Consider the following 56,641-nt stretch of genomic DNA (forward strand, 5'->3'; position numbering starts at 1 on the left):
GCATCGGGCCTGGCGGGAGCCGACCGAAGGACGGCGGGGGACCGCGCGACGGACGAGGCCATCGCGCAGCGGACCGCCACCACACCGCGGACCGAGGCAGCGCGTTTCGTCTCGTCGCTGCGCTCCTCGCTCAACGACCGAGAACCGCCAGCGCGTTTCGTCTCGTCGCTGCGCTCCTCGCTCAACGACCGGGAGGGGCACCCACGGGCGCCCGCGGGGTCAGCGCGGGAGCGGCACCTCGATCAGCTGAGGACCGGAGACCGGGGCGGTCAGCGCCTGGTCAAGCGTCGGGCGGGTCGTGATGCGCCGGTAGTCCCAGCCGTAAGCGGCGGCCAGGTGTTCGAGACCGGTGGTCTGCGGCGTGTAGAAGACGCGGTCCAGATCCGCGGCGGGCGCCGACGCGGCCACCTCCAGACCGTCGAAGATGGTGCCTCCGCCGTCGTTTCCGACGACGACCTGGATCCGCGGCGCGGGCTCGTCGGCGGGCAGCAGGAGCGCGCCGACGTCGTGCAGGAACGCCAGGTCGCCGAGGAGCACGCGCGTGACACCGGCGGCCCCCGCCGCCTGGCTCGCGAGGGCGATCCCGGTGGCGGTGGCGATCGTGCCGTCGATCCCCGCGAGGCCCCGGTTGGCGTGCACGGGGACGCGCTTGCCGCCGAGCACCGCGTCCGCGACCCGCACCAGTCGGGACGACCCGAACATCAGCCGGTCGTGCGGCCAGGTCGCGCGCCAGACCGCATCCACGAGAAGCTCCCGGTCCAGCGGGCGGCGGACGGCGTCGAGCTCCGCCCGCACCGCGCCCAGCCGGGCGGCGGCGTCCGTGGAGAACAGCCCCGCCTGATCCGGGGCGGGCGCGTCGAGGTCCACGAACGCGTCCGCCGAGGCGCGCATCCACGCGCCGAGCCACTCCCGGTCGGCCGGCCCGGGGCCCACCGACACCGCGGCGACGTCGCGGGCGGGGCTGCCGCCGCGCCCGCCGGAGAGATCCAGGCGCTCGCCGCCGCGTCGCACCGCGACCACCTCGACGTCCACGCGGGCCAGCAGCGCGGGCACCTCGCGGCTGAGGGTGGGGTGCCCGAGGACCACGGCGCGCTCCACCCGTCCGCCCAGGGCGGGGTCTCGCAGCAGCGCCCGGTACCCGTGGACGATCTGCCGGCCGAACCGCGCCCCGCTGACGACCTCCGCGATCAGCGGCCAGCCGCCGCGATGCGCGATCTCCTCGGCGTCGGGACCCGCGTCCGCCCCGGCGATCACGACCGTGCGCGGGCCGCGTGCGAGGACGTGCGCGGCCTCCTCGGACGCCGCCGGACCGCGACCCGCCGGCCCCGGGGCCGGGGGCTCCGCCGCCCGCCCGCGATCCCGGGTCGGCTCGACCGGCGCGGAGAGCGGTTCGCGGAAGGGGAGGTTCAGGTGCACGGGACCGGCGACGCCGGCCAGCCCCTCGCCGGTGGCACCGGTCGCCGCGTCGACTGCGCCCGCGGCCAGCGTCGGGAACACCGTCGGATCCGTGTCGCCGTCGGGCACCGGGGCATCGACCTCGAGGCGCACCCACGCGCGGTACATCCCCGGCTGGGTCGTCGCCTGGTTGGCGCCCACGCCACGCAGCTCCGGCGGGCGATCCGCGGTGAGCAGGATCAGCGGCACGCCCGCGTGGAAGGCCTCCATGGCCGCGGGGAGGAACCCGGCCGCCGCCGTGCCCGACGTGCACACGAGGGCGACGGGAAGCCCGGTCTCCCGGGCGATGCCGAGGCCGGTGAACCCGGCCACCCGCTCGTCGATGCGCACGTGTACGCGCAGCGCCCCGGTGCGGGCGAGCGCGGACGCGGCGAGCGCGAGCGCCTGGGAGCGAGAGCCCGGGGAGAGCACAATGTCGCGCACGCCGTGCGCGGCCAGTCCCTCCAGCAGTGCCAGTGCCGCGGTGGCGGCGGGCGACGCGGACCGGGGCGCCGCGTCGGTCACGGACGCTCGCCCGCGCCCGTGCCGGCTCCCGCGTCGGGGTCGCGCGGCTCGTCCAGTCGGGCAAGCTCCTCCTCGAGAGCGCGGATGCGGCGCTCCTGCTCCGCCTCGCTGATCCGCCGCAGGTGCGCGGGATCGTTGTCGAGCGGCACGAACAGGTCGCCCCGGGGAGAGGAGCCTGGCCGGGCGCGCCCGATGACGAACCACAGGATCCCGCCGATCACGGGGATGAGCACGACGATCGCGATCCATGCGCCCTTGGACACGCCCCGGTGGCGCGTCGCCGGCTGAACGGAGCAGTCGACGATGCTGTAGATCCAGAAGAAGGCGGCCAGGATGCCGCCGATCACGAGAAACCGCGCCACCCTTTCAGTGTAGGCATGACGCCTGAGGCGCAGCTCCGTGTCGGGGCGCGAACGACGGATCGTCGCCCAGCTGTGACCGGTCCGGTCGCTCACAGCGGACGCCTCAGCGCCTTTCGTAGACTGGCAGGGTGAAGCTCCCGCCCCTGCTCGTGTACTCCGTGCTGCGGCTGCTCGCGTTCCTGGTGCCGCTGGGCATCCTCTGGTTCTTCTTCCCGATCTTCCGGGAGTTCTGGTGGCTCGCGGTGCTGTTCGCGGCGTTGATCGGCATCAGCATCTCCCTGCTGTTCCTGCGCGCCCCGCTGTCGAACGCGTCCCGTGAGATCTACGAGCGCCGCAGCGACCGGGAGAACCGACGCAGCGACGAGGACGTGGAGGACGACGCCGCCGGCGAGCGGTGAACCGCCGCGGCGACGCCGCATCCGTCCGCGTCCCGCCGCGTCGTCGCGGTCAGCGACGACGGAACGTGACGTGGATCGTGCCGCTCTCGGCCGTCTCGCTGTGCACCGCATAGTCGGACTCGAGCCCGCGCAGATCGTCCCAGAGCCGCAGTCCCCTGCCGAGCAGGATCGGCGCGATCCCGACGTGCAGCTGGTCCACGAGGCCCTCCGCCAGGAACGCGCGCACGGTCCGGACTCCCCCGCCGATGCGCACGTCCGCGTCGCCGGCCGCCTCCTGCGCCCGGGCGAGCGCGTCCTTCGGCGACAGGTCGACGAAATGGAACGTGGTGCCTCCGCGCATCTCGAGGTCCGGGCGCGGACGATGCGTGAGCACGAACACGGGGACGTGGAACGGCGGCTCCTCGCCCCACCACCCGCGCCAGTCCGGATCGTCGGGATGGGCGTGCAGCCCGAACATCCCGGCGCCCATGATCTCGGCCCCGACGCCGGTGAAGTACGCCGCCGCGTACTTCTCGTCCACACCCGTCGTCCCGGCCCCAGACTCGTCGCCGAACACACGCCGGCGCATGGTCCTCGTCGCGGCGTACGCCTCGACGAGCCGGAACCAGTCCTCGCCCATCGGGTTCTCCGGGGTCTGGTCCGTCGTCGACGCGAAGCCGTCGAGGGAGATGTTGAGGTCGGCGCGCACGGTCATCGGCCGGTTCCCTTCCGCGCGGACACGTGCGGGTTCGTCGCCTGTCCGTCGAGCCAGAGCGTGTCGGAGGCGTCGCCGTGCGAGCCGCCGCGGCCGACGTGCGCGTCGCTGATCCGCGGGCCTTTGGTGATCACGTGGACGAGCGCCATGCCGTGCCCGCGGCCGAGGTCGTAGTCCGCCTTCAGCCAGTCGAGGATCGGCCCGGCCTTGGTGCCGGGGCCGAATCCGCGCTCGGCGGCGCGCTCGACGAGCTGCCTCGGCGTCAGACCGGTCTTGGTCTCGATGGTGTCCAGGTATGCCTGAAAGGACATGGTTCTCTCCTTGGGTATGGGTCAGTCGTTCTCGTCCAGGAAGGTCTGGACGATGGTGTCGGAGGCGTGGATCCCGAGGATCCGCAGGGTGCCGGTGCCGACGTTCACGAACCGGTGCGGGACGTGTGCGGGACCGGTCGCGGTGTCGCCCGCGGAGCCGCGGAACGTCTCCGCGCCGACCGTGAACTCCGCCTCTCCCTCGATCACGACCCACGTCTCCGGGTAGGGGTGCCAGTGCAGTCCGGGGCCCTCGCCGGGCTCGTTCTCCACGTAGAAGTAGGAGATCCCCGCCCCGTGCTCGCTGCCCTCGAAACGACGGCTCGCGCGGGTGCCGATCCGGATCCGATCGGGGTGGACGATCGGGTCTGCGACGGTGTACGTCATCGTGTTCCTCTCTCCTCGTTCGGGCCGCCTCCGCGGCCGCGAGGCCACTCTTCCCGCGACCGGGTGGACGACGTAGAGTTTCGACGTGGATCGAAACTCGGACTCTCCGCACCACGTCGACTTCCACCTCGGACCCGGCGACCTCCAGGCCGTGCGATTCGGCGTCTCCCCGGGGCACGAGCTGGCCCACGCCGTCCGCATCCTCGTCCGCCCCGAGGACCATCCCTTGCAGTGGGGGTGGCTGCGCCAGGTGCGCGACCGGTTGCCGCCGGAGCCGTTCGCCGTGCTCGTGCACGTGATCGGCGCGGACGGCTACATGCCCGACTTCCTCACGGCCACCGCCCGCTGGGACATGACGCCCGCCGACGAGCTCGCCGCTCTGAGGGAGGCGCCCCTCGCGGGAATGCGCGTGGACCTCGGCAAGATGGTGGTCCGTTCCAGCGGACGTCGCCAGGAGGCGCTCCGGCGCATGCAGGAGCGTCCTGAGCGCGCTCGCGCGGTCATCGCCGATGCCTGGGAACAGGTGTGGGAGGCCGCCCTCGCCCCGGTGTGGCCGCAGCTGGAGCGGCTGCTGCGCGCCGACATCGCCGTGCGTTCCCGCGTCGTCGCCTCGGCGGGGCTGGCCGCCATGGCCTCGGACATCCATCCCGCCGTCAGCTGGGGCGACGACGCGGTCCGCGTGCGCCTCCGCCGGCACAGCGAGGAGGTCGACTGTCGCGGAAGCGGCCTCGTGCTCGTGCCCTCGGTCATGTCGTCCTGGGGGTGCATGGTGCTGACGGAGCAGCCCGCGCAGCCCACGCTGTTCTACCCCGCCCGCGGAGTCACCGCCGGATGGGCACGGGATGCGGCGGACCTGGCCGGCGCGCTGGGAGCGCTGGTCGGTCCCGTCCGGGCGCGGATCCTGCTGTCCGGTCATGTCGCCCGGACGACGACCCAGGTGGCCGCCGAGACGGGGATCGCCGTGTCGACCGCCTCCCACCACCTCACCGTGCTGCGGGACGCCGGTCTCGTGGAGAGCAGGCGCGACGGCGCGCGCATGCTCCATCTGCGCACCCCCCTGGGCGAGGCCCTCGTGGGCGCCGGGCTCTGATCCGTCCGCTCAGCCGATGAAGGCCCAGAACAGTCCGCCGGCGTAGGCCAGCGCGCCGAGCGAGGTCAGGGCCAGCGCCACGACCAGCTCCTTCGGCTCCCGGTACATCCACACGATCACCACGGCCGGCAGGATCGCGAGGAGCGCGAGCAGGGCCAGCCACGCGATGGGGTAGAAGAGCGCCAGATACACCACGGCGGCGAACGGCAGGATCGCGAAGGCCGTGTAGAGGATCTGCGTCGCGCGCCGGCCGACGACCACGGTGAGCGTGCGCTTGCCCGCGACGCGGTCCTGGTCGATGTCGCGGAGGTTGTTGGCCAGGAGCACGGCGCAGGCGAACAGCCCGGCGCAGACAGCGCCGAGCCAGGCCTCCTGCGGCAGGTCCTGCACCTGCACCCAGGTGGTGCCGAGCGTGGCGACGAGGCCGAAGAAGACGAAGACGAACACCTCGCCCAGCGCGTTGTAGCCGTAGGGCCGCTTCCCGCCGGTGTAGAACCAGGCGGCGACGATGCAGACGGCGCCGACGGCGATCATCCACCACTGCTGGGTGCGGATGACGATCGCCAGGCCCGCGACCGCCGCGAGACCGAAGAACACCAGGGCGACCACGAGCACCGCACGCGCCGGGACCCGCCCGGAGGCCGTCAGCCGGGCCGGGCCGACCCGGTGCGCATCCGTGCCGCGCACGCCGTCGCTGTAGTCGTTGGCGAAGTTGACCCCGATCTGGAGCAGCACCGCCACCGCGAGGCATGCGAGAGCGATCACCCAGTGGAAGGCCGGATCGCTCAGCCGGGCCGCTCCCGTGCCGATCAGCACCGGGGCGATCGCGAGCGGCAGCGTCCGGGGGCGGGCGGCGCCGATCCAGTCGCCGACGGTCACCGGACGAGCCTCCGCGACGGGACGCTTGGCCGGGTTGCCGGATCGGGAGTAGGTCTTCGGGCGCGACGGGGTCGCCGCGCGGGAGCGCTTCGAGGATGCCACGCAGGAATCCTAGTGCGGCGCCCTTTGTCCCACCGGCCGTTCAGAGGAGCGCAACGCCCCCGGTCGTTGAGCGAGGAGCGAAGCACCGAGACGAAACGCGCCCAGCCCCGAGTCACCGCGTTTCGACTCGCTCCGCTCGCTCAACGACCGAACACCCCGGACGTTGAGGGAGGAGTGCCGCGCCCACCCCCGGTCGACGGCCGAGTCAGCGGCGGGTGCGGGCGCGGGCCTCGTCGATCGCGGCGCGCAGGTCGTCCGCGAGTGCGCGGAGCTCGTCGTCGTCCAGGGTGTGCGTGGTCAGCCGGATCTCCGGCGCCGACTCGTCGGGCTCGAGGTGGAAGACGCCGCCGGTGCGGACCAGCCAGCCGCGGCGCATCATGGCCTCCGACACGGCGCGCGCGTCGACACCGCACTCGACCCAGACGTTCAGCCCGTCGTCTCCGCGCGCCGTGATCCCCCGCTCGCGGAGGAGGGCGCGCAGCGCGTCGTTCCGGGCGCCGTAATGCGACGCGGCTCGTTCCAGCGCGGCGGGGGTGTCCGGATGATCCAGCATCCCGACCGCGACCCGCTGCAGGATCCGGCTCACCCAGGTCGTCCCCGGAGACAGTCGCGCCCGCAGCTGGACGGCGGTGTCCGGGTCGCTCGCGAGCAGCGCGAGGCGCAGATCCGGACCCAGGAACTTCGACATGGACCGCACCAGCGCCCACCGCGCATGTCCGTCCGGGACGACCGAGTGGTACGGACGGCGAGACAGGAGCGAGTAGTGGTCGTCCTCGACGATGAGGACGTGGGGATACGCGGCGAGGACACGGCGCAGCTCCTCCGCACGGCGCGCACTGAGGCTGATCCCGGTCGGGTTGTGGGCCCTCGGGGTGCAGACGACCGCCCGGGCGCCCGTGTCGAGCGCAGCCCGCAGCCCGTCGACCGTCATGCCCTCGTCGTCGAGGGGGATGCCGACGGCCCGGTAGCCGCCCAGCTTCACCACGTTGATGCTGGAGAGGAAGCAGGGATCCTCCATGGCGACCGCGTCACCGTGCGCGAGACTCGCCGCGAGGAGCCGCTCCAGGGCGTCCACCGCGCCCGACGTGACGGTCAGCTCGAACGGCCGCGGCTGCGCCTGCGCGAGCCACGGCGTCGCCCACGACCGCAGCCCCGCATCGATGAGGTCCTCGCCGTACAGGGCGCTCGTGCGCAGGTCGAGCTCCGAGAGGACCGGCAGCGGCAGCAGATCCGGATCCGGATTGCCGCTGCCGATGTCGCGCAGCACCGTTCCCCGGGCGAAGCCCTCCTCCTCGGTGAGCACGGCGCCGGCGACCACCGTGCCGGCTCGGCCGCGACTGCTCACGACCCCGGCGCGGGCGAGGGAGCGGTAGGCGGACGACACCGTGTTCCGGTTCACGCCGAGCTCCTCGGCGAGGGCGCGCACGGTCGGCAGCGCGTCGCCGGCCGTCAGCGCGCCGGTGTCGATGCGCACCCGGATGCTGTCGGCGATCTCGCTCGCCGTCGTGCCATGGATCCGGCCCGCGGTCGTGCCCTGGGTCATCCGCCCTCCTCGCGCCCAGCCTACGGGGCCGGGGATCGCGGCCCGGCGATCGGCCGGGTCAGTCTCCGGCCGGCGCCTGGGGCACGATCGGACGGTGCTCGTAGAAGGTCTGCAGGACCACGGTGGTGCGCGTGCTCACGTTGGCGGCGAGGCGGATGTCGCGGACGAGCTGCTCCAGCGCGCGGGGCGTGGGCACCCGGACGAAGAGCATGTAGCTGGCGTCGCCCGCGATCGAGTGGCACGCCTCGATCGCGTCGAGGTGCTCCAGGAGCTCGGGCGCGTTGTCGGGCTGGGCAGGATCCAGCGGGGTGATCTCGATGAACGCCGAGAGCGGACGCCCCACCGCCTCCGGGTCGACGATCGGGCGGTAGCCGCCGATCACCCCCCGCGACTCCAGCTTGCGAAGCCGCGACTGCACCGCCGAGACGGACAACCCCACCTGCTCGGAGAGCTGGGCCAGCGTGGCGCGACCGTCCCGAGAGATCGCGGCCAGGATCGACAGGTCGACAGGATCATCCATGAATGGAAGAATAGTCTCGTCAACCCGTTTCTGCCGGAAATTTTCCGGCGTGATCCTCGATCGGAGGTCCCGATGTCCATCACTTCCCCCATGCACGCGCAGGCCATCATCGGCGAGCCCGAGGTCGTGGAGGACGCCGCTACCGCCGAGCGCTCGGCGGCGTGGACGCTTCTCAAGGACGCCGCGATCGCGATCCGCCCCCTGCAGATCAAGGACGGGTCGATCCCGGACGCCGCCGACCACGAGGCCGCGCGCGCCCACGTCGCCGCGATCATCGCCGGCATCCGCGCCCTCGCCCCGGCCTTCCCGCACGACGCCGACTACCTCGCCGCGTCGGTGAAGGACTTCCAGCGCTGGGCCGACGAGGGCTTCGGCGTGCCCGACTTCCTCGACTCGCTGGTGGCCTTCCAGCCGCAGCAGCACCGCATCGACGGCATCCGCCATCTCGTCGTCTTCCCGATGTACACGCAGAACGGCTCCAGCGACCGCCTCGTCGAGGCGCTGATCGTCGAGACCATCTGGCCGGAGTTCATCGCCGAGCTGGAGGCGGGCGACTACGGCAACAAGCTGTTCGTCTCGCTGCGCCTGGTCGACTTCACCCCGGGCTACGACACCAACTCGGCCGTGCTGTTCCCGGAGACCGTCGCGATGCGCGAGATCCCCTCGTTCACGTGGGGCGCGATCTTCCAGGACCGCGAGGCGGCCCGGTACCGCCGCGTGGTGCGCGCCGCCAGCGAGATCACGAACCTCGACCTGCCCGAGCGCGCCGCCGCGATGCTCGACGACCAGCGGACGACCGAGAAGACGTTCGTGATGTGGGACATCATCCACGACCGCACGCACATGCGCGGCGACCTGCCGTTCGATCCGTTCATGATCAAGCAGCGGATGCCGTTCTTCCTCTACTCGCTCGAGGAGATGCGCTGCGACATGACGGCCTTCCGCGAGTCGGTGAAGATCGAGCGCGCGTTCGACGCGCGCGTCGCCGCCGGCGAGCAGCTCACCGAGACCGAGCACGAGATGCACGACTACGCGCACCTCGTGCAGTACGCGGTGATCTTCGATCGCATCTTCCGCTTCGCGATCACCGGCAACCGCACCCGCAACTACGACGCGGTCGGCGGCCAGCTGCTGTTCGCGTGGCTGCACCAGCGCGGCGTGCTGCACTGGACCGACACCGCCCTCGCCTTCGACTGGGAGAACGTGCCCGACGCGGTCGTGGCGCTCGGGGACGCGATCGACGACCTGTACTGGCACTCGATCGACCGCCCGAAGACCGCGCACTGGCTGGCCGCCTACGAACTCGTCCGCAGCACGCTCACCCCGCACCCGGCGTCGCAGTGGGCGCGCGGCCTGAGCGACGAGATCCTCGCGGGCGCCCCCAAGGGGTACACCGACGCGGTGATGGACGACGAGTTCCCGCTGTCGATGTTCTTCGAGACGCTCGACAAGAAGATGAAGCCGGTCATCGAGTCGACGGTCGGGATCCGCGGCACGGATGACTGACACCGCACGCGGCGCCGCCGGGCGCGTCGTCCTCCTCGCGGGGGCGACGAGCCCGGCGGGCCTGGCCGTCGCCCGCGCCCTGGTCACGACCGGGGCGCGGGTGATCGCGGTGGGCCGCGACCCGCAGAAGCTCGAGGCGCTCGCCGCCGCGGCCGTCGGTGGTCATCCGGTGCGCACGGAGGTCTGCGGGCTGACGAACGAGGCCGAGGTGGCCGGGCTTGCGACGCGGCTCGCCGCCGAGGACATCCGCGTCGACGCGGTGATCCCGCTCGTCGGCGGGTGGCGCGGGGGCGGAGGCCTCGCGGGGCAGACCGAGGCGGACTATCGGGCGCTGGAGGCGTCGTTCACGGCGGTCCGGGTGGTCAGCCGCGCGTTCGACGCGGACCTGCGCGCCTCGGACGCGGGCCGCTTCGCGATCGTGTCCTCGACGGCCGTGGCGCGCCCGCTCGCCGGCGGCGCGAACTACGCCGCGGTCAAGGCGGCCAGCGAGGCGTGGACACGCGCGGTCGCCCACGGCTTCGCCAAGGCTGCGCGCGACGCGGGCGAGCCGCTGCGCGCCGCGGCGGTCGTTTTCCGTGTCCGCAGCCTCGACGACGTGCGCGACGAGCTGGCCGCGGCGGTCGCCGGGCTCTGGGACCAGGACGCCGACGCCCTCAACGACCGCATCATCGACATCGCCTGATCCGCGGGGCCCACAGCCCGAGCGCCGGGCCTGCCGGACTCAGCGGACTCCTTCGGCGTCTCCCGCGTCTTCGGACGTGCGTTCCGCCCGCGCCGACCAGCGGCCGAGGATCGCCTGAGCCGGCGCGGAGAGCATCATGAGGAACATCGCCCAGTAGCCGACGGCCGGGACCAGCACGGCGACGAGCAGGGCGATCCCGAACAGGGCGCAGAGCACGATCTCCACCCGGACGCCCTCGGCGAGCGCGGCGTCGGGGATCCTGTGCAGCTCGGGGTGCGCCCGCAGGTACAGCCGGGTCGCGAGCATCAGCAGCGCGGTCACGAGGAGCGTCCCGATGTAGAGGACCTTCTGCACGGCGTCCGTCGGCATGGACCCCAGCATGGCGGTCGGCACGGGAAGCCAGACGATCGTGAACATCCAGGCGACTTGAAGCCAGACGAGCGCGTTCGTCGTGCGCTCGACCCTGTCGAAGACCCGGTGGTGGGTGATCCAGGACACCGCGATCAGGACGAAGCTCATCGCGAAGCTGACGAGCTGACCGTTCTCCTCCGAGAGGTACTCCGGGACCGTCCGTCCCTCCCGGCCGAGCTCGATCACGCTCTCCATGAGCGGAAGGATCAGCAGCGTCATCGCGATCGCGACCACGGCGTCCACGAACGCCTTCAGCCGCTCGGCGGAGAGGACGGCGTGCCGCTGCTCGGCGGGGCGGTGGCGTGTCGTGCTCGACGCGCTCGCGGTCGGAGGCTGGTCGTGCTCGTCGTCCGTCACCCGCACATGCTTCCGCGGGAGCCGGCCGTCGTCAAGCCTCCGGTCCGGGGCGCCGCGCGTCCGAGGGGGGCGACCCGTCGACCGGGTCCGGCGTCACCAGCCCGCCACGCGTCGCGGGCGGCGCCACCACGATCGGCGTTCCGACCGGCGACCCAGCGGATGGGGCCTCGCCCTCCGTCGTGCCCGTCTCCGCCGCACCGGCCCCCTCCGCGGAGTCGTCGCCCGGTGCGCGGTCGTCCGCGGCGGTCGGGTCGCTCGCCGGCGCTTCGGCGTAGCTGGCGCTCACGGACCGGTAGGCCCGGGTGGTGAAGGCGATCAGACCGAGACCGATCGTGACGAGCCCCGCGAAGAAGAAGATCACCGCGATGCCGCGAGCGTCCCCGACGCCGACCAGCCACTCCCAGTGGGCCGAGCCCTCCCGGGACTCGACGTAGGGAATGATCACGTACTGCGCGATCGGCGCGATGAGGAACGCCGTGACCGGCGCCGCGGAGGCCTCCATCGCCGACGCGAAACCGAAGACCCTCCCCTGCCGCTCGAACGGCACCACCTTCTGGATCACCGTCTGCTCCGCCGCCTCGATCGCGGGGATGAGCATCATGTAGATCCACATGCCGATCCCGAACAGGACCCACCAGTCCCGGATCGCGAACAGGGACCCGACGGCACCGGTGACGATCACCAGCAGCAGCATCGTCCGGATCGGATTGCGGCCGAGGCCGCGCGCCGCGATGACCAGCCCGCCGATGATGAACCCCGTCGACGACACGGCGAGCATCACACCCCACCACTGCACCGGCATGAGCTCCAGGCCGTAGGGGTCCATCAGCGCCATGTAGACGCCGCCGACGAGGTTGTTGAACATCGCGAACAGCAGAAGGACGAACAGCCCGGGAACGGCGCGGATCGCGGCGATGCTCCCGCGGAAGTCCAGCGCGCTCGGCGCGTTCGGGTCCACCTCCGGCTGCTTCTCGGGGATCCGCACGAACACGATGTGCACGAGGGACACCAGGGTGAACAGCACGGCGATCGCGAGCGTCCCGCCCATCCCGAGGAATCCGATGGCGAGGCCGCTGAACACGCTCGTGACGATGAACGCCAGTCCCTGCACCGTGCCGACCCAGCCGTTGGCGTTCGCATGCCGGTCGACGGGCACGAGCAGCGTGACGGTGGTGGACAACGCGATGTTGCGCATCTGCTCCACCACCGCGCCGAAGAGGATGATGCCGGCGAACAGCCAGAACCAGGGACCGCCGAAGTCCAGGAGCGCCCGCTCCGGCTGCCAGAGGTAGATCAGCCACGCCGCGACGAACGCGACCGCGGTGACCGCGCTGGAGAAGAGGAACACGCTGCGCTTGCGGTGGCGGTCGACGATCGTGCCGAACACCATCGAGAAGATCGCGACGAGCAGCATGTACGCGCCGCCGACGATCCCGGTCGCCATGACGTTCTGCGTCTCCAGATACACCCAGAACGTCAACGCGAACCAGAGGAAGCTGGTGGTGACGTTCGCGACCATCGTGTTCACGAGCACCTGGACGAAGCTGCGCACACCGTGTCGCTGCGCGTCGGTGAGCGGCGTCTTCGCCGCGTCGGGGGCGGGCGCTGCGGGGGAGGTTGCGTCCATGGCGACGAGGGTACGCGCGGCCTCCGACATCGCACCAGGGTCGGGAGCGGATCGGCCGCCGCGTAAGCTTGAGCGGTGACCGAACAGCTCCACGACACGGCCCTGCGCGGCTTCGCCTCCGACAACTACTCCGGCATCCATCCCGAGGTCCTGGCGGCCATCGCCGCGGCCAACGACGGCCACCAGATCGCCTACGGCGAGGACGCGTACACGACCCGTCTGCAGGAGGTCTTCCGCGCGCACCTCGGCGACGGCGTCGAGGCGTTCCCGGTCTTCAACGGCACGGGCGCCAACGTCGTGGGCCTGCAGTCCATGCTCCCCCGCTGGGGCGCGGTCATCGCCGCCGCCACGGCGCACATCAACGTCGACGAGGGCGGGGCCCCGGAACGGGTCGGCGGCATCAAGCTCCTGACGGTCCCGACGGAGGACGGCAAGCTCACCCCGGAGCTCGTCGACCGCGAGGCCTGGGGCTGGGGCGACGAGCACCGGGCGCAGCCGCTCGTCGTCTCCATCACGCAGTCGACCGAGCTCGGCACGCTGTACAGCGTCGAGGAGATCCGGGCCCTGGCCGATCACGCCCACGAGCGCGGCATGCGGCTGCACATGGACGGCGCGCGGGCGTCGAACGCCGCCGCCGCGCTGGATCTGCCGCTGCGCGCGTTCACCCGCGACGCCGGGGTCGACGTGATGAGCTTCGGCGGCACGAAGAACGGCGCGATGCTCGGCGAGGCCGTCGTGATCCTGAACCCGGAGGCCTCCTCCGGCCTCGTCTACGGACGCAAGCTCAACATGCAGCTGGCGTCGAAGATGCGCTTCGTGTCGGCCCAGCTCGTCGCCCTCCTGGAGGGCGACCTGTGGCTGCGCAACGCCCGACACGCGAACGCGATGGCCCAGCGCCTGCGCCGCGCGGTCGAGGCGGGGATCGCCGACGGATCCATCCGGGGTGTCGCGTTCACGCAGGCCACGCAGTCCAACGGTGTCTTCGCGACCCTGCCGGACGGCGTCGCGGACCGCCTGCGCGAGACGTTCCGCTTCTACGACTGGGACGCCGCGCGCAACGAGGTCCGGTGGATGTGCAGCTTCGACACGACCGAGGCCGACGTCGACGCCTTCGTCGCCGCGCTCTCCCGGCTGACGTCGGCCTGACTCCGGTCTCCGTCGGGCCCCGGTCCGGCGGGTTCGGGGTCCGTTCCGGGGCTTCGGGGCGCGTTCTGGGCTCGGAACGCCCGGAATCGGGCCCCGGTCGCCCGAACAGCGCCCCGAACCCGGATGCCCAGGCCCCGGGCGGATCGGGTCAGGTGGCGGGCGACCCGAGCCAGGACCGGTAGGCGTCGACCGTGAAGGGACGACCGAGGAACGCCGCGACGAGGTCGGCGGCGTCGGCGGATCCGCCCCGCTCCAGGATCTCCCGGCGATAGCGCGCCGCGGCGGCCGGGTCCATGAGCCCGTCCGAGAAGCCCGACAGCAGGTCGCGCGCGATCACCAGGCTCCACTGGTACGTGTAGTAGCACGACCCGTACCCGGTGAGGTGGCCGAAGCCGGCGTACGAGTGCGTCCCCTCCGGACGCCGCACGGGCGAGGTCGCCGCGTACCAGTGGTCCGTGGTCGCGGCCAGGTCCTCGGCACCGTCCACGTGCAGGTGGAACGACACCCGGGCGTGCCCGAGCTGAGTGCGCACGAGCAGCGCGCGCCCGAACGCGTCGGCCTCGCGCATGCGCTCCACCAGCTCTGTCGGGATCGGCTCCCCCTCGTCATCCCGGGCGAACGTGCGCAGCACCTCCGCATCCCACACCCATTCCTCGAGCATCTGGCTCGGCGCCTCCACGAAGTCCCACTCCGTGGCGATGCCGGAGAGCCCCGCCCACTCCTGATCGCCGCCGAGGATCTCGTGCACGAGGTGCCCGAACTCGTGGAAGAACGTCTGAACCTGGCGGTGCTCCATCCGCCCGCGGGGGAAGTTGCAGACCAGCGCCGCCTCCGGCAGCACCCGCCCGCGGATCCCGGTCGCGATGGGGAAGCAGGCGGCGTGGTTGTACTTGCCGTCCCGCGGATGGAGGTCGAGGTGAATCCGTCCGAGCCGTACGGAGCCGCGCACCACGTCGTACGAGCGGACGTCCTCGTGCCAGGTCGGGACCTCGGCCGGCCAGTACTCGATGTCGAACAGCCGGCCCGTGACCGCGAGGAGACCGCCGAGGACTCGCTCGAACGACAGATACGAGCGGACCCGCATCGGATCCACCGCGAAGCGCTCGGCGTGCAGGAGCGTGAGGAGGAAGGCCTGGTCGGAACTCGCCACGGCGTCCGCGTCCGGCACGTCCTGGCGGCGGCGGGCGAGAAGCGTCTCGTACTCCGCGGCGGAGGCCGCGAGGGAGGCCTCGTCCACCTCGTCGAGGAACTGCGCGACCCGGGCCGAAGAGCGCGCCATCCGGTCCTCGGTCTCGTAGTCGCTCCAGTTCCCGTAGCCCAGAAGCGCCGCGCGGCGCCGTCGCACGTCGAGCAGCTCGGCGAGCACGGCGTCGTTCTCCGGCCAGGCGAGATCCGCCCGGGCCCGCGCGAGCTCTGCGCGCACGCCGCGGTCCCGCGCGTAGTTGAGCACGGGCATGACGTCCGTGGCGTCGGTGGACAGCGCCACGAGCCCGTCGTCACCGACCGGATGCTCGGCCAGGAAGTCCCCGGGGAGTCCGGCGAGCCGGTCCACCGGCACCCGGATCTCGCGGCGCCCCTCACGGATGTTGCGCGCGAACGCGAGGCTCAGGGCGGCGTCGCGTTCGGCGAGCTCCTGGACGGCGGCGCGGGTCTCGGCGTCCCGGTCCGCTCCCCCGCGGCGGAAGTCACGGAGCAGGTGGTCTCGCACCCGGGCCGCGTCGTCGTCGAGCTCCGCGTCGTCCTGATCCGCGAACACGGCGGCGAGCTCCGCATCCGCGCGCAGGGCGGCGGCGATCGCCTCGGCCGCCGTGTGTCGCGACTCCGCCGCCGCGCGCACCTCCGGATCCGGGTGCACCTCCGCGAGGATCTCGGCTTCGCTGAGGACGCCGCCCAGCGCGATCTGCAGGTCGTTCCACACCCGCAGCGCCGCGAGCAGGGGCCGGTCAGAGCCGTCCTTCAGCTCCGCGGCCAGGGCCGCCACGCGCTCCAGACGCTCGTCGGATCGGGTTCCGGCGAAGGCGAGCCAGCCGTCCGCGGTGGTGGGGTACGCGAGGGGTTCGATCACCCTCCGACCCTATGCCCCGCCTGTCCTCGTCCCCTCGCCCCCCACCTCGGCGGGTTCGGGGTCCGTTCCGGGGCTTCGGGGCGTGGCATCGCGGCGATCCTCCCCGGATCGAGCCCCGAACGCGACGGCGCTCAGCGCAAGAGTCCCAGGTGCGCCAGGGCCTGGCGCACCAGCGTGCCCCGCCCGCCCTCCATCTCGGCCGCGAGCGCATCCGACGCCGCCTCCTCGGGCGAGAACCAGGTCACTTCCAGGGCGTCCTGGCGCGGCTCGCACGTGCCGGTCACCGGCACCACGAACGCCAGCGACACGGCGTGCTGACGGTCATCGTGAAAGGCGCTCACGCCGGGGATCGGGAAGTACTCCGCGACGGTGAAGGGCACCGGCGACGCGGGCAGCAGGGGGAACGCCATCGGGCCGAGGTCGTTCTCGACGTGGCGGAACAGGGCGTCGCGGACGGTCTCGCCGAAGCGCACCCGTCCCGAGACGATCGTGCGCTTGATCTCCCCCATCGGTGTGGCGCGCAGCAGGATCCCGATGTCCGTCACCTGCCCCGAGCCGTCGGCCCGGACCGGGATGGCCTCGACGTACAGCATCGGCAGCCGACGACGCGCCTCGGCCAGCTCGAACTCGCTCAGCCACGCGGGGTTTCCCGACAGGGCGGACTCGCCGAAGCCACCGGCGTCCCCGAAGCCGAGATCGCCCGGCTCGGGCAGGTCCTCGCCGTCGGCGGGGTCGGGATCAGGGGTGCGCACGGCCATGGTCCCTTTCTACCAGCGCACCATCGGTCTGACACGGTCATCCACAGGCCGGGCCCACGACCGATCGGGGCGTGCACGGGCGACGCTGGCAGGATGGACCCATGACCGCGACCCCCGTCATCGACCGCTCCGCGGTGCGCCGCGCGGGCAGGCCCGGCGACGCGCCGCTCCTCGTCCTCCTGCACGGGTACGGCTCGGACGAGAGGGACCTGCTCGCACTGGCGTCGTTCCTGCCCGAGTCCCTCGCCGTGGTGTCGCTGCCCGCGCCGTTCGCGGCGCCGTGGCCCCTGCCGGGGCGGTCCTGGTACCCGATCGAGGAGCTGGAGCGCCGCGACGCCTCCTCGGTGACGCGCGCTGCCGCATCCGTGCTGGAGTGGCTCGACGACGAGGTGCAGGCCGCCGGGACCACTGCCCCGGTCGCCCTGCTCGGGTTCTCCCAGGGGGCGTCCGTCGCCCTGCAGGCGCTGCGGCTGGCGCCCGAGCGCATCGGCGCCGTCGTCAACCTCTCCGGCTATGCCACGCCCGGGGACCTGCCGCGGGATGACGAGCTGCGCGCGGGTCGCACCCCCGTGTTCTGGGGGCGCGGCACGCACGACGACGTGATCCCGCCGGTCCTCGTGGAGCACACCGCGCAGTGGCTCCCGGACCACGCCGATCTGACCGGCCGCGTCTATCCGGGCCTGACCCACTCGGTCTCCGAGCAGGAGCTCGCCGACGTCCACACCTTCCTCACGCGCTGGATCGACGGCCTGACGCTCGTCTCCTGAGGCGGTCCACCGCGTTTCGGCTCGTCGCTGCGCTCCTCGCTCAACGGCCGGAAGAAGAGTCGGTCGTTGAGCGAGCGAAGCGAGACGAAACGCCCCCAGCCCCGGGTGAGCGCGTTTCGACTCGTCGCTGCGCTCCTCGCTCAACGACCGGAAAGGGGCGCCCGGGAGCTGAGCGGAGCGATGGCCTCGTCCGACGCGCCGGCATCCGGCCTGGCGGGAGCCGACCGAAGGACGGCGGGGGACCGCGCGACGGACGAGGCCATCGCGCAGCGACCGCCACCCCACCGCTACCCCGGGTCACCGCGTTTCGACTCGTCGCTACGCTCCCCGCTCAACGACCGAGAACCGACCCTGTTTTGTCTCGTCGCTGCGCTCCTCGCTCAACGACCGGAAGGGAGCGACCGGAGCCGGATGGAACGGGCGCTCAGCGGCCGGGGAGGCCCGAGGAGCCGTCCGCGTCGGGGGAATCGTCCGCGTCGGGGGAACCGTCCGGGCGCCCACCGGCACGGCGACCGGCCGCGGCGAAGGCGACCGCGACGGCCACACCGACGGCGAGACCGATCGCGATCCCCAGGCCCGGATTGCCCAAGCCCGCGCCCAGGGCCGTCCCGATCGCGATCCCGAGCGCCATGCCCAGGCCCCAGCTCATGCGCTGGCGCGCCTCGTGCGGACTCATCCGGTCGTCTGCCATGCCTCCACGGTACGCAGCGCCGGCCGCCCCGGCATCCCCCGCACGGCGGACCCGGTCCGTCTCGCGGCGGGCGACACGCCCGGGTTGCACGGAAGCGACGACCGCGGTACAGTCGAGCGTCCTGTCCGCCGTGTCTGGAAGTCCCTTGATCTGAATCGTCGTCTCCGCGTCCTGTCCACGCGCTGATCCGACGATCCTTCCCGCCACCGGCCGCCTGCCGTTCTGAGCCGCCCCTTCCGGAGCCGCTCGACGAGCAGGGATCCGCCCGCCGCCGGCCTCGCCGCCGGGCACCGGTCCGCACGGCGCCCGTCTCCGTCCGGAGGCCTCGGGAGCCACCGGGATCAGCGCACCCGCATACCCCGGGAGCCGCTCATGTCAACACCCCTCAACCAGTCCTCCGTCGTCCTCGATCGCGTCAGCTTCACGTGGCCGGACGGCACCACCGCCCTCGACGCCGTCTCCGGCGCGTTCGGCGCAGGCCGTACCGGCCTCGTCGGGCGCAACGGCTCGGGCAAGTCCACGCTGCTTCGCCTCATCGCCGGGGAGGAGACGCCGACCGCCGGCCGGATCACGACCGGCGGCGACGTCGCGTACCTCCCGCAGCGCCTCACCCTCGACACGCACGCCCGCGTCGCCGAGCTGCTCGGCGTGGCCGAGGCGCTCGACGCCGTCCGCGCCATCACGTCCGGCGACGTCGACCCCGCCCACTTCGACGCGGTCGGCGACGACTGGGACGTGGAGGCGCGGGCCACCGCGTCCCTGGCCGAGGCCGGCCTCGACCCCTCGTTCCTGGACCGGACGGTCGGGGAGCTCTCCGGAGGCGAGGCCGTCCTCGTCGCGATCGCGGGGATCCGGGCCCGTCGGGCGCCGATCACGCTGCTCGACGAGCCGACGAACAACCTCGACCGCGACGCGCGCGCCCGTCTCGGCGACATGGTGCGCTCCTGGCGCGGGGCGCTCATCGTGGTCAGCCACGACGTCGCGCTCCTGGAGCTGATGGACGACACCGCCGAGCTGTATGCCCACACGCTGAGCGTGTTCGGCGGCCCGTACTCCGCCTGGCGCGCCTGGCTGGACGCGGAGCAGGAGTCCGCGAAGCAGGACGAGCGCGACGCGGCCCAGGCCCTCCGCAAGGAGAAGAGGCAGCGGATCGAGGCGGAGACCAAGCTCGCGCACCGGTCCCGCACCGCCCGAAAGGCGGAGCTGGAGAAGCGCGTGCCGAAGATCGTCGCCCACGGCCGAAAGATGGCAGCCCAGGTCTCGGCGGGACGGCTCCGCGGGGAGGTGCAGGCGAAGGAGGCGGAAGCCCGGCAGGCCCTCGACGAGGCCGGTCGGCGCATCCGCGACGACGCCACGATGAAGATCGAGCTGCCCGATCCGCTGGTGTCCCGAACCCGCCGGATCGCGACGCTCGGCGACGGGGAGCGATCGTGGATCGTCCAGGGGCCGGAACGGGTCGCGCTGGTCGGGCGCAACGGCGTCGGCAAGACGACGCTGCTGCGACGGCTGGTCGCCTCCGCCGACGCGCGCCCGGCAGCCCCCGAGGATGCGGAGGACGCCGCGCCCGCCCGCGCCGCGGAGGACGACGCAGCGACGCCGGACCTGCGCGCCGCATGGCGGGCGGAGGCGCACACGGACCGGATCGGGTACCTGCCGCAGCGGATCGACGGGCTCGACGAGCACGCGTCGGTCCTCGCCAACGTGGCCGCGCGGGCCCCGGAGATCCCGGAGAAGGAACTGCGCAACCGCCTGGCGCGGTTCCTCATCCGCGGCGGAGCGGTCGACCGACCGGTCGCCAGCCTCTCCGGGGGCGAGCGGTTCCGGGTCGCCCTCGCGACGGTCCTGCTGGCCGACCCGGCACCGCATCTCGTCGTGCTCGACGAGCCCACCAACAACCTCGACCTGGACACGGTCGACCAGGTGGTGGAGGCGCTGCGGGCCTACCGCGGCGCGGTGCTCGTCGTCAGTCACGACGACGTGTTCCTCGATCGGCTGGAGCTGGATCTGCGCCTGGAGCTGGATCCCCAGGACGGGTTCCTCGTCCGGGATGCCCACCCGGCGGGGTAGGGCCAGCTCTCCTCGAGGAGTCGGGCCAGCCCCCGTGACGCGGCGCGGTCGCGGCGGGAGGATGAGAGCATGAACGATCTCATCCGCCCCCGCCGCGGCCGCGTCCTCGCGGGCGTGTGCGCCGCCGTCGCGACCCGCTTCGGGTGGTCCCCCACCGTCGTGCGCATCCTCACCGTGCTCGCCATGGTGTTCGCCGGGCTGCCCCTCTGGGTGTACATCGTGTTGTGGATCCTCATCCCGGCCGAGCGCTGATCCCTCCCGATCACGGCTTCGGTCCCGCCCGGCGCGTGATGGCTAGGGTGGGACCGTGCGCACTTCCTCACCGCCCGCGGCCGCAGACCCCGTCGCCGGGTCCGGGACGGGACGACGCGCCCGCGCGACGGTGATCACGGAGGCCTGGGCAGCCCTCGGCGCGGACGTGGAGGCGCTGAGCAACCCCGCCGGCCGGCCGCTCGCGCGCACCGTGAAGCTCATCCTCGACCCGCTGGTGATCCGGCCCGTGCAGAACCCGCACCTCGCCGGATCCGCCCTGGACCCCGCGGCGGCGTCGGAGCTGACCGCACGCATCCACGGCGCGCGGGACGATCTCGCCGCGACGGCCGCCTGGTTCCCCGAGCTCAAGCGCGCCCGGCGGGCGCTCGGCGTGACCGAGGGCAACCCGCAGGACCTCTACTTCCAGCGCTGTTTCGAGCTGGCCCGGTCAACGGGGATGCCCGGTCCGGACGCGGCCGCGATCGCCGCGAGCACCGTCTCCGAGGTGCAGCAGGAGACCGGCGGTTCGCTGCTGACGCGCATCCGCGCGCTGCTTGAGGACGACGCCGAGCGTGCGATCCTCGACGCGTCCCTCGCCGACGCCTGGACGGCCGCCGCGCCCCTGCCCTCCCCCACGCCGGACGCCGACGCCCTGGCGCAGCGGTTCCTCGACGTCTGCGTGGAGGAACCGGACGACGCCGACGCCTCGTTCACCGCGCTCGTCGCCACCGCCTCCGGCACGGCCTCGGCCGCGGGACACGCCGCCCCGGGCGCGGCGCGCGATCTCGGTTTGACCGCCCACGAGACGATCCCCGTGCCCCGGCTCGGCGGCACCGCGACGAAACGCGATCTGCCGCTCCCCTTCGACCGCTCGGTCTTCGAGCGGCTCTTCGCCGCACTGTCCTCCGGATCCCCGCGTGAGCTCCCGAGCGACGCGGCCGACCTGCTCGCCGACGAGATCGCGCGCTCGGCGGCGCCCTGGCAGCTCGCCGACGAGCGCAGCCGGGTCGTCATGATGCTCGGACGCGAGTCCGGACAGGCGCTGGGGCCCTCCGCCTCCCCACGCCCGGCGCGCGGCGTCCGTCTTCTGCACGGGCGCTGGTCGCGGGAGGCGTACGTGCGTCGCGTGCTGCGGCTCCCCGGGGATGCCAGCGGCGTGCCGGAGTCCCTCCGCGACGACGTGCGCGACGCCCGCCGCGCGTATCTGCGGCGGCTCTGGGTCCGGGTCCACGGACGGGAACTGCGGGGGCGCCCGCCTGTCGCCGACGAGGTCTGGGATCTGCTGGACGGCGTGCTGCGCTCGGTGATCATGGACCAGCGCCACCGCGTGAAGGCCGCGCTCGGCCGGGACCTCCCGGGAGCCGCATGACTCTTCTGCTGACGCCGACCGAGGACGGCGGCATCCGGATCTCCGCCCACGAGGACGGGGCGGACGGGTCCGTCCTCCCGCCCGCGCCCCCGTCGGCGACCGCCCTCGTCGAAGGGCGCGGCGCGCTTCTGCGCTGGCACATCGACGGGCCGGCGACCCCGACCGCACTCGTCCTCCACCCGGAGGTCGCGCAGGAATGGCTCGCCGACGTCTACGGGGACGAGGTCGCCGAGGCCGTGCGGTCCGTCACGCCGGCGGACTCCTCCCGCACGCTCCCCGCCGATGAGGGGCCGCTGCGCGCCGAGCTCCGACGCTGGGCGCACCTGTCCTGGGCGCGCTCCTGGTGGCCGGCGGGCATCGCGTTGCCGCCCCTCTCCGCCGGCCTCATCGACGCCGAACGGATCCTGCTGACCGCGGGCCTGGAGCATCTGCTGGACGACGAGGACGCGGTCGTCCACGCTCTCGCGGACGGCCGCGCCGCCCTGGCCGCCCTCGCCGCCGTCCCCTCACCCGTCTCCGCCGAGTCCGAGGCGCTCGCCCGTACGCTCGTCGGGCTCGCCGAGGACTACGGCGTGGACCTCGAGGACCTCTCTGCGCCGACGCCGACCCCGCCGGCCCGCGACGACTGGGCGCTCGCCGCCGGAGGCGCGACGGGCGCCGCGGGCCGTGCCGTCGCGTCCGGCGCGGCGGCGGTCCCCTGGGCCGCCGTCCCGGCGCAGACCCTGCACGCCGATGCGGACTCCCGCTGGGCGATCCTGGCGGACGCGGGCACGCACACCCTCCGCATCGAGGCCGACGCGGTGGCCGGCGGCGAGGCCGGCCCGCTTCGCGCCCGCTTCGGGCCCGACCCGAGGCACTCCCCGCCGCGGGGCGTCGAGGTCGTCCTGCGCCACGACGGCGAGCGTTTCGCCGGTGAGGTGCCGGTCGGCGTCGAGACGCTCATCCTCCCGGTCGCGCGACGGACTCTCCGGATCTGGGACGAGCGGATGACGCCGGTCCCCCTCGACCCCGAGCCGGCGGAGGTCCGCGACGCCGTGCTCCGTTTCGCCGCCGCGCGCGTCGCCGATCCGTGGTCCCTCGCCGAGCGAGCCCTCTCCGCGGAGGGCGCCCCGGAGGCCACCGCGTGACCGACGGGTCGCCGGCCGTCGAGGGGGCACCGGATCCGTTCGGCCCCGGCGAGGATCCGTCCGCGGTCCGCGGGCGCGTCCCGGCGACCGCACGCTGGCGACCGTACCGCGACCGCAACAACGACGGGGCGCGCAGCATGCAGCGCGGAGACCTCGCCCGCGGGGAGCAGCTTCTGCAGGAGGTCCTCGCGGCCACCGAGGACCCCGGATACGACGGCCGCGGGATCGACGGCGAGGCCCGCGACCTGCGGGCCCGGGCGATCCTGAACCTCGCCGCCGTGCGCGAATGGCAGGGACGGCTCGCCGAGGCGCTGTCCCTCACCGACGAGGGCATCGCCACCGCCGAGGCCGCGCTCGCCGAGATCGGCGACGAGCGGGCGACCCGCACCGTGCAGCTCAACGGCCGGCTCTCGCGCGTGCAGGTCCTGCATGCGCTGGATCGCAACGACGAGGCGCTCGCCGCGCTCGACGTGGCGGCCGCGGAGATCGAGGCCGCGGGCGAGGAGCTGGATCAGCGGGAGCTGCTGACCCTGTCCACGCACAACATCCGCACGGGGATCCTCATCCTCGTCGGCCGCCTCGCCGAGGCGGAGGCCGAGGCGCACCGCACGATCGAGGCGGCGATGGCGTTCGAGCCCTCGCTCGCCGCGCACGCGTACACGAACCTCGGCGTCATCGCCCAGCGCACCGGGGACCCGCGCGCCGAGGAGTATCTGCGCCTCGCCGCACAGATGCAGGGCGAGCAGGGCGACGCCGCGACCCGGCAGCTCGCGGTCGAGAACCTCGCCCGCTCGGCGCTGCAGGACGGCCGGGTCGAGCAGGCGCAGGAGCTCTTCTCCGAGGCCGCGAACCTGGCCCGCGAGGCCGGGCTCGTCACCCGGCTCGCGGCGAGCAGGACCGGCCTGGCATCCGTCCTGCTGCAGACCCGGCGCACGGCGCAGGGGTTGAAGATCCTCCGCGGGCTCATCGAGGAGCTCACCGCGCTCGGCTCCGTGCACGAGCTGCGCGAGGCGTACGGGTTCCTCGGCGACGCGCAGTCCGCCCTCCTGAAGCACGCGGAGGCGCAGGAGTCGTACCTCGCGGCACGGGGGCTCACCCGCGCGGTGCACGAACGCTGCCGCGTGGACCTCCGGCGCGCCGAGGCGTACGCCGAGTGGGCGTCGGTGACGCCGCTGCCGGGACGACGGATGCAGCGCCTGCGCACCGCCCTGGAGATCGCCGTGCCGGTGCTGCTCGCGACGGAGGCGCTGCGCGAGGACTTCCCGCCCGGACCGGTGCGCGAGCGGTGGGGGCTGGCCGTGACCGCCCCGGCGCGCGAGCTCGCGTTCCGTCTGGCAGGGGTGCTCCGGGAGGCCGAGCTGATGTTCGACCTCGTCGAGAACGCCGCGGCCTCCGCGACCCTGCAGTCCGAGGCGGTCCCGTCCGGCACGACCGAGGCGCCCGGGATCGCGCCGCTGTTCGATCCGTTCCGGCGCGAAGACCTGATCCCGTCGGATCCGGCCATGGAGCGCGCGGATCCGGACGCCGCCCTGCTCCCCGCCGCCGCGTCCGGCCTGTGGGGCGGGTCCGGCTCCGCTTCGATCCCGCGGTTCGCGCTGCCGCCGCGGGTGCGCCGCGCACCGGGGACGGGAGCCGCCCTGGACGAGTGGATCGTCCGTGCCGAAGCCGAGTACGGCGTGCGAGTGCGCGCGGACACGGTGGTGGCCGCATGGTGAAGAACTGGCGGGAGATGCGCCTGCTCGGACCGCCGGCCCTGGGGACCCGGGCGGACGGACGCGAGGTCCTCGTCGACCTCGGCGACCGACGGCCCACCGCCCGTGTCCGGTACGTGGACGCGGACGACCTCTACGTGAGCTGGGTATGGGACCACCAGCTCGACTCGCCGCGCATGACCGTCCTCCCCCGGGCGGAGATCGCCCCGGTCCTCGGTCGGCTGGCCTGGGCGCTGCCGACGCCCCTCGCCGGGGAAGGGGGCACGGACGCCCTCCGCCGCGCGCTCTCGGCCGGCGAGCTCCTGGACCGGGAGCGCGAGCGCTCGCTGGCCGCCGCGCTGACCGCCGCGCTGATCCCGGCCTGGCTGGGGCTGGAGCTGAACGCGCTCGAGCACGCCGGCCGACGCCCCCGCCTGCGGGTGCAGTCCTCCCCCTCGACCGCGCAGGTGCCGTGGGAGATGCTCGCGACCTCCGGGGACGAGCGGACGATCGACATGGTCGACGTCTCGGCGCTGCTTCCCGCCACCCTCCGCAACGATCCCTCCCGGGCCGTCGCGCCCTGGGACCCGGAGGCGCCCGTCGTCACGGTCGTGGATCCGGTCGTCCCCGGCTTCCCGGCGACGAGCGAGCTGGGCAGCGTGCTGGGCCCGGTGGCGGACAACGCCCCGCTGGCCGTGCGCATGCGGGAGCACGCCGCGCGACGGCATCCCCCCGCGGGCGACGATCCGCACAGCCGCATCCGCCGTGACGACATCACCCGGGAGCGACTGGCGCTCGAGCTGCAGGGCGCCTCCCGGCTGCTGTACGTCGGCCACGTCACCGCCTCGACGCACGCGCTCGACGCGCGCATGCACCTGTCCGACCCGGCGACCACGCCCGGCTCGGCGGGGACGCTCGGGCAGCACCGCCCGCTCTCCGCGGCCGACATCGCCCTCGGCACCTCGGCGATGGGTCCCCTCACCGCTCCGAACCGCGTCGCGCTGGTCGCCTGTGACTCCGGCGGGGACCTGCGCTACGCCGAGCCGACCGGGCTCGTCGCCGCCTTCGCCCACCGCGGCGCCGAGTACGTCACGGCGACCCGGTGGACCCTGCCGACCGACGCGGGCCTGCGCCGTTTCGTCCCGGGTCTGGGGGACGACGCCGAGGGGATGCTGGCCGAGGCGGTGCTGGCCGTCGACGCCGCGCACGACGCGGAGGATCCGGTCGCGACCCTGACGGCGTGGCAGCGCGCGCAGCGGGTCCGCTGGACCGAGACCGGGGACCGCCGCTTCAGCCCCCTCCTCTGGGGCGCGTTCACGACGACCTGGTCCCCGCCGCCGACGCCCGCCTGACCCCCGCCGCGCCTCCATCGGATGCGACGGGTCCGGATGTCGGCGGCAGCCGGGATGATGGACGGGTGGGTGCGACCGACGTCCTCGACCGATTCACCCCCGCGACCCAGGACTGGTTCCGCGGGGCGTTCACCGCGCCCACCCCGGCCCAGGCCGGAGCCTGGGAGGCGATCTCGGCGGGGAGGAACGCCCTGGTCGTCGCCCCGACGGGGTCGGGAAAGACGCTCTCCGCCTTCCTCTGGGCGATCGACCGGGTGTTCCGGGAGCGGACGGAGACCGCGGGAGCGGAACCCGATCCGGAGGAGACCGCGCCCCGGCGGCGCGGACGGCGCACGACGACCCCGGCCGAGGGCGTCTCGCGCACCCGCGTCCTCTACATCTCGCCACTGAAGGCGCTGGGGGTCGACGTCGAGCGCAATCTCCGCTCGCCGCTCATCGGCATCGGCCAGGCCGCCCGGCGACTGGGGGTGCCCGCCCCCGCGGTGACCGTGGGCGTGCGCTCCGGGGACACGTCCTCGGCGGACCGCCGCAAGCTCCAGACCGATCCGCCCGACATCCTCATCACGACGCCCGAGTCCCTCTACCTCATGCTCACCAGCCGTGCGGGCGACACCCTCCGCGACGTCCACACGGTGATCATCGACGAGGTGCACGCCGTGGCGGCGACCAAGCGGGGCGCGCACCTGGCCGTCTCCCTGGAACGCCTGGACGCGCTGCGCCGCGGGCACGGCGCGGAGTCGCCCGTCCAGCGGATCGGGCTGTCCGCCACCGTCCGCCCGATCGACGAGGTGGCCCGTTTCCTGGGGGGCTCCCAGCCGGTGGAGATCGTGGCGCCGCGGGCCTCGAAGACGTTCGACCTGGACGTCGTCGTCCCCATCGACGACATGCTCAACCCGCCCCCGCCGCCCGGCGCCCCCGATCCGGCGGGCGCGGACGACGGATCGACGGGGTTCGCCGAGAACACCGAGGTCACCGGTTCCGTCTGGCCGCATGTCGAGGAGGCGATCGTCGACCGGATCCTCCAGAACAGCTCCACGATCGTGTTCGCGAACTCCCGGCGGCTGGCCGAGCGCCTCACGGGGCGGCTGAACGAGATCTACTCCGAGCGACTCGGCCTGGACCTGCCCGACGCCGCCGTCCCGGCCGCCAGTCCCGCCCAGTCGGGTTCGACCGCCGGTGCCGAGGCGGTCCTCGCCAAGGCGCACCACGGATCCGTCTCGAAGGAGCAGCGCGCCGTCGTCGAGGAGGAGCTGAAGGCGGGCATCCTGCGGTGCGTGGTCGCCACGAGCAGCCTGGAGCTCGGCATCGACATGGGCGCCGTGGACCTCGTGATCCAGGTCGAGGCGCCGCCGTCCGCCGCATCCGGCCTCCAGCGCGTGGGCCGCGCGGGCCACCAGGTCGGCGAGATCAGCCGCGCGTCCCTCTTCCCCAAGCACCGAGGGGACGTGCTGCACACGGCGATCGTGACCGAGCGCATGCTCGCCGGGCAGATCGAGGCCATCGCCGTGCCGCGCAACCCGCTCGACATCCTCGCCCAGCAGACCGTCGCGGCCTGCGCTCTGGATCCCATCGACGTCGAGCAATGGTTCGACACCGTGCGCCGCAGCGCCCCCTTCGCGTCCCTCCCCCGATCCGCGTACGAGGCCACGCTGGACCTGCTGGCCGGCAGATTCCCGTCCGACGAGTTCGCCGAGCTCCGCCCCCGCCTGGTGTGGGACCGGGACGCCGGGACGCTCACCGGGCGACCCGGCGCGCAGCGCATCGCGGTCACGAGCGGGGGCACGATTCCGGATCGAGGCCTGTTCGGCGTCTTCGTGGCCGGAGAGACCACCGGCGCCCGGGTCGGCGAGCTCGACGAGGAGATGGTCTACGAGTCGCGGGTGGGCGACGTCTTCACTCTGGGCACCACGAGCTGGCGGATCGCCGAGATCACGCACGACCGGGTGAACGTGATCCCCGCGTTCGGACAGCCGGGACGGGTGCCGTTCTGGCACGGCGACGGTCTGGGGCGCCCGTATGAGCTCGGCGAGGCGCTGGGGAGGTTCACGCGCGAGGTCTCCGCGGCCACGCCGGACGAGGCGCGGGAGCGTCTGAGCGCCGCCGGGCTCGACGACCGCGCGCAGGCCAACCTGCTCGCCCATCTGCACGAGCAGCGCGAGGCGACCGGGGCCCTCCCCACGGACCGGACGCTCACGGTCGAGCGCAGCAGGGACGAGATCGGCGACTGGCGGCTGATCCTGCACTCCCCCTACGGACAGACCGTGCACGCGCCGTGGGCCCTCGCGGTCAACGCGCGGGTCCGGGAGCGCCTGGGCGTGGAGGGATCGGCGGTCGCGAGCGACGACGGGATCATCGTCCGGATCCCCGACGCGGAGACCGATCCCCCCGGCGCCGAGCTGTTCGTGTTCGAGCCCGAGGAGCTCGAGCGGATCGTCACGGACGAGGTGGGCGGCTCCGCGCTGTTCGCCTCCCGGTTCCGGGAGTGCGCGGCCCGCGCCCTGCTCATGCCGCGGATGAACCCCACCCGCCGCACCCCGCTGTGGCAGCAGCGGCAGCGGTCGGCGCAGCTGTTGGAGGTCGCACGCAAGCACCCCACGTTCCCGATCATCCTGGAGACCCTGCGCGAGGTGCTGCAGGACGTGTACGACCTGCCGTCGCTGCGCCGGCTCGCGACGGCCATCGCCGATCGACGGATCCGGCTGGTCGAGACCCAGACGGCCCAGCCCTCCCCCTTCGCCCGCGACCTGCTGTTCGGCTATGTCGGCGCGTTCATGTACGAGGGCGACTCGCCGCTCGCCGAGCGACGGGCCGCGGCGCTGTCGGTGGATCCCGCCCTGCTCGGCGAGCTGCTGGGCACGGTCGAGATGCGGGAGCTGCTCGACCCGGACGTGATGACGCAGTTCGAGCGCGAGGTGCAACGGCTCGACCCAAGCCGCCGTGCGCGCGGTGTGGAGGGCGTCGCGGACCTGTTGCGCGTGCTCGGTCCGCTCGACGCCGCCGAGGTCGCGCTGCGCCTGGAGCCCGCGGAGGCCCCGCGGACACGGGACGAGGAGCACAGCGCGGAGCCGGCGCCCCACGCCGTCCCCTCCCGGTCGTTGAGCGAGGAGCGAAGCACCGAGACGAAACGCGCCCAGCCCGCCCCCGACGCTCCCCCGCACGCGACGGAGGCCGAGGCCGCTGCGCACCTGGCCGCGCTCGTGGCGGCCCGGCGGGCGATCGAGGTCACGGTCGGCGGCGTGCCGCGGGTGGCCGCCATCGAGGACGCCGGACGGCTCCGTGACGCGCTCGGCGTGCCCCTGCCGGTCGGGATCCCGGTCGCCTTCCTCGAACCGGTCGCGGACCCGCTGGGCGACCTGCTCGCCCGATACGCCCGCACCCACGCGCCGTTCCCCGCGTCCGCTCCGGCGAGCCGCTTCGGGCTCGGCGCCGCCGTCGTCCGGCACGCGCTGCAGCGGCTGGAGGGCGACGGGCGGGTGGCGAGCGGGTACTTCCTCCCGCCGACCGCATCCGGCTCCGAGGACGGGGAGTGGTGCGACGCCGAGGTGCTGCGGAGGCTGCGGATGCGCTCGCTCGCCGCGATCCGCGGCAGCGTCGAGCCCGTCGCCCCAGAGGCGTTCGCCCGGTTCCTGCCGCAGTGGCAGCACCTGTCGCGTCCGCTCGAGGGGGTCGACGGCGTCGCCACCGTGGTCGAGCAGCTCGCCGGGGTGCCGATCCCGGCGAGCGCCTGGGAGTCGCTGATCCTCCCCCAGCGCGTGCGCGACTACAGTCCGGCGATGCTGGACGAACTGCTGTCCTCCGGCGAAGTCGTGTGGTCCGGGCACGGCGCCCTGCCCGGTCGGGACGGCTGGGTCTCGCTGCATCCGGCCGACCTCGCGCCGTTCACGCTCCCCGACGCGGACGAGCCGGCGCTGAGCCCGGTGGAGGAGGACGCCGCGGACCCGCTCGAGCTCCGGCTGCGGTCCGTGCTCACGGGGCGCGGCGCCTTCTTCCCCGCGCAGTTGCGCGACGCCGCCGAGGCCACGAGCGAGCAGGCCGTGCTCGAAGCACTGTGGAACCTGGTCTGGGCCGGCGAGGTGACCGGCGACACGTTCGCGCCCATCCGCGCCCTGCTCTCCGGCGGATCCCAGGCGCACCGGGTGACGCGCCGTGCTCCTCGCGCCCGCACGTTCCGCGGCGTCTCCCTGGCGCGCCCGTCGTCCGCCCGCCCCGCGACGGCCGGCGGGCGCTGGTCGCTGCTGCCGGAGCGGGAGACCGACCCGGCCCGACGGGCCACCGTGACCGCGGGGCTGCTGCTGGACCGCTACGGCGTCGTCACACGGGGATCCGTGCAGGCGGAGGGAGTCCCGGGCGGCTTCGCGCAGGCCTACCGGGTCCTCGCGGGGTTCGAGGAGGCCGGGCACTGCCGCCGCGGCTACGTGATCGAACGCCTCGGCGCCGCCCAGTTCGCCGCCTCGACCACGGTCGATCGACTGCGCACCTTCGCCGGCCTCGCCGATCCGCCGCCCCGCTCGGCGGTCACGCTCGCCGCGACGGATCCGGCGAACCCCTACGGTGCCGCGCTCGCCTGGCCACGCCTCGACGAGGTGTCGCATCGCCCCGGCCGCAAGGCCGGCGCCGTGGTCGTCCTCGTGGACGGATCCCTCGTGCTCTATCTGGAGCGGGGCGGACGCACGGTACTGGCGTTCGGCGAGGACCCCGACACGCTGCGCGCCGCCGCCGCCGATCTCGCGGCGACCGCACGGGCCCGCCGCCTTGACACGCTGACCGTGGAGAAGGTGAACGGTCAGAGCATGTACGGCACCGAGCTCGGCTCCGCTCTCGGCCGGGTGCTGCAGGAGGCCGGGTTCGTGGCTACGCCGCGCGGGTTCACCCTCCGCAAGGCCGTCTGATGCCCCGATCCGTGGCGCGGCCTAGGGTGGGAACGTGATCGGTGAGTTCGGTGCCGGGGTCGCGACCCTGCTGCGCGGGTTCGGGCTGTGGCGACGCCGTCCTGGCCTGATGGCGCTGGGCCTGCTCCCCGCCGTGATCGCCGCGGCGGTGCTGCTGGCCGCGCTGATCCCGCTCGCCCTGTCCCTGGGCCCCCTCGCCGACGCGCTCACGCCGTTCGCCGACGGGTGGATCCCCGGATGGCGCACGGCGCTGCGGATCGCCGTCGGCACGGTCGTGTTCGTGGCCGCGCTGGCGCTGGCCGCGGCCGTCTTCACCGCGCTCGCGCTGATCATCGGCGATCCGTTCTACCAGCGCATCTGGCGGGCGGTGGAGCACGAGCGGGGCGCGCCGCCGGAGGGCGAGGGCTCCTTCTGGACGACGGTGGGCGAGGGCGTCCGCCTCGTGCTCGTGGGGGCGCTGACCGGCCTCGTCGTCCTGCTCGTCGGCCTCATCCCGGTCGTCGGCGGCGTGGTCGGCGCCGTGCTCGGCGTCGTGCTGACCGGTCGGGTCCTCGCCCGGGAGCTCACCGGCCGCGCGTTCGACGCCCGGGAGCTCGACGGCCCGCAGCGCACCGCGATCCTGCGCAGCGGCCGGGCACGGACGCTGGGCTTCGGCGTCGCGACGCAGCTGTGCTTCCTCGTCCCGCTCGGGGCGGTGATCGTCATGCCTGCGGCGGTCGCCGGTGCGACCATGCTCGCCCGGGATCTCCTGGAACGCACGCCCCTCCCGGCGCCCGAGGCCGCTGCCGCCCCCGAGGCCGCGGCCCCCCGACCGCCCTTCGGCGGGACGCAGGATCGGGACGCCGCTCTCCCCGGCGGATCGTCGGATGCCTGAGGGAGACACCGTCTTCCGCGTCGCGCGGCGGCTCGACCGCGCTCTGCGCGGAGGGGTCATCACGCGCTTCGACCTGCGCGTGCCGGAGCTCGCGACGGCGGACCTGCGGGGCGAGAGCATCGCCGACGTTACGGCGCGGGGGAAGCACCTCCTGTTGCACGCGGGCGGGATGACCCTGCGCTCGCACCTGCGCATGGACGGCGCCTGGCACCTGTATCGGCCGGGCGAGCGGTGGCGCGCGCCGGCGTTCCGCGCCCGCGCGGTCGTCGGTACCGCAGAGGCGGAGGCCGTGGGCTTCGACGTGTCGATGCTCGCCCTGGTCCCCACCCGCGAGGAGGCCGCCCTCGTCGGGCACCTCGGGCCCGACCCGCTCGGTCCGGACTGGGACCCCGCCGAGGCGGCCCGCCGGATCCACGCCGATGCCCGGCCGATCCACGTCGCGCTCCTGGACCAGCGCAACGTCGCCGGGTTCGGCAACGAGTACGCCGCCGAGCTGCTGTTCCTCCGCGGCGTGCGGCCGACGACGCCGGCGCCGGACGTGGACGCCGATGCCCTGGTCGCGCTCGGGGCTCGGACCATCCGCGCGAACATCGACCGAGTCGACCGCACCTTCACCGGGATCGACCGGCGCGGACAGACGACCTGGGTGTACGGCCGAGCCCGGCGCCCGTGCCGGAGATGCGGGACCCCGATCGAGACGGGCGAGCTCGGCGCGAGCCCGACGGAGGAGCGGATCCTCTTCTGGTGCCCGACCTGTCAGCGATGAGGCAGGCGGAGCCTTGACCGCGCCCGCCGCACCGGAGGAGTCGACCACATGAACACCGAAGCACTGGTGGTTCCGCGCGACGAGTGGATCCCGATCACGACCGGCGAGTCCGGCGACCGCGTCCTCCGCCGCGCCGACGGGGCCGTCTTCGCCAAGATCGCGGAGCCCGATCGCGTCGCCGACCTCGCCGCCGAGCGAGATCGCCTGGAATGGCTCGCCGGTCGCGGGATCGCCGCCCCGGAGCCTCGCGACTGGCGAGAGGGCGAAGACGGCGCCTGCCTCGTCATGACGGCGATCCCCGGCGTGCCGGCCTCCGAGCTCGCTGGGGAGGATCTCCTGGCCGCGTGGCCCTCGATCGCCCGGTGCCTCGCGGCCCTGCACGCGCTGGACGCCGCGACGTGTCCCTTCGACAGAGGCCTGGAGCGGATGTTCGCGCGCGCCCAGGACGTCGTCGGACGGGGCGCCGTCGATCCCGACTTCCTCCCGGACGAAGACCGCGGCACTCCGGCCCCGGAGCTGCTGGCCCGCGTGGAACGGGAGCTCCCGCTCCGGCTGTCCCTCGAGGCGCACGAGGAGGTCGTGTGCCACGGGGATCCGTGTCTGCCGAACCTCCTCGTGGATCCCGAGACCCTGCAGTGCAACGGGATGATCGATCTGGGCCGGCTGGGTCGCGCGGATCGGTACGCCGACCTGGCGCTCCTGCGGGCCAACGCAGCCGAGAACTGGTCCTCCGCCGCGCAGGCGGAGGAGGCGGACGCGATCCTGTTCGCGACGCTCGGGATCACCGATCCGGACCCGGCCGCAGCGGCCTTCTACCTCCGGCTGGACCCCCTGACCTGGGGGTGAGGCCACGCCGGGGACTCCCCCGCATCGGATCCGATGCACGGGAATGAATCACGCCCCTCCGCGGTTGTCCATATATCCGGGGGAAAGCCCGGACACGGGAGGTTTTCGTGGGCAAGAACTACGTCGACATCGAGGACGACCAGGGCGGCACCCTGCGCTACCGCAAGCACGCCAACGGTCGAGGACTCGTCGCGCACGGCGCGAAGGTGCATCCGCTCGCGCACGTGGAGGCGGGTGCCTATGTCGAACCGGGCGCGAAGGTCGGGGCCGGGGCCCGGGTGGCCCGCGGCGCATGGATCGAGCCCGACGCCGTGATCGGCGTGGACGCGCGGATCGACGCGCACGCGCACATCGGCGCAGGCGCCACCGTCGGTGACGGGGCGAGCATCGGCGTGCGCACCGACATCGGGGCGGGTGCCAGGATCGCGCGGGGAGCGAAGATCGGCGACGACGAGACCGTCGCGGCGGGCATGCGGATCATGACCGACCGGAAGGGACTCTGGCTGGCGGCCTGAGCGCCTGAGGAGCACGTCGGCGCCCGCACCCGCCGCGCCGGCATGACGAGGGCGGGACCGCTCCCCCGCGGTCCCGCCCTCCCCCCTGCGCGCGGTGCGCTCAGCGTGAGCGCGTGCGTCGTTGTGCGGCGGCGAGGCTCGCCAGCGCGAGCGCGCCGACGAGCAGCCCGAAGTCGCGCAGTGCGATGTCGAGATAGCCGCCGACGCTGACGAGGCTCACGATGATGCCGGCGAGCCACGCGGCGACGAGGTAGCCGCCCCATCGCGGCCACACGGCGACCACGATCCCCGCGACGATCTCGATCACGCCCACGATGGCCATCGCGGTCCGCGCGTCCCCCGGGATGAGGGCGTCCATCCAGGGAGCCAGATAGCGCTCCCAGTCGGGCGTCAGCAGCCGGACGAACTTGTCCAGCCCGAACAGAATCGGCGCCACCGTGAAGACCGTCCGCAGCAGCAGGAACGCTTGGCGGTTGCCGTCCTGCGTCAACGGAAGACGGGTCTCGGTCATGGTTCTCATGTCGCCTCCTTTCTAAATAGTGTTAGTTTGTAAAATAGAGATGTGAGACGCTGAGCACAAGACCCCTGCGAGATCGAGGACGAGATGAACATCGAGGTCCACGCCGCCGGCATCGGCGCCCTGGCCGACCCGACCCGGCGAGCGCTCTACGAGTACGTCATCGGTCGCCCGGATCCCTCCGGGCGCGAGGCGGCCGCGGAGGCGGCCGGCGTCGCCGATCACATCGCGCGGTTCCACCTCGACAAGCTCGTGGACCTCGGCCTGCTCGAGGTCGAGTTCCGCCGGTTGAGCGGGCGGAGCGGCCCCGGCGCCGGGCGCCCCGCCAAGCTCTACCGTCGCGCCGCCGACACCATCGCCGTCTCCCTGCCGCCGCGCCGTTTCGACCTCGCCGGACACATCCTCGCGCGGGCGATCGAGGACGCCGACGGCACAGCGCCGCTCGACGATGCCGTCCGCGACGTCGCCCGCGAAGAGGGCCGGATCGCGGGCGCGGCCGCATCCGAGGCCGACCCGGGCCCGGCGCAGGACGAGCATCGTCTGCGGCAGGCGCTCCGCGCGATGGGCTACGAGCCGCGGACGGAGGGCGACGAGATCGTCCTCGCGAACTGTCCTTTCGACGCGCTGGCACGCACGCACACCGCCCTCGTCTGCGGGATGAACCAGGCGTTCGTCGAAGGCATGATCGACGGGGCCCGGTGCACGGGCCTCGACGCCCGCCTCGCCCCGCACGAGGGGCGCTGCTGCGTCACCGTGACCGCCTCCGCCACCCCGGTACGCTGAAGGCATGACGAGGAAGGGCGCCGGAGGCCGCCGCCCCCGCACCGGGAGCCCGCGTCCCGCCGCGGCGGGACGATCCCGGGCCGGCGTCGGAAGCCAGGGGAAGCGCTCGGCCGCCCCGTCCCGCGCCGCGCGCCCGGCCCCGCCCGAGCAGCCGCGGACCTTTCGGCTCGGCGCCGTTCCCGGGGCGATGCCGGGGCGCTGGATCGACACGTGGAAACGCCGCATGCCGCACGTGGCGCTCGAGCTCGTCGAGATCCCCGTCGCCGATCAGCGCGACGCCGTCCTGAGCGGACGGGTGGACATCGCCCTGGTCCGCGAGCCGCTCGACCGGGCCGGTCTGCACGCCATCCCGCTGTACGAGGAGCTGCCCGTCGTGGTCGCCTCCGCAGACTCGCACCTGCTCGCGGCCGACGAGCTCACGGCGGACGACCTGCGCGGCGAGGTGCTGCTCACCACCCGCGAGGACGTGCTCGGCCCGCTGAACCTGCCCACGATCGATGCGGCATCCGGTCCTCTCGACACCGTGGCGGACGCCGTCGCGACGGTGGCCGCGGGCGTCGGCATCGCCGTCATGCCGATGTCCCTGGCCCGGTTCCATCACCGCAAGGACGTCGACCACCGCGTCCTCGTCGACGGCCCCGTCGCCCCGGTCCTGCTGGCGTGGAGGCAGGATGCGACGACGCCGGACGTCGAGACCTTCATCGGCATCGTCCGCGGCCGCACGGAGAACTCCTCCCGCTGAGTCCCCCTGGGGCGCACGGATTCAGCGGGACGGCGTCGCTCGCCTAGAATCTCGGGGTGGCTTCGCTCCTCTACGTGGGCGTCCGCCCCGAGCTGGACGCGGCGACGGCGGAGCGCGCATCCTTCCGCGTCGCTCTCGGCGTCCGTCCCGACGAGCTGGACCGCATCGACCTCGTGACCAACCCGCTCCCCGACGACGCCGGCGAGCGGTACGCCGGATTCGTGATCGGCGGCTCCCCGTTCAACGCGACCGACGTCGCCAAGTCCGACACGCAGCGCCGGCTGGAGGCGGACCTGGAGCGGATCGCGCAGAGCGCGATCGACGGCGGTCCGCCCGCCTTCTTCACGTGCTTCGGCATCGGTGTCGTGACGCGCCTGCTCGGGGGGACGGTCACGACCGACCATCCGGAGGAGGCCAGCGCCGCGGAGGTGCGGACGACGCCCGCGGCCGCCGCCGATCCGCTGTTCGGACCGTCCGCCCCGGCGTTCACCGCCTTCACCGCCCACAAGGAGGGCTCGCGCGAGGCTCCGCCCGGTGCCGTCCTGCTCGCCGCGAACGACGCCTGCCCCGTCCAGGCGTACCGCGTGGGCGACCGCCTCTGGGCGACGCAGTTCCATCCGGAGCCGTCGCCGCGGGACTTCGCCGACCGGATGACGTTCTACCGGACGACCGGCTACTTCGATCCGGCAGCCTTCGACACCGTCCAGGAGGCGGTGCTCCGTTCCGCGGTGACCGAGCCCGCCTGGATCCTCGGCCGGTTCGCCGATATCGCGCTCGGTCGCTGAGCGCCGCCGGTCCGGAGGCCGGCATCGGGGCACCCGGTCCCGGCGCTACCCGCCCAGGAGCAGGGCGATCCGCTCGTCCAGGTAGGCGGCCAGCGGCATGTATCCGCCCGCGGCGGACCATCGCACCGCGGGCACACCGTCCCGCATCGCCAGGGGGCCGGAGGATCCGCCTGCCTCCACCGCGGAGACGTCGATCGCCGTCCAGCCCACGTGCACGACCTCACCCGGGGCGAACCCGCCGCGCACCGCCTGGGCCCGCCGCTCGGCCCGGGCGCGCGCCGACTCGGCGGCGTACCCGCGCCGCACTTCCTCGGCAGCCCGCAGCACCTCGGCGGTGGCGAACACCTCGTCCGCGGTGAGCAGCAGCACCCCGACGTGCCAGGCGGATCCGGCCCGCACGATCCGCGGCGCACGCCAGCGCGAGGTCTTCTCCACTCCCAGCCCCTCCTGGGGGAGCCCTGCCAGGCGCGCGCGGGCGTCCGCCAGCAGCGCCGCGACCGTCACAGCTCCCCCGGGGGCACGGTCGGCCGCGACGGCAGCCGCTCGCCGCGCACCTGCATCGCGATCACCGGGAACAGGAGCACCGACAGTATCCCGGCGCCCACCAGCGCCGCCGCCGTCCCAGAGCCGAGCATGCCCTGGTCGACGCCGATCGCGGTCACGGCGACGATGATCGGCAGACCCGTGGCGCCGAGCAGCCCGAGGCCGATCCGGTCCCGCCCGGACGAGCCCGCCGGTGCGGACAGCTGCGCCGCGCCGCCGCGCAGCACGAGCAGGAGGACGAGGAAGACGGGGACGAGCAGCAGCATCGCCGGAGCCGCGAGCAGCGCGCCCAGGTCGAAGCGCACGCCGGTCATGAGGAAGAAGATCGGCACCAGGAAGCCGAACGCCACCGCCTCGATCTTGCTCTCGACCGCGGCCGCGTCCGCCTCCGGGGCGCGCGCCATGATGATCCGCCACACGGCTCCGGCGACGAAGGCCCCGAGCAGCATGTCGAGGTCGAGGACGACGCTGAGGGCCACGAGCGCGGCGATGAGGAGCAGCACGAACCGCACCCCGAACTGGTCCGAGGTGTGCAGCGTCGCCCGGATGACGGCGTGCAGGCGTCCGTGCGGCGTGCGGTGCGCGAGGGCGATCGCCAACGCCGCGATGACGACGAACGCGAGCAGCACGAGCGCCGACACGACCGTGGTGCGCGCGCTCAGGAACAGCGAGATCGCCACGAGAGGGAGGAACTCGCCGACCGCGCCGATGGCGGACACGGCGTGGCCGAACGGCGTGCCGAGCTCACCGGCGTCGCGGAGGATCGGCATCAGGGTGCCGAGGGCCGTCGAGCTCAGTGCGATCGCGATCACCACGGCGCCGTCTCCGGGGGCGACCAGCAGGCCCGCCGCGATCCCTCCGGCGAGGCTCAGGATCCACCCGAGCGAGGCTCGTCCGAGCGAGCGGGTGCCGATCTCTCGGACGTCGATCTCGGCCCCGGCCACGAAGAACAGCATCGCCAGGCCGAAGTCCGCCAGCGTGTCGGTGACGACGTGCGGCTGGACCCACCCCAGCGCCGCCGGGCCGACGAGGATCCCCAGCAGCAGCTCGAACACGACGATCGGCACGCGCACCGCCGGGCGGACCGCGCGGGCGAGCAGGGGCGCGAGCACCGCGAGGGCGGGGATCAGGACGAGGCCTGCTTCGCTGGGCGTCACGGACTCAGGTTAGCGACACCGCGTCCCGCCGCCCGGCCCGGTTCTCCGCCGGACACGACATGTGCGCCCGAGTCGCCCGCGTGACGCCCAGGATTCGCCTCCCGGGGCGGGGAACGGCAGAATCGATCCACACCCCCGCGAGGCCTCCGAGGAGCACCATGGCCCAGCCCGACACCGCACGCCTGCTGATCGCCTGCGACGACCAGCCCGGCATCGTCGCCGCCGTCGCCGGCGTGCTCGCCGAGCACGGCGCCAACATCATCTCCCTCGACCAGCACTCCACCGACGCGGAGGGCGGTCGCTTCTTCCAGCGCACGGTGCTCCATCTCGAGGGCCTCGCCGCCGCCCGCCCCGCCCTGGAGGCGTCGCTGGCCGCGGTGGCGGAGCGGTTCGGCATGGAGTGGTCGCTGCACGACGCGTCACGGCGCAAGCGCGTGGCGATCTTCGTCTCGAAGTACGACCACTGCCTGCTGGAGCTGCTGTGGCGCACGCAGCGCGGCCAGCTCGACATCGACGTCACGATGGTCGTCTCGAACCACCCCGATCTCGCGGAGGCGGTCCGGTCGTTCGGCGTGCCGTTCGTGCACATCCCCGGCGCCCCGGGGCCCGAGGGCAAGGCGGAGATGGAGCGGCGTCAGCTCGAGCTGCTGCAGGGGAACGTCGACCTCGTCGTGCTCGCCCGCTACATGCAGATCCTCACGGACGACTTCATCGAGCGCCTCGGCGCCCCGGTCATCAACATCCATCACTCCTTCCTGCCGGCGTTCATCGGCGCCAACCCGTACGCGCGGGCGAAGGAGCGCGGCGTCAAGCTCATCGGCGCGACCGCGCACTACGCGACGGCCGATCTCGACGAGGGGCCGATCATCGAGCAGGACGTCACGCGCGTCACCCACGCGGAGTCGGCCGCGGAGCTGCAGCAGCGCGGCGCCGATGTGGAACGCCTCGTCCTCGCCCGCGCGGTGCGCTGGCACGCCGAGGACCGGGTCATCGTGCACGGCCGCTCGACGGTCATCCTCTGACCGGGCTCCGCCTCCGCCGACCGGGGTCGTCCCCGGCATACCGATGTTTCCCCCGGCGAGCTGCGCGGCCGCGAGGGGCGGGCGTCCGGACGGTCAGGCGGGGAGTCCCTCCGCGAGCTCGGCGAAGACCTCCGCGGCGGTGTCGTGCGTGGCCAGCGGCGCGGACTGACCGAGCCAGAGAGACTGCAGATCGCCTCGCCCCTGCGTGCCCGCGGCGGCCCGGAACCGGCCTGTGATCCAGTTCTGCGCCGGGAAGGCGGCGATCGCGCCGGCCGCCTCGATCTCGGTCACCGCACGGTTGGCGGCGCCGCGGGCCAGACGCCCGCTCATCGCCCTCGTAAGCACGCTCTCGTCGGCCGCGGTGGCTTGGATCGCGGCGACGTGGGCCTCGTTGGCGGCGGACTCGCGAGTGGCGAGGAAGGCGGTGCCGACCTGGACGCCCTGCGCCCCGAGCGCGAAGGCCGCGGTGACTCCCCGGCGGTCCGCGATCCCTCCCGCGGCGATGACCGGGACCGAGACCGCGTCCGCGATCTGCGGAATCAGCGAGATCCCGCCGACGAGCGAGGATTCGGGCGCACGGAGGAAGGAGACCCGGTGCCCCGCGGCCTCGGAGCCCGTCGCGACGACCGCGTCCACGCCCCCGGCCTCCAGGGCCACGGCCTCGGCCACCGTCGTCGCCGTGCCGATGACGCGGATGCCGCGCTCGTGCGCCGCGTCGACCACCTCGCGCGACGGGACGCCGAAGACCACGCTCAGCGCCGCCGGACGCACGTCCCACACGGCGTCGAGCTGCTCCTCCAGCGTCGGCAGGTAGCGGGCCGGACGCGCCGGAACCTCCAGCCCGACCTCCGCGAAGTACCCGGCGAGCGCACGCGCGGCGTCCTCGTAGCCGTCATCCGGTTCGACCTCGTCTCCCTGGGGAAGCCAGAGGTTGAGACCGAACGGCCGATCGGTGGCGGCGTGCAGCGCGGCGCCGGTCTCGCGGATCCGGTCGCCGTCGTACCCGTACAGTCCATAGGATCCGAGTCCTCCCGCGTCGCTCACCGCCGCGGTCAGCTCCACGGAGCTGAGGCCGCCGAACGGGGCCAGGATGATCGGGACGTCGATGCCGAGGAGATCCGTGAGCGCGCTCATGCCTCGAGGCTACGCCCGCGTTCCTCCTGGTCGGCGCTCGATGACGGGCGGCGTCCTGACGTCAGTCCGGGACGACCGGGATCGAGCCGGTCATGAGCGAGGGAGGCTCCTCGTCCGGGCCCGCGCCACGGCGCCGGCGCGCCCCCGCCGTGACCCCGATGCTCGCCGCGACGACCAGCGCGATCGCGGCCATCCGCAGCGGCGTCGCCTGCTGACCGAGGACGATCCATCCGGCGAGCGTCGCGAAGACCGGTTCGAGGCTCAGCAGGATCCCGAACACGCGCTGCGGCAGCCGCCGGAGCGCGGCGAGCTCCAGCGTGTACGGGATGACCGAGGCGAGCAGTGCGGTGAGGCCCGCCATGAGCACCAGCGAGGGCTCCCCCACGGCCGTCCCCATCGCGGGGACGCCGAACGGCAGCAGCAGCACGGCGGCGACCCCGAGCGCGACCGCCAGACCCCCGGTGCCCGGGATGAGGGCGCCGACACGGGTGCTCGTGCGGATGTACATCACCCAGAACCCCGCGGCGACGAGCGCGAAGAGGACCCCGATCGGGTCCAGCGGATCGCTGCCGGTGAGCCCGTCCACGGCGAGCAGCGCCATCCCGCCGAGCGCCAGGCCGACCCAGAGGAAGTCCACGACGCGACGGGTCAGCGCGGCGGCGAGAACGAGCGGACCGAGGAACTCGATGGCCACGGCGGGGCCGAGCGGGATCCGCTCGATCGCGGCGTAGTACGTGCCGTTCATCGCGGCGACCGAGACGCCGAACAGGATCGCCGCGGTCCACTGCGCCCGGTTCCAGTGCCGCAGCCTCGGACGCGCGATGAGGGTCACCACGACGGCGGCGATGAGGACGCGCAAGGACGTGACGCCCCAGGTCCCCAGGGCGGGGAAGAGCGTCGTCGCGACGGCGGCGCCGAACGGCAGGGAGAGGCAGGATCCGATGACGAGGGCGACGCCGACGCCGATGTTCCGCGACGGCGTGCCGACCCCGGCGGCGGAGTTTTCGGGCATCCCCCCAGCTTAGGGTGGGGGCATGACGTCACCGCAGCCGCGCGCCCGTCCTCTGTGGGTTCCGGTCCTCCTCGGGGCAGGGACGGTGCTCGCCCCGCTGCTGACCGTGTCCGGCGTCGACATGCTCCGCGAGGAGCTGCACCTGCTGTGCTCGTTCGAGCGGATGGGCGACGAACCGGGGAGCTGGTACTGCGCGGACGGCATCGGGTACATCCTCCCCGGTCTCGTCGTCGCCGCAGTGGTCGGACTCCCGGTGCTGGCCGGGTTCCTCCTCGTGCTCACCCTGACCCGGCGCCGGACGATGGCACTGTGTCTCCTCGCGCCCCTACCGGTCCTCGCCGTCACGGGCCTCACCGCAGCCATGACCGTCTCCCGCACTGACGCGCTGCCTGACGGCACGGCATGGCCCGGCGTCTGGTGGTCCGCGGTCGGGCTCGCCGCGGCGATCGCAGTCGGCGGCGTCCTGCTGGCGGCGATGACCGTCCGCCGGATGGCCGCCGGTACGGCCTTGATCCTCCGGATCGCCGCGGGCGTCGGCCTCCTGCTCTCCGTCGTCGTGCAGGTCGGGCTCCTCGCCGCGGTCGCGGCGTCCGCGCTGCTCCTCGTGGCCGCAGCCGCGACCGCCCCCGTGCGCTCGCGCCCGTCCTCCTCGGTCGAGTGGTCAGTTTCTGCGGGTTGAACGCCGCGGAACCCACAGAAACTGACCACTCGACACCGGGGACCCGGACGAACGATGGGCGTCGGCGTCGGAGACGGAGATGGCGGACGGGGAGGGACGGCGGGTCAGCGCGGGGTGAGACCGACGCGGAGCGGGGCGTCGGGCGCGGCGGCCTCGGCGAGCGCGGCGTCCACGTCCGTGAGCGGATGCACGGCCCCGACGAGGTCGGCGAAGGGGTGTGCCCGCCCCCGGCCCGCCATGAACGCCACCGCGGCGGCCAGCTCCTGGCCCGTGTAGTTGTGCACCCCGGCCACCGTGACGAGGCCGCGGACGATCCGCTCGGCGTCCAGCGGCACCGGATCGGCCGGGAAGACGCTGCCGACGAGGACCACAACCCCGCCCGTGTCCGCCGCGTCGATCGCCGCGGACACGGCGTGCCCGGACGCCTCGATCACGACGTCCGCCGACTCCGCGTCCACGGCCGCCGGCGGCACCGCCGACAGCTCGAACCGGGTCGCCGTCGCGCGGCGGTCCGGACTCGGATCCGCGATGCGCACGTCGGCGCCCTCCTCCGCCGCGATCACGGCCGCGGTGAGCCCGACCAGGCCCGCGCCGTACACCACCACGCGCGCACCGTCGAGCGGGCGGACCGCGGCGGCGCGGGCCACCGCGGCCCAGGCGGTCGCCGTGGCGCAGGACACCGGCGCGAGCGCCGGAGCGGGGAGCGTCTCGGGCACCCGGACGATCGCCGTGCCCGCCCGCAGATGCACGTGCCCGGCGAACCCGCCGGTCAGCTCCCACCGCGGCTCGACCCGGGAATGGCCGTACTTGGCCAGATCCCGGCACTTCTGCGGGAACCCGGCCCGGCAGCGGTCGCACTGCTCGCACGACACCGTGACGGACCACACGACGCGATCCCCGACGTGCAGGGGCGAGGCGTCCACCGCCGAGGCGCCGTCGTCCCCGATGGCGATGATGCGCCCCACGCTCTCGTGCCCCAGGACCAGGGGCGTGGGGGCGGCCCGCCGGCCCTGGACGGTGTGGAGGTCGGATCCGCAGATCGTGGACAGCTCCACGGCCACGAGCACGTCGCGGGGTCCGAGCGCGACGCCCGGCACCGCCATCCGCTCGTGCCGCTGCCCCGCCCCGAGCCAGACCATCGCGGTCGCGGCGGGCCGCAGCGTCACGTCCCGCCGGCGCACCGGTGCGCCGGTCTGCGCCAGCACCGCGCGCATGTCAGCGGGTCCGGGCGAGCGCGACCCCGGACGGAAGAAGCTCCCGCTCGGCGAGGGCCGCGGCGAGGGCGGTCACGTCGTCGAGCACCGCGTCCGCACCGGCGACCTCCAGCGCCGTGCGTCCGTGTGCGCCGCTGAGCACCCCGGCGACGAACCCGGCCCCGGCCCGCCGCCCGGACTCGACGTCGCTGGTGGTGTCCCCCGCCACCGCGACGGCCTGCACGGCGGAGACCCCCGTGCGCAGCAGCGCCGTGAGCACGAGGTCCGGGGCCGGCCGGCCGCGCCCCGCGTCGACCGGCGACAACGCCACGTCGACGAGGTCGCGCCAGCCGAGGGCGTCCAGCAGCACGTCCCTGGTCGCCGGGGAGAACCCCGTGGTCAGCGCGACCGCGATCCCCTGCGCGCGGAACGTGCGGATCGCCGCGGCGGCGCCGGGGATCTCGTGCGCACCGTCCTCGGAGACGATCTCGGCGTAGGCGTCCTCGAACTGCGCGGTCGCCCGCTCCGCCGCCGCGCGGTCGCCGCCGGCGAGATGCGTGAACACGTCGATCTTCGACTGCCCCATCGTGTCGCGCACGTACTGCAGCGCCTCGGGCCACGGCATCCGATCCGCGACGCCGGTGCGCTCGGCTGCCCGCTGGAACGCGCGCTCGACGATGCCGTCGTCGAGGACGGTCGTGCCGGCCATGTCGAGGACGACGAGCTCGACGGGCACGCGGTCGGCGACGCGCGGGTCCTCGCTGTGGGTGGGGGTCGGGGTGAGGGCGCTCATACGGTTCCTTCCGGTCGGCGCGGTTCGTCGTGGGTCGAGGACACCGCCGCGGTGAGCCGTTCGGGGACGCCGTCCCACCCGAACGCCGCCGCGGCCTCGGTCTCGGCGAGTCCCAGTCCGGTCGTCATCCCGATCCCCGTCGTGGCGGCGAGCGCGAGGACGCCGTCCGCCACCGTCTCGACGAGGAACTCGGTCGGCCCGGCGGCGTAGACCCCCTGCCAGCGTTCCAGGACGCGCAGACGGTCGGCGTCGAACAGCGCGGCGGCCTCGGCGAGGAAGGCGTCGAAGGCCGCCTCGGGCTGGAATGGCCCCGGCTGCACCGCCCGGTGATGCGAGTCCCCGAGCAGCAGCGACCCGTCGGGGAGCTGGGTGTACATCTGATTGAGGTCGAGCGCGGCGAGCTCCGGCCGCTCGGCGTGCAGACGCTCGCGCAGGCCCGACGCCGAGGCGGTGGCTCCGAACCGGCCGTAGCGGACGAGCGACCACCCGGTGAGCAGCGGCGCCTGCAGAGGGGCGGGGAGATCGGCCGCCACCCGCATCATGTCGAGTGCGCAGCGCACCACGCCGGCGCGCTCGGCGATCTCCGGCAGCAGCTGATCGAGGTCGTGGTTCACCGCGACGACGACGGCCGCGGCGGAGACCGGCCCGCGCGTGGTGTCCACGCGTCCCGGCCCGACGCCGGTGACGGCGGTGCGCATGCGGAACTCGACGCCCCGTGCGGCGAGGTGACGCACGATCGCGGCGGCGGCCTCCCGCGGGTTCACCTGGAGGTCTCCCTCGATGAGCGCCCCCGAGCGCACGCCGCCGGCGCGCAGCGGCGCGAGCCGGAGCACCTCGTCCGCCTCGATCAGACGGATGCCGGGGAGACCGGGCTCGTCGGCGGCGGACGCCTGCGCCGCCTCGGCGAGCACCGCGGCCTCGTCCTCGTGGCGCGCGGCCACGAGCGTCCCGGCGTCGCGCAGCCAGAATCCCGCGTCGTGCGCCAGGCGCGTCCACAGGCCCCGGGAGAGCTCGCCGTAGCGGCGGGCCCGTCCCTCCTGTGCACCGATGCAGAGGTGACCGAAGTTGCGGATGGATGCGCCGACGGGCGCGTCGGTGCGGTCCACCACGACGACGCGGAGCCCGCGCCGGGATGCGGCGTAGGCGGCGCCGAGCCCGACGATCCCCGAGCCGACGACGGCCAGATCGTAGCGGCCCGTCATCGGTACACCCGCCGCATCCACATGGCCAGGCCCTCCACCACGAGGACGGTGGCGAGGATCATCAGCACGATCGCGGTGACGACCGGATAGCGGGATCCCTGGCTGGCGTTGAGCAGGAAGTAGCCGACCCCGCCGCCGCCGACGATCCCGAGGATGGTCGCCGCGCGGATGTTCGTGTCCAGCATGTAGAAGCTGTGGCCGATGAGGGCCCGCAGGCCCTGCGGCACGGTCGCCGAGGCGTAGGTCTGCAGACGGGTCGCGCCCACGGCGCGCAGCGCGCGCTCGGGCCCCCGGTCCACCTCCTCGAAGGAGTCCGCGACGAGCTTGCCGAGCAGGCCGATCCCGCCGATGGCGAGCGCGATCACGCCCGCCTGCGGGCCGAGCCCGGTGATCACGACGAGCACGATCGCGAGGATCAGCTCGGGGATGCCGCGGATCCCGACGAGGAGGAATCGCGCGGTGCCGCGCACGCCGGGCCCGGGAGCGACGTTGCGGGCGGCGAGGGAGCCGAGGATCACGGAGGGCAGCAGGGTGAGGACCGTCGCGGCGAGCGCGATCGCGACGGTGTCGCGCATCGCGGAGATCATCGCCGCCGCCTCGTAGTTGCCGAACGAGGGCGGCCAGAACTTCGCCGCGGTCTCGGGGATCTTCGCCCAGAAGGTGACGGCGTCGCTCCAGGTGATGTCGCTGACGACGACGCTGCCGATCACGACGAGGACCGCCACGACCCCCGCGACGGTGTTGCGCACGCGCGTCGCGGTCCACGGCCGACGGACCGCCGTCTGCACGCTCGCGGCCCATGCCGGCCGATCCGCGGGGGCGGCCGCCGTGGCGGCGCCCGTCATCCGCGGGTGCAGGATCCGGTCGATCCAGGAGCGGGTCTGCTGCTGTCCGCCCAGCATCGCGCCGCGCACCGCGCTGGAGACGATCTCCATGACGACGCAGAGGACGAAGATGACCAGGGCGATCCCCAGTCCCTTGCCGTAGTTGAGCGCCTTGAACGCGTACGACATCTCCAGCCCGAGGCCGGCCACCCCGACGTAGCCGAGCACGACGCTGCCGCGCAGGTTGATGTCGTTGCGGTGCAGCACGGTCGCGACCCAGCTCGGGAGCACCTGCGGCAGGATCCCCGCGGTGAACTCCTGGAGCTTGGATCCGCCGGCCGCGCGGATCGCCAGACGAGGTCCCTCGTCGATCTGCTCGATGGCGTCGGCGAACATCTTCGAGATCATGCCGATCGAGTGGATCCCGATCGCGAGGATGCCGGGCAGGGTGCCCAGGGAGAACATCAGGACGAACGCCATGGCGAGCACGACGTCGGGCAGCGCCCGGGTGAGCACCCCGACGAAGCGCGCGGCCATGCGCAAGGCGTTCCCCGGCGTGGTGTTCGAGGCGGCCAGGTAGGCGATCGGCACGGACAGCACCGCGGCCAGCAGCGTCCCGACGAGCACGAGGCCGACGGTCAGCGCGATGAGCCCGGCGAGCTCGGCCGGTTCCGGGAAGCTCAGCGCCCCCACCCGAGAGAGGAAGTGCTCGGCGTTGCCCCAGCTCTGGATCATGCCCGGGATGGAGATGCCGATCTCGTTCACGGCGAGGACGCCGAGCACGACGAGCGCCAGCAGCGTCAGGGAGGCGGCGATGCGCTCCGGGGAGACGACCCGGCGCGGTGCGCGCTCCGCGACGCTCGCTCGGGGCGGGCGGTCGAGCCGCGGGGCGGGGGCGACGGCGGTCACGCGACGGGCTCCTGGTCGCGCAGTCCGGAGGCGGATCCCGCGGCGGCGCCGACGGGGACGGGGGCGAGAAGCTCCGCCTCGACGACCTCCAGCTCGGCGGTGGAGGTGGCGACGCGGCCGTAGATCTCCATGACCTCGGCCTTGCTGAGATCCGTGGTGGGAGTGTCCAGCACGACCTCGCCGTGCCGGAGGCCGACGATGCGGTCCGCCCAGGAGATCGCGAGATCGACCTGGTGGAGGCTGCAGACGACGGTCAGGCCCTCGTCCGCGGCGATCTCGCGGATCAGCGCCATCACCTGGTCGCTGGACTCCGGGTCGAGCGAGGCGACCGGCTCGTCGGCGAGGAGGATCTCGGGCTGCTGCATGAGCGCGCGGGCGATCGCCACGCGCTGCTGCTGCCCGCCGGAGAGGGTGTCGCTGCGCTGATAGGCGCGGTCGAGAAGGCCGACGCGGTCCAGGTGCGTGAGGGCGCGGAGCTTGGCGTCCTTGCCGTACCCCCACAGCCCGAGGCGCGGGCCGCGCACCGAGGAGAGGGATCCGGTGAGCACGTTCTCCAGGACGGTGAGGGAGGGCACGAGCTCGAACTGCTGGAAGATGAACCCCACCCGGCTGCGCAGGCGCCGCAGCTCCCGGCCACGAAGGGCCGGCACGTCCGCGCCGAGGACGCGGACCTCGCCCGCGGTCGGGGTCTCCAGCCCGTCGAGGTGACGCAGGAGCGTGGACTTGCCCGACCCGCTGAGCCCCAGGAGGACGACGATCTCGCCGGGGGCGACGTCCAGGGCCACGTCGCGGAGGGCGGTGGTCGCGCCGAAGCGCTTCGTCACGCCCCGCAGGCGGACGACGGGGGCGGCGGTGTCGATGCTCATGGTTCTCCTCGGGGTCTCCGGCGTCGGGCGACACGCCGTCCGGCCGCCGAGCGGGCTGCGCTCGACGACCGGGCGGCGTCAGGCGGTCAGGCCTTGCACTGCTCCGCTTCGGTCTTCTTGCAGATGTCGCGGATCAGGTCGTAGTAGGCGTCGTCGACCGGCTTCGTGGCGTAGAAGACGCTCCGGAAGGCGTCGGTGTCGGCGCCCTTGATGCCCGCGGCGATGATGTCGTCGATCGTGATCTCGCCGAGAGCGTCGACGAGCTGGTCGGACACCTCGGTGGGAAGCGCCGAGCTGTACACGAGCGGGGCGCCGGGGACCATGGTCTCGGCGATGACCTTGACCTTGTCGGACTTGGCGACCTCGGAGTCCTCCGCGAACCCGACCTCGCACTCGGCGCCCTCACCGGTCTTCTGCACGCTCACGTCGTGCTTTCCGGCGAACACCGGGGTGATGTCGCTCTTGGGGTCGATGCCGGCCTCGAGGAGGTTGTAGCTCGGGAACAGGTATCCGGATGTCGAGGACGGGTCGACGAAGCAGACCTTCTTGCCCTTGAAGTCCTCGATCTTCGTCACGGCGCTGTCCTTGGGGGCGATGGCCTGGGAGTAGTACCCGGGCTCCTGGCCCTCCTTGGTGACGATGGAGGAGATCGGGGTCAGCTTGGCGCCGTTGTTCGTCGCGGTCACGTAGGTGAAGCCGGAGAACGAGGCGACGTCGACCTTGCTGGCCACGGCGGCCTCGATGAGCGCCGCGTAGTCGGTGGACTCGTGGTACTCGACCGTCTTGCCGGTCTTCTCCGCGATGTAGTCCATCAGCGGCTGGTAGTTGGTCTCGGTGTCGACGGAGTCGGGCACGACGCCGAAGACGAGCGTGTTCTCGTCGACGGCGAAGCCGCCGTTCGCCGCGGCCGTGTCGGGCGCGTCGGTGCCGGTGGCGGCACCGGCCGTGCCGGAACAGGCGGCCAGGCCGAGGGCGAGCACGGCGACGCCGGCCAGGGCGGGGAGAGCGCGGAGCTTCATGAGGACCTTTCGGGTGTGGGACGGAGATGATCCACGAGCACTCTGCCAAGTTCACGATCGAGATGTATACCTATCTCGGGACTGTTCCGCGACTGTTCACCCGCGCGTTCCTCAGGTGAACAGCGGAGCAACGGGGGCTCGCGCACCCTGACCGACCACGTAGTATGCCTATGTGGCTGATGTTGTCTACATCCAGATCGCCGACGATCTGCGCGCCCGGATCGTCGACGGGCGCCTGCGTCCGGGCGACGCCGTGCCGACCGAGGCGGATCTCGCCGAGCGCTGGCGCACCTCGCGCGGACCGATCCGCAACGCCCTCGCTCTCCTCCGGGCCGAGGGGCTCATCGAGACCGCACGCGGACGCCCGGCCCGGGTGGTCGAGCGCAAGGCCACCCAGGCGGTGGACGTCTCGGTTCCCTTCACCCGCTGGGCGCGCGAGCTCGGCGCCGTCCCCGGGGCGCAGACCCAGGAGCTGAGCCTCCGCCGGGCCGGCGAGGAGAAGGCGGCGGCGCTGGGGGTCGATCCGGACGACACCATCGTCAGCGTCGTGCGGCTGCGCTTCCTCGACGGGCGGCCCACCATGCTCGAGCGGCTCCACTACACGCACGAGGTCGGCCGGCTGCTGTTGACCATCGACCCCGACGAGGTGTCGATCACCGAGTTCCTGGCCGGCCAGGGGCATCCGATCGTCACGCTCCAGCACGAGATCGACGCGGTCGCCGCCGACGCCCAGGATGCGGAGCTCCTCCGGGTCGCGCAGGGGACGCCGATCCTCCGCCTCACCCGGACGTCGCGGGACGCCGACGGCCGCGTGTTCGAGGCGAGCGAGGACCGCTACCTCTCCAGCATCGTGCGGTTCACCGTCGCCGCGTCGGGAATCTCCCCCGAGGGTCAGTACCTGCGCGCCGTCGGCGGCTGAGCCCGCTCACACCGCGAGCAGCGCGATCCCCCCGACGACCACGACGGACGCCGCCACGCGCCAGCCGGGTCGCCCCTCGCGCAGCACGAAGGCGCCGAACAGGCTCACCAGCACGACGCTCACCTCGCGCAGCGGCGCGACCAGCGCGACCGGCGCGATCGTGACCGCCTGGAGCACGAGGATGTAGGACAACGGCGAGAGCACGCCGAACGCGACGATCCGGCGCCACTGCCGGCGCCCGAGCGCGCGGACGGCCGCCCAGCGGCGGCGCACGGCGACCGAGTAGAACGGGATCTGCAGCGCGGCGGTTCCGACCATGAACGCCACGGGCGACAGCGACCACTGCCGCACCGCGAAGGCGTCCCAGATCGTGTAGACCGCGATCGTGACGCCCGTGAGGAGCCCGAACAGGATGCCCGGATCCATCCCGCGCCGCCCGGAGACCGGATCCGCGCCCACCCGGTCGACGAGCCCGATGGCGATGATCCCCGCGATGAGGACGCCGACCCCCACGAGCGCGATCGGGGACGGCCGCTCGCCGAGGATCAGCATCGCGATCAGCACGGACAGGAACGGCCCGCTCCCCCGCGCGGTCGCGTACACCGTGGAGAGGTTCCCGACCTGGTAGCCGCGCTGCAGCACGAGCATGTACCCGACGTGCAGGACGCCGGACACGAGCACCCCGAGGAGGAACCCCCGGATGTCGTCGGTGCCGAGCCCGCCCGTGAAAGGGATGGCGACGGACCAGATCACGGTGCTCGCGACGGCGCCCCACCACAGGAACGGGAACCCCGCGCGGCTGATGCCGTGCGCGATGACGTTCCACGCGGCGTGCGCGACAGCGGCGGAGAAGACGAGGACGAATGCGAGTGCGGACACGACGGAACCTTCGGCCCGCCGTGTGGGCACGACGGACGTGGTTCCTCCAGGCTTTTGTCCGTTCAGATGACGCCCCGCCTGCGGAGGCGGGACGTGGCGCCGCTCGGACCAGTCGGGCGGACCCCGGAACCCTAGGCGCTGTCGGGATCCACCCTACATCCGTCGCGCGGAGCCGCGCAGCGCGGGGCGGCGACACCGCGGCCGGCCGTGCGCCGGCCGCCGTCGCACCTCAGAGCCAGCGCTTGTACTTGAAGATCCCGAACAGCGTGACCGCGAAGGCCGCCATGGCGCCCAGCGCCAGCGGGTAGCCGGCTGCCCAGTGCAGCTCCGGCATCACGTCGAAGTTCATGCCGTACACGGTGCCCACGAGGGTGGGGGCGAAGATGATCGCGGCCCACGAGGAGATCTTCTTGATCTCGTCGTTCTGCGCGAGGCTCGCGTCGGCCTGTCGACGGGCGACGAGCGCGGACTGCACGGTCAGGGCGTTCTCCAGGATCGCCCGGAACGACTCCACCCGCTCGTCGATCCGGATCACGTGGTCGAGCACATCGCGCAGCGACGTCTGCAGCTCCGCGTCCACCCGGTACTTCTCCGACCCGCGGCGCAGTCCCTGGAGCATGCCGGCCAGGGGGTGCACGGCGCGCTGGACGTTGATGACCTCGCGCGAGAGGTCGTAGATCCGGCGGGAGAGGGCGTCGTCGTCGCTGTCTCCGAAGAGCTGGTCCTCGATCTCGTCGATGTCGTTCTCCAGTCCCGCCACGACGGGCTCGTACTCGTCCACGACCTCGTCGAGGATCGCGTAGAGGACCGCCTCCGGCCCCATCGCGAGCAGCTCCGGGTTCGCCTCCATCCGGCGACGGACGGCGCTGAGGTCCGGAGACTCCGCGCGGCGGATCGTCACGACGAAGTCAGGACCGACGAACACGTGCAGCTCGCCGATCTCCACGGCCTCCTGCTCGTCGCGGTACCGCGCGGGGCGCAGTACGGCGAAGAGGGTGTCGCCGTACCGCTCCAGCTTGGATCGCTGGTGCCCGGATCGGGCGTCCTCGACGGCGAGGGGGTGCAGGTCGAACTCCCGGGCGACCGAGGTGATCTCCTCGGGGCTCGGGTGGTAGAGCCCGATCCAGGCCAGCCCCCGGTGGGCGTCCATGATCCGGTACGTCTCGTCCAGGCTCGCGGGGGTCTCCACGCGGCGGCCCGCCACGTACACTCCGTTGTCGACAAGGGTCATGCTGCGATTCCGTTCTCGCGCGCGCACGCCCGCCCGGGGCGGCGCGTCATCCATCAGCTGCCGGAAGGGCGCCGCCGAGGAAGCGCGACGGATCGTCGTCCCGAGCACAGGCTCGGGAGGGCCGGGGCGAGCGGGGCTCAGCGCACGGCGAGACGGCGTCGCGACAGGGCGGCGCCGGTACTATCACCTGCCATCGCGCTCACCGCCTTCGTCTCTCTGGGGTTCTCGGACCCGACAGGCCAGTCTACGCCCGCCTGCCGCCGACCGCCAATGCAGCGCCGCCCGACCTCGCCGTCCCCGTCGCCGTCCGCGCCGTCGCTCACGCCTTCTTCGTCGAGTGGTCAGTTTTTGTGGCCTCAGAGCCCGTGAACCCGCAGAAACTGACCACTCGACGTCGGAGGGCGGGGACATCTCACACCTGTGACGATCGACACGGTTGCGGTATCTTTCTCGCATGGCGACCGAGGAGAACCAGAGGGACATCGAGGACGGGATCGTCACGGACCTCCGGGATCGGATGACGTACGGCTCGTACCTCGCCCTGGATCAGCTGCTCTCCGCACAGCACCCGGTGAGCCGGCCCGAGCACCACGACGAGCTGCTGTTCATCATCCAGCACCAGACGACGGAGCTGTGGCTCAAGCTCATCCTGCACGAGCTGGGCACGGCGCGCGCCCGGCTGGCCGAGGACGACCTGCGCGCCGCGCTCAAGCACATCGCGCGGGTCAAACACATCCAGGAGGTCCTCACCCAGCAGTGGTCCGTGCTGGCGACGCTCACCCCCACCGAGTACGCGCAGTTCCGCGGCGACCTGGGCAACTCGTCGGGATTCCAGTCCGTCCAGTACCGGGCGGTGGAGTTCGCCCTGGGCAACAAGAACGAGCGGATGCTCGGCCTCTTCCGCGACCACGCCGAGAACCTCGCCCTGCTCACCGCCGAATGGGAGCGGCCCACGGTGTACGACGAGTTCCTGCGACTCCTCGCCCGCCGCGGGCTGCCCGTTCCCGAGGCGATCCTGGAGCGGGACGTGCGGCTCCCGTACCGGATGCACGACGACCTCGTCCCCGTCATCCGCGCCGTCTACGAGGATCCGCACCGCCACTGGGACCTGTACGAGGCGTGCGAGGAGCTCGTCGACGTCGAGGACAACTTCCAGTTCTGGCGCTTCCGGCACCTGCGCACCGTGACCCGGACGATCGGCAGGAAGATCGGCACGGGCGGCTCCAGCGGGGTGGACTTCCTCCAGCGCGCGCTGGAGCTGACCTTCTTCCCGGAGCTGTACGCCGTCCGCACGGAGATCGGACGGTGACCGTCGTCCGCGCGGTCTCGTTCTTCGACGGGACCGCGATCCGCGAGGGCCGGATCGAGGCGGACCCCGCCGGACTCCGCCTGCGACCCGAGCCCGCCCCTGCGGGCACGCCCCGCCTGGCCGGGATCGTCACGGGCCGCTTCGCCGACCACCACGTGCACCTGCAGCTCGTGGACCCGTCGCTGCTCGCACGGAGCCGGCTCGGCCGCGTCGTCGACCTCGGCGCCGACCCGGGCGGGATCCGCGCCCTGTGCCAGGCGCACGCCTCGCCGACGCCGGAGCCTGCGCGGCCCGGCGACGCCGGTGTCGTGCGGATCGAGTACGCAGGTGCCTTCCTCACCGCGCCCGGCGGCTACCCGTCGGACCGGCCGTGGGCGCCGCCCGGATCCGTGCGCGAGATCACCGACCTCGCCTCTGCGGCACGTGCGGTCGCCGAGATGCACGACGCGGGGGCGACGAGCGTCAAGCTGACAAGCAACAGCACGGCGGGCCCGGTTCTCGACGACGACCTCTTCGCCGCCCTCGTCCGTCTCGCCCACGCCCGCGGGCTCACCGTCCACGCGCACGCGGAGGGCGCCGGGCAGGCGGCGCGCATCGCCCGCCTAGGCGCGGACGTGCTCGCCCACGCCCCCTTCACGGAGCGTCTGGACGACGCGGAGATCGCCCGGCAGGCGGCCTCGGTCGCGTGGATCTCGACACTCGCGATCCACACCGGAACCGAGCGGGACCACGCGATCGACAACCTCCGGCGTTTCCACGCCGCGGGCGGGACCGTTCGGTACGGCACGGACATGGGCAACGGCGACGCTCCGGTCGACCTCCGTGTCGACGAGGTCCGGGACCTGCGCGCGGCGGGGGTCACGGACGCCGCGCTCCTCCGCGCGCTCGCCCCGGCGGATCCGCTCCTGCCGGGGAGCGCTCTCCTGCTGCTCCCCGACGGCGACCCCGCCCGCGCGCACCCCCTCGCCGCGGGGGACCTCGCCCACGACCGCGCCACGACGGAGCACGGCCACGACGCCCCGTCCGGATCCGAACCCCCCGCGCCGACACGACGCCCCGACCCGAAGGAGTCCGCATGACGGATGACCTGCTCGCCCGCGCCGCCGCCCTCGACGAGGCCGATCCGCTGCACGATCGCCTCGCCCTGTTCGCGGAGGCCCCCGGCGTCCACGCCTACCTGGACGGCAACTCCCTCGGGCGGCCGCTCGCGGCGCTGCCCGAACGCGTCGCCCGCTTCGTCCGCGAGGACTGGGGCACGCGCCTGATCCGGTCCTGGGACGAGGCGTGGATGGAGCTCCCGCTCCGCCTCGGCGACCGGATCGCCGAGGTCGCCCTGGGCGCCGCCGCCGGTCAGACCGTCGTCGCGGACTCCACGAGCGTCCTGCTCTACAAGCTCATCCGGGCCGCCGTGGGCTCCCGCGCCGGGACCGGGCGCACCGAGATCGTCGTGGAGCGCGGCAACTTCCCCACCGACCGGTTCATCGTCGAGGGGATCGCCGCCGAGACCGGATCCACGGTGCGGTGGATCGATCCCGATCCGGTCCTGGGCGTCGCGGCGGACGACGTCGCCGCCGCGGTGGGCACATCGACCTCCCTCGTCGTGCTCAGCCATGTCGACTACCGCTCCGGAGCGCTCGCGGACATGGCCGGGATCACCCGCCTCGCGCACGACGCCGGGGCGCTGATCCTCTGGGACCTCTGCCACTCAGTCGGCGTCGTGCCCATGCAGCTGGACGCCTGGGGCGTCGACCTCGCCGTGGGGTGCACCTACAAGTACCTGAACGGCGGGCCCGGCTCCCCGGCGTTCGCCTACCTCCGCGCCGAGCACCAGGGGCTCCTCCGCCAGCCGATTCAGGGCTGGTGGGGCGCCGCGGACGTCTTCGCGATGGGCCCCGAGTACGCGCCGGCTCCCGGGATCCGGCAACTGCTCAGCGGCACCCCGCCGGTGATGTCGATGATCGGGATGCAGGGCATGCTCGACCTCATCGACGAGGCGGGAGCGGACGACGCGCCGGGCATCGAGGCCGTGCGGGCGAAGTCCGTCTCGCTCACGGAGCTCGCCGTGCGGGCGTACGACGAGCTGCTCGCCCCGCTCGGGGTCCGGCTCCTGAGCCCGCGCGACCCCGCGGTGCGCGGAGGCCACGTCACGATCGGTCACCCGGACTTCCGCGCGGTCACCGCGGCCCTGTGGACGCAGGGCGTCATCCCCGACTTCCGCTTCCCCGACGGGATCCGCCTGGGCCTGTCGCCGCTGAGCACCTCGCACGTCGAGACCGTGCGCGGCGTCGTCGCCGTGCGCGACGCCCTGGGCCGATGAGCCGGGAGCCCTCCGTCATCGCCGGCCCGGTGGAGCGGACCGCTGCCGTGCGCGACGACGCGGCCCGGGTCGGCACGGACGCTCTGCCCGACGGGGACGGACCCGTCCTCGACGACGTCGACGCCCGGCCCGGCAGCACCGTGTCGTACCTGCGCACGGTGATCGGGCTGTACCTGCGCGATCTCGGCGGCCGGATCTCCGCCGCCGACCTCGTCCGCCTGCTCGGCGAGCTGGAACTGCCGCCCTCCCGCGTGCGCGGCGCGCTCACCCGGGTCAAGCAGCGGGGGCTCCTCCTCGCCGACCGCTCCGACGGCGTCGGCTACCGCCTCAACCCGGCGGCGGCGGGGATGCTCGCCCGCGGCGATCGGCGGATCTTCGCCGTGCGCGAGGCGGATCCCGCCGACGGCTGGTGCCTGGTGTCGTTCTCGGTGCCGGAGAGCCGACGCGACCTCCGGCACCGGCTGCGGCGGGGCCTCGCCTGGATCGGCTGCGGGACCGTCTCCCCCGCGCTGTGGATCTGCCCGGAGCACCTGGCCGACGAGGCGGCGCAGGTCGTCGCCGATCTCGGCGCGGCGGAGTTCGTCACGCTGTTCCGAGGCGCGGCGCCGGCGAGGGATCTCCCGGCGGCGGTGCGCGCCTGGTGGGACCTGGACGCCCTGCGGCACGAGCACGAGGGCTTCCTCACCGCGATCGCCCCGCTGCACGCGGTCGACGGCGCCGACGAGGCCGCCGCCTTCGCGGCCTACGTCCGTCTCGTGGACGCGTGGCGGATCCTGCCCTACGTCGATCCGGGTCTTCCGTCGGCG

Annotated in this window: 53 protein-coding genes (1 of these 53 cut by a window edge); 27 read left to right on the forward strand and 26 right to left on the reverse strand. The window is 73.5% G+C overall.

All coding sequences use genetic code 11. The features are described from left to right. Positions 1–219 precede the first annotated feature (219 nt). On the reverse strand, positions 220–1,959 hold the full coding sequence (gene menD / locus V6R91_RS35095; RefSeq protein WP_336399177.1) for a 2-succinyl-5-enolpyruvyl-6-hydroxy-3-cyclohexene-1-carboxylic-acid synthase: 1,740 nt from the start codon (positions 1,957–1,959) through the stop codon (positions 220–222). Then, a complete protein-coding gene (locus V6R91_RS35100) occupies positions 1,956–2,321 on the reverse strand; it encodes a PLD nuclease N-terminal domain-containing protein (RefSeq protein WP_219085540.1) in 366 nt (121 codons plus the stop codon). The genes menD and V6R91_RS35100 overlap by 4 nt, the downstream gene beginning before the upstream one ends. A gap of 128 nt (positions 2,322–2,449) precedes the next feature. Between V6R91_RS35100 and V6R91_RS35105 the strand changes: the two genes are divergently transcribed. Next, complete coding sequence (locus V6R91_RS35105; RefSeq protein WP_067248629.1) at positions 2,450–2,719, forward strand: DUF4229 domain-containing protein; 270 nt, start codon at positions 2,450–2,452, stop codon at positions 2,717–2,719. 49 nt (positions 2,720–2,768) lie between these two features. On the opposite strand, the gene V6R91_RS35110 is transcribed toward V6R91_RS35105, so the two are convergent. From V6R91_RS35110 to V6R91_RS35120, 3 genes are read right to left on the reverse strand one after another with little or no spacing between them, the layout of a single operon-like run. Next, on the reverse strand, positions 2,769–3,413 hold the full coding sequence (locus V6R91_RS35110; RefSeq protein ID WP_336399178.1) for a dihydrofolate reductase family protein: 645 nt from the start codon (positions 3,411–3,413) through the stop codon (positions 2,769–2,771). Further along, the gene (locus tag V6R91_RS35115) at positions 3,410–3,724 is read right to left on the reverse strand and encodes a DUF4287 domain-containing protein (protein ID WP_067248637.1); all 315 of its coding nucleotides are present in this window, start codon (positions 3,722–3,724) and stop codon (positions 3,410–3,412) included. Before V6R91_RS35115 ends, V6R91_RS35110 begins: the two co-directional genes overlap by 4 nt. A 21-nt stretch (positions 3,725–3,745) precedes the next feature. Then, positions 3,746–4,108, reverse strand: a complete 363-nt coding sequence (locus V6R91_RS35120) for a cupin domain-containing protein (protein WP_336399179.1) — start codon at positions 4,106–4,108, stop codon at positions 3,746–3,748. A gap of 85 nt (positions 4,109–4,193) precedes the next feature. Between V6R91_RS35120 and V6R91_RS35125 the strand changes: the two genes are divergently transcribed. Next, positions 4,194–5,198: an ArsR/SmtB family transcription factor gene (locus V6R91_RS35125; RefSeq protein WP_336399180.1), complete on the forward strand. Its 1,005-nt coding sequence runs from the start codon at positions 4,194–4,196 to the stop codon at positions 5,196–5,198. Between the two features lie 9 nt (positions 5,199–5,207). Here the strand turns inward: V6R91_RS35125 and V6R91_RS35130 are convergent, their stop codons facing one another. The 3 genes from V6R91_RS35130 to V6R91_RS35140 all read right to left on the reverse strand — a co-directional run bounded on the left by V6R91_RS35130 (position 5,208) and on the right by V6R91_RS35140 (position 8,242). After that, positions 5,208–6,179 carry a 1,4-dihydroxy-2-naphthoate polyprenyltransferase gene (locus V6R91_RS35130; RefSeq protein WP_336399181.1) on the reverse strand — a complete coding sequence of 324 codons (972 nt, stop codon included), beginning with the start codon at positions 6,177–6,179 and terminating at the stop codon, positions 5,208–5,210. Between the two features lie 205 nt (positions 6,180–6,384). Continuing rightward, on the reverse strand, positions 6,385–7,722 hold the full coding sequence (locus V6R91_RS35135) for an aminotransferase class I/II-fold pyridoxal phosphate-dependent enzyme (RefSeq protein ID WP_271061298.1): 1,338 nt from the start codon (positions 7,720–7,722) through the stop codon (positions 6,385–6,387). A gap of 58 nt (positions 7,723–7,780) precedes the next feature. Then, the gene (locus tag V6R91_RS35140) at positions 7,781–8,242 is read right to left on the reverse strand and encodes an Lrp/AsnC family transcriptional regulator (protein WP_067248654.1); all 462 of its coding nucleotides are present in this window, start codon (positions 8,240–8,242) and stop codon (positions 7,781–7,783) included. Between the two features lie 72 nt (positions 8,243–8,314). On the opposite strand from V6R91_RS35140, the gene V6R91_RS35145 reads away from it, so the two are divergent. After that, entirely contained in the window at positions 8,315–9,748 is a 1,434-nt protein-coding gene (locus V6R91_RS35145; protein ID WP_336399182.1) for a DUF6421 family protein, read from the forward strand. Then, positions 9,741–10,430 carry an SDR family NAD(P)-dependent oxidoreductase gene (locus V6R91_RS35150; protein WP_336399183.1) on the forward strand — a complete coding sequence of 230 codons (690 nt, stop codon included), beginning with the start codon at positions 9,741–9,743 and terminating at the stop codon, positions 10,428–10,430. The genes V6R91_RS35145 and V6R91_RS35150 overlap by 8 nt, the downstream gene beginning before the upstream one ends. A 39-nt stretch (positions 10,431–10,469) precedes the next feature. Here the strand turns inward: V6R91_RS35150 and V6R91_RS35155 are convergent, their stop codons facing one another. After that, positions 10,470–11,198, reverse strand: a complete 729-nt coding sequence (locus V6R91_RS35155; protein ID WP_336399184.1) for a TMEM175 family protein — start codon at positions 11,196–11,198, stop codon at positions 10,470–10,472. 31 nt (positions 11,199–11,229) lie between these two features. Further along, positions 11,230–12,825, reverse strand: coding sequence for an MFS transporter (locus V6R91_RS35160; protein WP_271061302.1), 1,596 nt, complete (start codon positions 12,823–12,825; stop codon positions 11,230–11,232). Between the two features lie 75 nt (positions 12,826–12,900). On the opposite strand from V6R91_RS35160, the gene V6R91_RS35165 reads away from it, so the two are divergent. Then, entirely contained in the window at positions 12,901–13,971 is a 1,071-nt protein-coding gene (locus tag V6R91_RS35165) for a threonine aldolase family protein (protein ID WP_067248664.1), read from the forward strand. Positions 13,972–14,119: 148 nt separating this feature from the next. Here V6R91_RS35165 and V6R91_RS35170 read toward each other — a convergent pair whose 3' ends face one another. Further along, the gene (locus V6R91_RS35170) at positions 14,120–16,036 is read right to left on the reverse strand and encodes a M3 family metallopeptidase (RefSeq protein ID WP_336399185.1); all 1,917 of its coding nucleotides are present in this window, start codon (positions 16,034–16,036) and stop codon (positions 14,120–14,122) included. A 131-nt stretch (positions 16,037–16,167) separates the two neighbouring features. Further along, positions 16,168–16,794 (reverse strand): NUDIX hydrolase family protein, encoded by a 627-nt coding sequence (locus V6R91_RS35175; RefSeq protein WP_231819988.1) that lies wholly within the window; start codon positions 16,792–16,794, stop codon positions 16,168–16,170. Positions 16,795–16,895: 101 nt separating this feature from the next. Between V6R91_RS35175 and V6R91_RS35180 the strand changes: the two genes are divergently transcribed. Beyond that, the gene (locus V6R91_RS35180; RefSeq protein WP_336399186.1) at positions 16,896–17,561 is read left to right on the forward strand and encodes an alpha/beta hydrolase; all 666 of its coding nucleotides are present in this window, start codon (positions 16,896–16,898) and stop codon (positions 17,559–17,561) included. A 424-nt stretch (positions 17,562–17,985) separates the two neighbouring features. Here V6R91_RS35180 and V6R91_RS35185 read toward each other — a convergent pair whose 3' ends face one another. Next, on the reverse strand, positions 17,986–18,252 hold the full coding sequence (locus V6R91_RS35185; RefSeq protein ID WP_336399187.1) for a hypothetical protein: 267 nt from the start codon (positions 18,250–18,252) through the stop codon (positions 17,986–17,988). A gap of 372 nt (positions 18,253–18,624) precedes the next feature. Here V6R91_RS35185 and V6R91_RS35190 point away from each other — a divergent pair, with 372 nt between their 5' ends. The 11 genes from V6R91_RS35190 (at position 18,625) to V6R91_RS35240 (ending at position 34,000) form a co-directional block, all read left to right on the forward strand. Further along, positions 18,625–20,319 (forward strand): ABC-F family ATP-binding cassette domain-containing protein, encoded by a 1,695-nt coding sequence (locus tag V6R91_RS35190; protein ID WP_336399188.1) that lies wholly within the window; start codon positions 18,625–18,627, stop codon positions 20,317–20,319. 69 nt (positions 20,320–20,388) lie between these two features. Continuing rightward, the gene (locus tag V6R91_RS35195) at positions 20,389–20,571 is read left to right on the forward strand and encodes a PspC domain-containing protein (protein WP_067248683.1); all 183 of its coding nucleotides are present in this window, start codon (positions 20,389–20,391) and stop codon (positions 20,569–20,571) included. Positions 20,572–20,626: 55 nt separating this feature from the next. Continuing rightward, complete coding sequence (locus V6R91_RS35200; RefSeq protein ID WP_336399189.1) at positions 20,627–21,940, forward strand: hypothetical protein; 1,314 nt, start codon at positions 20,627–20,629, stop codon at positions 21,938–21,940. Then, on the forward strand, positions 21,937–23,067 hold the full coding sequence (locus V6R91_RS35205; RefSeq protein ID WP_336399190.1) for a hypothetical protein: 1,131 nt from the start codon (positions 21,937–21,939) through the stop codon (positions 23,065–23,067). Before V6R91_RS35200 ends, V6R91_RS35205 begins: the two co-directional genes overlap by 4 nt. Then, a complete protein-coding gene (locus tag V6R91_RS35210) occupies positions 23,064–24,782 on the forward strand; it encodes a hypothetical protein (protein ID WP_336399191.1) in 1,719 nt (572 codons plus the stop codon). The genes V6R91_RS35205 and V6R91_RS35210 overlap by 4 nt, the downstream gene beginning before the upstream one ends. Beyond that, a complete protein-coding gene (locus tag V6R91_RS35215; protein ID WP_336399192.1) occupies positions 24,776–26,110 on the forward strand; it encodes a CHAT domain-containing protein in 1,335 nt (444 codons plus the stop codon). Before V6R91_RS35210 ends, V6R91_RS35215 begins: the two co-directional genes overlap by 7 nt. Before the next feature lie 65 nt (positions 26,111–26,175). Continuing rightward, positions 26,176–30,999, forward strand: coding sequence for an Lhr family ATP-dependent helicase (locus V6R91_RS35220; RefSeq protein ID WP_336399193.1), 4,824 nt, complete (start codon positions 26,176–26,178; stop codon positions 30,997–30,999). Between the two features lie 34 nt (positions 31,000–31,033). Beyond that, on the forward strand, positions 31,034–31,873 hold the full coding sequence (locus tag V6R91_RS35225; RefSeq protein ID WP_336399194.1) for an EI24 domain-containing protein: 840 nt from the start codon (positions 31,034–31,036) through the stop codon (positions 31,871–31,873). After that, the gene (locus V6R91_RS35230; RefSeq protein WP_336399195.1) at positions 31,866–32,639 is read left to right on the forward strand and encodes a DNA-formamidopyrimidine glycosylase family protein; all 774 of its coding nucleotides are present in this window, start codon (positions 31,866–31,868) and stop codon (positions 32,637–32,639) included. The genes V6R91_RS35225 and V6R91_RS35230 overlap by 8 nt, the downstream gene beginning before the upstream one ends. 48 nt (positions 32,640–32,687) lie before the next feature. Beyond that, on the forward strand, positions 32,688–33,485 hold the full coding sequence (locus V6R91_RS35235) for an APH(3'') family aminoglycoside O-phosphotransferase (RefSeq protein ID WP_336399196.1): 798 nt from the start codon (positions 32,688–32,690) through the stop codon (positions 33,483–33,485). Positions 33,486–33,592: 107 nt separating this feature from the next. Continuing rightward, positions 33,593–34,000, forward strand: coding sequence for a transferase (locus V6R91_RS35240; RefSeq protein WP_067249410.1), 408 nt, complete (start codon positions 33,593–33,595; stop codon positions 33,998–34,000). A gap of 100 nt (positions 34,001–34,100) precedes the next feature. Here the strand turns inward: V6R91_RS35240 and V6R91_RS35245 are convergent, their stop codons facing one another. After that, on the reverse strand, positions 34,101–34,520 hold the full coding sequence (locus V6R91_RS35245) for a hypothetical protein (protein ID WP_336399197.1): 420 nt from the start codon (positions 34,518–34,520) through the stop codon (positions 34,101–34,103). Between the two features lie 84 nt (positions 34,521–34,604). On the opposite strand from V6R91_RS35245, the gene V6R91_RS35250 reads away from it, so the two are divergent. From V6R91_RS35250 to V6R91_RS35260, 3 genes are read left to right on the forward strand one after another with little or no spacing between them, the layout of a single operon-like run. After that, positions 34,605–35,300: a helix-turn-helix transcriptional regulator gene (locus V6R91_RS35250; RefSeq protein WP_336399198.1), complete on the forward strand. Its 696-nt coding sequence runs from the start codon at positions 34,605–34,607 to the stop codon at positions 35,298–35,300. A 4-nt stretch (positions 35,301–35,304) separates the two neighbouring features. After that, complete coding sequence (locus V6R91_RS35255; RefSeq protein WP_336399199.1) at positions 35,305–36,042, forward strand: LysR substrate-binding domain-containing protein; 738 nt, start codon at positions 35,305–35,307, stop codon at positions 36,040–36,042. Positions 36,043–36,098: 56 nt separating this feature from the next. After that, positions 36,099–36,827 (forward strand): glutamine amidotransferase-related protein, encoded by a 729-nt coding sequence (locus V6R91_RS35260; RefSeq protein WP_336399200.1) that lies wholly within the window; start codon positions 36,099–36,101, stop codon positions 36,825–36,827. Positions 36,828–36,872: 45 nt separating this feature from the next. On the opposite strand, the gene V6R91_RS35265 is transcribed toward V6R91_RS35260, so the two are convergent. Then, complete coding sequence (locus V6R91_RS35265) at positions 36,873–37,331, reverse strand: glutaminase (protein WP_336399201.1); 459 nt, start codon at positions 37,329–37,331, stop codon at positions 36,873–36,875. Further along, a complete protein-coding gene (locus V6R91_RS35270) occupies positions 37,328–38,527 on the reverse strand; it encodes a cation:proton antiporter (protein ID WP_336399202.1) in 1,200 nt (399 codons plus the stop codon). Before V6R91_RS35270 ends, V6R91_RS35265 begins: the two co-directional genes overlap by 4 nt. Before the next feature lie 158 nt (positions 38,528–38,685). Here V6R91_RS35270 and purU point away from each other — a divergent pair, with 158 nt between their 5' ends. Continuing rightward, complete coding sequence (gene purU, locus V6R91_RS35275) at positions 38,686–39,549, forward strand: formyltetrahydrofolate deformylase (RefSeq protein ID WP_067250545.1); 864 nt, start codon at positions 38,686–38,688, stop codon at positions 39,547–39,549. A 93-nt stretch (positions 39,550–39,642) separates the two neighbouring features. Here the strand turns inward: purU and V6R91_RS35280 are convergent, their stop codons facing one another. Continuing rightward, on the reverse strand, positions 39,643–40,683 hold the full coding sequence (locus tag V6R91_RS35280; protein WP_336399203.1) for an NAD(P)H-dependent flavin oxidoreductase: 1,041 nt from the start codon (positions 40,681–40,683) through the stop codon (positions 39,643–39,645). Positions 40,684–40,744: 61 nt separating this feature from the next. Further along, entirely contained in the window at positions 40,745–41,695 is a 951-nt protein-coding gene (locus tag V6R91_RS35285) for an EamA family transporter (protein WP_336399204.1), read from the reverse strand. A 22-nt stretch (positions 41,696–41,717) separates the two neighbouring features. On the opposite strand from V6R91_RS35285, the gene V6R91_RS35290 reads away from it, so the two are divergent. Continuing rightward, the gene (locus V6R91_RS35290) at positions 41,718–42,374 is read left to right on the forward strand and encodes a hypothetical protein (protein ID WP_336399205.1); all 657 of its coding nucleotides are present in this window, start codon (positions 41,718–41,720) and stop codon (positions 42,372–42,374) included. 104 nt (positions 42,375–42,478) lie between these two features. Here the strand turns inward: V6R91_RS35290 and V6R91_RS35295 are convergent, their stop codons facing one another. The 6 genes from V6R91_RS35295 to V6R91_RS35320 form a co-directional block, all read right to left on the reverse strand. Next, complete coding sequence (locus V6R91_RS35295; RefSeq protein ID WP_336399206.1) at positions 42,479–43,588, reverse strand: alcohol dehydrogenase catalytic domain-containing protein; 1,110 nt, start codon at positions 43,586–43,588, stop codon at positions 42,479–42,481. Position 43,589: 1 nt separating this feature from the next. Continuing rightward, positions 43,590–44,360 carry a phosphonatase-like hydrolase gene (locus V6R91_RS35300; protein WP_336399207.1) on the reverse strand — a complete coding sequence of 257 codons (771 nt, stop codon included), beginning with the start codon at positions 44,358–44,360 and terminating at the stop codon, positions 43,590–43,592. Then, on the reverse strand, positions 44,357–45,562 hold the full coding sequence (locus V6R91_RS35305; RefSeq protein ID WP_336399208.1) for a TIGR03364 family FAD-dependent oxidoreductase: 1,206 nt from the start codon (positions 45,560–45,562) through the stop codon (positions 44,357–44,359). The genes V6R91_RS35300 and V6R91_RS35305 overlap by 4 nt, the downstream gene beginning before the upstream one ends. After that, the gene (gene phnE, locus V6R91_RS35310) at positions 45,559–47,295 is read right to left on the reverse strand and encodes a phosphonate ABC transporter, permease protein PhnE (protein ID WP_336399209.1); all 1,737 of its coding nucleotides are present in this window, start codon (positions 47,293–47,295) and stop codon (positions 45,559–45,561) included. Before phnE ends, V6R91_RS35305 begins: the two co-directional genes overlap by 4 nt. Next, positions 47,292–48,161 (reverse strand): phosphonate ABC transporter ATP-binding protein, encoded by an 870-nt coding sequence (gene phnC / locus V6R91_RS35315; protein WP_067247327.1) that lies wholly within the window; start codon positions 48,159–48,161, stop codon positions 47,292–47,294. Before phnC ends, phnE begins: the two co-directional genes overlap by 4 nt. 86 nt (positions 48,162–48,247) lie before the next feature. Further along, entirely contained in the window at positions 48,248–49,180 is a 933-nt protein-coding gene (locus tag V6R91_RS35320) for a phosphate/phosphite/phosphonate ABC transporter substrate-binding protein (RefSeq protein ID WP_336399210.1), read from the reverse strand. A gap of 172 nt (positions 49,181–49,352) precedes the next feature. Here V6R91_RS35320 and V6R91_RS35325 point away from each other — a divergent pair, with 172 nt between their 5' ends. Continuing rightward, positions 49,353–50,099, forward strand: a complete 747-nt coding sequence (locus V6R91_RS35325) for a GntR family transcriptional regulator (protein WP_336399211.1) — start codon at positions 49,353–49,355, stop codon at positions 50,097–50,099. A gap of 6 nt (positions 50,100–50,105) precedes the next feature. Here V6R91_RS35325 and V6R91_RS35330 read toward each other — a convergent pair whose 3' ends face one another. Both V6R91_RS35330 and V6R91_RS35335 read right to left on the reverse strand, forming a co-directional pair. Beyond that, on the reverse strand, positions 50,106–50,978 hold the full coding sequence (locus tag V6R91_RS35330; RefSeq protein WP_067247316.1) for an EamA family transporter: 873 nt from the start codon (positions 50,976–50,978) through the stop codon (positions 50,106–50,108). Between the two features lie 229 nt (positions 50,979–51,207). Continuing rightward, positions 51,208–52,209 (reverse strand): magnesium and cobalt transport protein CorA, encoded by a 1,002-nt coding sequence (locus tag V6R91_RS35335; RefSeq protein ID WP_067247313.1) that lies wholly within the window; start codon positions 52,207–52,209, stop codon positions 51,208–51,210. Between the two features lie 454 nt (positions 52,210–52,663). Here V6R91_RS35335 and V6R91_RS35340 point away from each other — a divergent pair, with 454 nt between their 5' ends. The 4 genes in view from V6R91_RS35340 to V6R91_RS35355 are tightly spaced (each overlapping or abutting the next) and all read left to right on the forward strand, a layout consistent with a single transcriptional unit that may run on beyond the window. Beyond that, entirely contained in the window at positions 52,664–53,518 is an 855-nt protein-coding gene (locus V6R91_RS35340) for a tryptophan 2,3-dioxygenase (RefSeq protein WP_336399212.1), read from the forward strand. After that, positions 53,515–54,597 carry a hydrolase gene (locus tag V6R91_RS35345; protein ID WP_336399213.1) on the forward strand — a complete coding sequence of 361 codons (1,083 nt, stop codon included), beginning with the start codon at positions 53,515–53,517 and terminating at the stop codon, positions 54,595–54,597. Before V6R91_RS35340 ends, V6R91_RS35345 begins: the two co-directional genes overlap by 4 nt. Then, positions 54,594–55,835 (forward strand): kynureninase, encoded by a 1,242-nt coding sequence (locus V6R91_RS35350; protein ID WP_336399214.1) that lies wholly within the window; start codon positions 54,594–54,596, stop codon positions 55,833–55,835. The genes V6R91_RS35345 and V6R91_RS35350 overlap by 4 nt, the downstream gene beginning before the upstream one ends. Continuing rightward, on the forward strand, positions 55,832–56,641 hold the 5' portion of the coding sequence (locus tag V6R91_RS35355) for a PaaX family transcriptional regulator (protein WP_336399215.1). Its footprint extends 111 nt past the window's final position; the window shows 810 of its 921 coding nt (coding positions 1–810); it begins with the start codon at positions 55,832–55,834; the stop codon falls past the right edge of the window. Before V6R91_RS35350 ends, V6R91_RS35355 begins: the two co-directional genes overlap by 4 nt.

Source organism: Microbacterium sp. CCNWLW41 (assembly GCF_037083505.1).

Bases quoted from the DNA above. Each gene is read 5' to 3' on its own strand.
- V6R91_RS35350 (WP_336399214.1), top strand. From the start codon at position 54,594: ATGACGGATGACCTGCTCGCCCGCGCCGCCGCCCTCGACGAGGCCGAT.
- V6R91_RS35115 (WP_067248637.1), bottom strand. From the start codon at position 3,724: ATGTCCTTTCAGGCATACCTGGACACCATCGAGACCAAGACCGGTCTG.
- V6R91_RS35140 (WP_067248654.1), bottom strand. From the start codon at position 8,242: ATGGATGATCCTGTCGACCTGTCGATCCTGGCCGCGATCTCTCGGGAC.
- purU (WP_067250545.1), top strand. From the start codon at position 38,686: ATGGCCCAGCCCGACACCGCACGCCTGCTGATCGCCTGCGACGACCAG.
- V6R91_RS35245 (WP_336399197.1), bottom strand. From the start codon at position 34,520: ATGAGAACCATGACCGAGACCCGTCTTCCGTTGACGCAGGACGGCAAC.
- V6R91_RS35160 (WP_271061302.1), bottom strand. From the start codon at position 12,825: ATGGACGCAACCTCCCCCGCAGCGCCCGCCCCCGACGCGGCGAAGACG.
- V6R91_RS35205 (WP_336399190.1), top strand. From the start codon at position 21,937: ATGACTCTTCTGCTGACGCCGACCGAGGACGGCGGCATCCGGATCTCC.
- V6R91_RS35230 (WP_336399195.1), top strand. From the start codon at position 31,866: ATGCCTGAGGGAGACACCGTCTTCCGCGTCGCGCGGCGGCTCGACCGC.
- V6R91_RS35335 (WP_067247313.1), bottom strand. From the start codon at position 52,209: ATGACCCTTGTCGACAACGGAGTGTACGTGGCGGGCCGCCGCGTGGAG.
- V6R91_RS35135 (WP_271061298.1), bottom strand. From the start codon at position 7,722: ATGACCCAGGGCACGACCGCGGGCCGGATCCATGGCACGACGGCGAGC.
- V6R91_RS35250 (WP_336399198.1), top strand. From the start codon at position 34,605: ATGAACATCGAGGTCCACGCCGCCGGCATCGGCGCCCTGGCCGACCCG.
- V6R91_RS35320 (WP_336399210.1), bottom strand. From the start codon at position 49,180: ATGAAGCTCCGCGCTCTCCCCGCCCTGGCCGGCGTCGCCGTGCTCGCC.
- V6R91_RS35145 (WP_336399182.1), top strand. From the start codon at position 8,315: ATGTCCATCACTTCCCCCATGCACGCGCAGGCCATCATCGGCGAGCCC.
- V6R91_RS35190 (WP_336399188.1), top strand. From the start codon at position 18,625: ATGTCAACACCCCTCAACCAGTCCTCCGTCGTCCTCGATCGCGTCAGC.
- V6R91_RS35305 (WP_336399208.1), bottom strand. From the start codon at position 45,562: ATGACGGGCCGCTACGATCTGGCCGTCGTCGGCTCGGGGATCGTCGGG.
- V6R91_RS35295 (WP_336399206.1), bottom strand. From the start codon at position 43,588: ATGCGCGCGGTGCTGGCGCAGACCGGCGCACCGGTGCGCCGGCGGGAC.
- V6R91_RS35300 (WP_336399207.1), bottom strand. From the start codon at position 44,360: ATGAGCGCCCTCACCCCGACCCCCACCCACAGCGAGGACCCGCGCGTC.
- V6R91_RS35180 (WP_336399186.1), top strand. From the start codon at position 16,896: ATGACCGCGACCCCCGTCATCGACCGCTCCGCGGTGCGCCGCGCGGGC.
- V6R91_RS35120 (WP_336399179.1), bottom strand. From the start codon at position 4,108: ATGACGTACACCGTCGCAGACCCGATCGTCCACCCCGATCGGATCCGG.
- V6R91_RS35110 (WP_336399178.1), bottom strand. From the start codon at position 3,413: ATGACCGTGCGCGCCGACCTCAACATCTCCCTCGACGGCTTCGCGTCG.
- V6R91_RS35185 (WP_336399187.1), bottom strand. From the start codon at position 18,252: ATGGCAGACGACCGGATGAGTCCGCACGAGGCGCGCCAGCGCATGAGC.
- V6R91_RS35280 (WP_336399203.1), bottom strand. From the start codon at position 40,683: ATGAGCGCGCTCACGGATCTCCTCGGCATCGACGTCCCGATCATCCTG.
- V6R91_RS35215 (WP_336399192.1), top strand. From the start codon at position 24,776: ATGGTGAAGAACTGGCGGGAGATGCGCCTGCTCGGACCGCCGGCCCTG.
- V6R91_RS35340 (WP_336399212.1), top strand. From the start codon at position 52,664: ATGGCGACCGAGGAGAACCAGAGGGACATCGAGGACGGGATCGTCACG.
- V6R91_RS35290 (WP_336399205.1), top strand. From the start codon at position 41,718: ATGACGTCACCGCAGCCGCGCGCCCGTCCTCTGTGGGTTCCGGTCCTC.
- V6R91_RS35175 (WP_231819988.1), bottom strand. From the start codon at position 16,794: ATGGCCGTGCGCACCCCTGATCCCGACCCCGCCGACGGCGAGGACCTG.
- V6R91_RS35235 (WP_336399196.1), top strand. From the start codon at position 32,688: ATGAACACCGAAGCACTGGTGGTTCCGCGCGACGAGTGGATCCCGATC.
- phnC (WP_067247327.1), bottom strand. From the start codon at position 48,161: ATGAGCATCGACACCGCCGCCCCCGTCGTCCGCCTGCGGGGCGTGACG.
- V6R91_RS35195 (WP_067248683.1), top strand. From the start codon at position 20,389: ATGAACGATCTCATCCGCCCCCGCCGCGGCCGCGTCCTCGCGGGCGTG.
- V6R91_RS35285 (WP_336399204.1), bottom strand. From the start codon at position 41,695: ATGCCCGAAAACTCCGCCGCCGGGGTCGGCACGCCGTCGCGGAACATC.
- V6R91_RS35255 (WP_336399199.1), top strand. From the start codon at position 35,305: ATGACGAGGAAGGGCGCCGGAGGCCGCCGCCCCCGCACCGGGAGCCCG.
- V6R91_RS35150 (WP_336399183.1), top strand. From the start codon at position 9,741: ATGACTGACACCGCACGCGGCGCCGCCGGGCGCGTCGTCCTCCTCGCG.